Annotated in this window: 55 protein-coding genes, 1 other RNA gene and 1 riboswitch (1 of these 57 running past the window's edge); of the genes, 23 read left to right on the forward strand and 33 right to left on the reverse strand. The window is 59.0% G+C overall.

Annotated elements, in window-relative coordinates:
- Nucleotides 1-200: 200 nt before the first annotated feature.
- Together QZ534_RS13620 and rpiA are read right to left on the reverse strand one after the other, a co-directional pair.
- On the reverse strand, nt 201-1,340 hold the full coding sequence (locus tag QZ534_RS13620) for an acyl-CoA dehydrogenase family protein (RefSeq protein WP_296935086.1): 1,140 nt from the start codon (nt 1,338-1,340) through the stop codon (nt 201-203).
- A gap of 145 nt (nt 1,341-1,485) precedes the next feature.
- A complete protein-coding gene (rpiA, locus tag QZ534_RS13625) occupies nt 1,486-2,166 on the reverse strand; it encodes a ribose-5-phosphate isomerase RpiA (RefSeq protein ID WP_296935089.1) in 681 nt (226 codons plus the stop codon).
- A 151-nt stretch (nt 2,167-2,317) separates the two neighbouring features.
- On the opposite strand from rpiA, the gene ilvA reads away from it, so the two are divergent.
- Together ilvA and QZ534_RS13635 are read left to right on the forward strand one after the other, a co-directional pair.
- A complete protein-coding gene (gene ilvA / locus QZ534_RS13630; RefSeq protein ID WP_296935091.1) occupies nt 2,318-3,853 on the forward strand; it encodes a threonine ammonia-lyase, biosynthetic in 1,536 nt (511 codons plus the stop codon).
- A 269-nt stretch (nt 3,854-4,122) separates the two neighbouring features.
- On the forward strand, nt 4,123-4,284 hold the full coding sequence (locus QZ534_RS13635) for a hypothetical protein (RefSeq protein ID WP_296935093.1): 162 nt from the start codon (nt 4,123-4,125) through the stop codon (nt 4,282-4,284).
- Here QZ534_RS13635 and QZ534_RS13640 read toward each other — a convergent pair.
- The 6 genes from QZ534_RS13640 to QZ534_RS13665 all read right to left on the reverse strand — a co-directional run bounded on the left by QZ534_RS13640 (nt 4,266) and on the right by QZ534_RS13665 (nt 7,743).
- Nucleotides 4,266-4,901, reverse strand: coding sequence for a 5-formyltetrahydrofolate cyclo-ligase (locus tag QZ534_RS13640; protein ID WP_296935095.1), 636 nt, complete (start codon nt 4,899-4,901; stop codon nt 4,266-4,268). The genes QZ534_RS13635 and QZ534_RS13640 overlap by 19 nt on opposite strands.
- Before the next feature lie 4 nt (nt 4,902-4,905).
- Nucleotides 4,906-5,087: non-coding RNA, 6S RNA (gene ssrS, locus QZ534_RS13645), on the reverse strand.
- A gap of 62 nt (nt 5,088-5,149) precedes the next feature.
- Nucleotides 5,150-5,446, reverse strand: a complete 297-nt coding sequence (locus tag QZ534_RS13650) for a cell division protein ZapA (RefSeq protein WP_014578418.1) — start codon at nt 5,444-5,446, stop codon at nt 5,150-5,152.
- On the reverse strand, nt 5,446-5,652 hold the full coding sequence (locus QZ534_RS13655; protein WP_008170964.1) for a TIGR02449 family protein: 207 nt from the start codon (nt 5,650-5,652) through the stop codon (nt 5,446-5,448). The genes QZ534_RS13650 and QZ534_RS13655 overlap by 1 nt, the downstream gene beginning before the upstream one ends.
- 103 nt (nt 5,653-5,755) lie before the next feature.
- Nucleotides 5,756-7,030, reverse strand: a complete 1,275-nt coding sequence (locus QZ534_RS13660; protein ID WP_296935096.1) for an ABC transporter permease — start codon at nt 7,028-7,030, stop codon at nt 5,756-5,758.
- On the reverse strand, nt 7,027-7,743 hold the full coding sequence (locus QZ534_RS13665; RefSeq protein WP_296935097.1) for an ABC transporter ATP-binding protein: 717 nt from the start codon (nt 7,741-7,743) through the stop codon (nt 7,027-7,029). The genes QZ534_RS13660 and QZ534_RS13665 overlap by 4 nt, the downstream gene beginning before the upstream one ends.
- 67 nt (nt 7,744-7,810) lie before the next feature.
- Here QZ534_RS13665 and QZ534_RS13670 point away from each other — a divergent pair, with 67 nt between their 5' ends.
- Nucleotides 7,811-8,332: a DUF3299 domain-containing protein gene (locus tag QZ534_RS13670; RefSeq protein ID WP_296935098.1), complete on the forward strand. Its 522-nt coding sequence runs from the start codon at nt 7,811-7,813 to the stop codon at nt 8,330-8,332.
- Between the two features lie 6 nt (nt 8,333-8,338).
- On the opposite strand, the gene QZ534_RS13675 is transcribed toward QZ534_RS13670, so the two are convergent.
- Nucleotides 8,339-8,899: a DUF2796 domain-containing protein gene (locus QZ534_RS13675; protein WP_296935099.1), complete on the reverse strand. Its 561-nt coding sequence runs from the start codon at nt 8,897-8,899 to the stop codon at nt 8,339-8,341.
- Between the two features lie 137 nt (nt 8,900-9,036).
- On the opposite strand from QZ534_RS13675, the gene QZ534_RS13680 reads away from it, so the two are divergent.
- From QZ534_RS13680 to QZ534_RS13700, 5 genes are read left to right on the forward strand one after another with little or no spacing between them, the layout of a single operon-like run.
- Complete coding sequence (locus tag QZ534_RS13680) at nt 9,037-9,636, forward strand: UPF0149 family protein (RefSeq protein WP_296935100.1); 600 nt, start codon at nt 9,037-9,039, stop codon at nt 9,634-9,636.
- 26 nt (nt 9,637-9,662) lie between these two features.
- Nucleotides 9,663-10,982, forward strand: a complete 1,320-nt coding sequence (pepP, locus tag QZ534_RS13685) for a Xaa-Pro aminopeptidase (RefSeq protein WP_296935101.1) — start codon at nt 9,663-9,665, stop codon at nt 10,980-10,982.
- A gap of 6 nt (nt 10,983-10,988) precedes the next feature.
- Nucleotides 10,989-12,272: a 2-octaprenyl-6-methoxyphenyl hydroxylase gene (ubiH, locus tag QZ534_RS13690; RefSeq protein ID WP_296935102.1), complete on the forward strand. Its 1,284-nt coding sequence runs from the start codon at nt 10,989-10,991 to the stop codon at nt 12,270-12,272.
- A complete protein-coding gene (locus QZ534_RS13695) occupies nt 12,265-13,488 on the forward strand; it encodes an FAD-dependent monooxygenase (protein WP_296935103.1) in 1,224 nt (407 codons plus the stop codon). Before ubiH ends, QZ534_RS13695 begins: the two co-directional genes overlap by 8 nt.
- 19 nt (nt 13,489-13,507) lie before the next feature.
- Complete coding sequence (locus QZ534_RS13700; protein ID WP_296935104.1) at nt 13,508-14,422, forward strand: DUF808 domain-containing protein; 915 nt, start codon at nt 13,508-13,510, stop codon at nt 14,420-14,422.
- A gap of 12 nt (nt 14,423-14,434) precedes the next feature.
- On the opposite strand, the gene QZ534_RS13705 is transcribed toward QZ534_RS13700, so the two are convergent.
- The 10 genes from QZ534_RS13705 to ltrA form a co-directional block, all read right to left on the reverse strand.
- Complete coding sequence (locus QZ534_RS13705) at nt 14,435-15,154, reverse strand: 16S rRNA (uracil(1498)-N(3))-methyltransferase (RefSeq protein ID WP_296935105.1); 720 nt, start codon at nt 15,152-15,154, stop codon at nt 14,435-14,437.
- Nucleotides 15,151-15,936, reverse strand: a complete 786-nt coding sequence (tatC, locus tag QZ534_RS13710) for a twin-arginine translocase subunit TatC (RefSeq protein ID WP_296935106.1) — start codon at nt 15,934-15,936, stop codon at nt 15,151-15,153. Before tatC ends, QZ534_RS13705 begins: the two co-directional genes overlap by 4 nt.
- Complete coding sequence (tatB, locus tag QZ534_RS13715) at nt 15,933-16,406, reverse strand: Sec-independent protein translocase protein TatB (RefSeq protein ID WP_296935107.1); 474 nt, start codon at nt 16,404-16,406, stop codon at nt 15,933-15,935. The genes tatC and tatB overlap by 4 nt, the downstream gene beginning before the upstream one ends.
- An 11-nt stretch (nt 16,407-16,417) precedes the next feature.
- Nucleotides 16,418-16,657, reverse strand: a complete 240-nt coding sequence (gene tatA, locus QZ534_RS13720) for a Sec-independent protein translocase subunit TatA (RefSeq protein ID WP_069181994.1) — start codon at nt 16,655-16,657, stop codon at nt 16,418-16,420.
- Nucleotides 16,658-16,745: 88 nt separating this feature from the next.
- Entirely contained in the window at nt 16,746-17,075 is a 330-nt protein-coding gene (locus QZ534_RS13725) for a phosphoribosyl-ATP diphosphatase (protein WP_296935108.1), read from the reverse strand.
- 12 nt (nt 17,076-17,087) lie between these two features.
- The gene (hisI, locus tag QZ534_RS13730; RefSeq protein WP_296935109.1) at nt 17,088-17,504 is read right to left on the reverse strand and encodes a phosphoribosyl-AMP cyclohydrolase; all 417 of its coding nucleotides are present in this window, start codon (nt 17,502-17,504) and stop codon (nt 17,088-17,090) included.
- 27 nt (nt 17,505-17,531) lie between these two features.
- A complete protein-coding gene (gene ubiB / locus QZ534_RS13735; protein WP_296935110.1) occupies nt 17,532-19,175 on the reverse strand; it encodes a ubiquinone biosynthesis regulatory protein kinase UbiB in 1,644 nt (547 codons plus the stop codon).
- Nucleotides 19,172-19,813 carry an SCP2 sterol-binding domain-containing protein gene (locus tag QZ534_RS13740; protein WP_296935111.1) on the reverse strand — a complete coding sequence of 214 codons (642 nt, stop codon included), beginning with the start codon at nt 19,811-19,813 and terminating at the stop codon, nt 19,172-19,174. Before QZ534_RS13740 ends, ubiB begins: the two co-directional genes overlap by 4 nt.
- On the reverse strand, nt 19,813-20,604 hold the full coding sequence (ubiE, locus tag QZ534_RS13745; protein WP_296935112.1) for a bifunctional demethylmenaquinone methyltransferase/2-methoxy-6-polyprenyl-1,4-benzoquinol methylase UbiE: 792 nt from the start codon (nt 20,602-20,604) through the stop codon (nt 19,813-19,815). The genes QZ534_RS13740 and ubiE overlap by 1 nt, the downstream gene beginning before the upstream one ends.
- Before the next feature lie 107 nt (nt 20,605-20,711).
- Complete coding sequence (ltrA, locus tag QZ534_RS13750; protein ID WP_296935113.1) at nt 20,712-22,496, reverse strand: group II intron reverse transcriptase/maturase; 1,785 nt, start codon at nt 22,494-22,496, stop codon at nt 20,712-20,714.
- 1,171 nt (nt 22,497-23,667) lie between these two features.
- On the opposite strand from ltrA, the gene QZ534_RS13755 reads away from it, so the two are divergent.
- A complete protein-coding gene (locus QZ534_RS13755; protein ID WP_064229913.1) occupies nt 23,668-23,946 on the forward strand; it encodes a polyhydroxyalkanoic acid system family protein in 279 nt (92 codons plus the stop codon).
- Between the two features lie 19 nt (nt 23,947-23,965).
- Here QZ534_RS13755 and QZ534_RS13760 read toward each other — a convergent pair whose 3' ends face one another.
- Nucleotides 23,966-24,715 (reverse strand): hypothetical protein, encoded by a 750-nt coding sequence (locus tag QZ534_RS13760; RefSeq protein WP_296935115.1) that lies wholly within the window; start codon nt 24,713-24,715, stop codon nt 23,966-23,968.
- An 84-nt stretch (nt 24,716-24,799) separates the two neighbouring features.
- Nucleotides 24,800-25,723: an alpha/beta hydrolase gene (locus QZ534_RS13765; protein WP_296935116.1), complete on the reverse strand. Its 924-nt coding sequence runs from the start codon at nt 25,721-25,723 to the stop codon at nt 24,800-24,802.
- Nucleotides 25,724-26,047: 324 nt separating this feature from the next.
- On the opposite strand from QZ534_RS13765, the gene QZ534_RS13770 reads away from it, so the two are divergent.
- The 4 genes from QZ534_RS13770 (at nt 26,048) to QZ534_RS13785 (ending at nt 32,390) form a co-directional block, all read left to right on the forward strand.
- Nucleotides 26,048-27,454, forward strand: coding sequence for a WS/DGAT domain-containing protein (locus QZ534_RS13770; protein ID WP_296935117.1), 1,407 nt, complete (start codon nt 26,048-26,050; stop codon nt 27,452-27,454).
- Nucleotides 27,455-27,641: 187 nt separating this feature from the next.
- Entirely contained in the window at nt 27,642-28,742 is a 1,101-nt protein-coding gene (locus tag QZ534_RS13775) for a porin (RefSeq protein ID WP_296935118.1), read from the forward strand.
- A gap of 299 nt (nt 28,743-29,041) precedes the next feature.
- The gene (gene nosP, locus QZ534_RS13780) at nt 29,042-30,151 is read left to right on the forward strand and encodes a nitric oxide-sensing protein NosP (protein WP_366935823.1); all 1,110 of its coding nucleotides are present in this window, start codon (nt 29,042-29,044) and stop codon (nt 30,149-30,151) included.
- Nucleotides 30,129-32,390: a PAS domain-containing hybrid sensor histidine kinase/response regulator gene (locus QZ534_RS13785; protein ID WP_296935142.1), complete on the forward strand. Its 2,262-nt coding sequence runs from the start codon at nt 30,129-30,131 to the stop codon at nt 32,388-32,390. The genes nosP and QZ534_RS13785 overlap by 23 nt, the downstream gene beginning before the upstream one ends.
- 241 nt (nt 32,391-32,631) lie before the next feature.
- Here the strand turns inward: QZ534_RS13785 and QZ534_RS13790 are convergent, their stop codons facing one another.
- Nucleotides 32,632-33,309, reverse strand: a complete 678-nt coding sequence (locus tag QZ534_RS13790; RefSeq protein ID WP_228339836.1) for a response regulator transcription factor — start codon at nt 33,307-33,309, stop codon at nt 32,632-32,634.
- A 333-nt stretch (nt 33,310-33,642) separates the two neighbouring features.
- Here QZ534_RS13790 and QZ534_RS13795 point away from each other — a divergent pair, with 333 nt between their 5' ends.
- From QZ534_RS13795 to QZ534_RS13805, 3 genes are read left to right on the forward strand one after another with little or no spacing between them, the layout of a single operon-like run.
- Nucleotides 33,643-34,596: an ABC transporter substrate-binding protein gene (locus QZ534_RS13795; RefSeq protein WP_296935120.1), complete on the forward strand. Its 954-nt coding sequence runs from the start codon at nt 33,643-33,645 to the stop codon at nt 34,594-34,596.
- The gene (locus tag QZ534_RS13800; protein WP_296935121.1) at nt 34,593-35,369 is read left to right on the forward strand and encodes an ABC transporter permease; all 777 of its coding nucleotides are present in this window, start codon (nt 34,593-34,595) and stop codon (nt 35,367-35,369) included. Before QZ534_RS13795 ends, QZ534_RS13800 begins: the two co-directional genes overlap by 4 nt.
- Nucleotides 35,362-36,033 (forward strand): ATP-binding cassette domain-containing protein, encoded by a 672-nt coding sequence (locus QZ534_RS13805; RefSeq protein WP_296935122.1) that lies wholly within the window; start codon nt 35,362-35,364, stop codon nt 36,031-36,033. The genes QZ534_RS13800 and QZ534_RS13805 overlap by 8 nt, the downstream gene beginning before the upstream one ends.
- A gap of 208 nt (nt 36,034-36,241) precedes the next feature.
- Here QZ534_RS13805 and QZ534_RS13810 read toward each other — a convergent pair whose 3' ends face one another.
- From QZ534_RS13810 to QZ534_RS13825, 4 genes are read right to left on the reverse strand one after another with little or no spacing between them, the layout of a single operon-like run.
- A complete protein-coding gene (locus QZ534_RS13810; RefSeq protein WP_296935123.1) occupies nt 36,242-37,048 on the reverse strand; it encodes an ABC transporter permease in 807 nt (268 codons plus the stop codon).
- 1 nt (nt 37,049) lies between these two features.
- Nucleotides 37,050-37,772, reverse strand: coding sequence for an ABC transporter ATP-binding protein (locus tag QZ534_RS13815; protein WP_296935124.1), 723 nt, complete (start codon nt 37,770-37,772; stop codon nt 37,050-37,052).
- Complete coding sequence (locus QZ534_RS13820) at nt 37,769-38,743, reverse strand: YVTN family beta-propeller repeat protein (protein ID WP_296935125.1); 975 nt, start codon at nt 38,741-38,743, stop codon at nt 37,769-37,771. Before QZ534_RS13820 ends, QZ534_RS13815 begins: the two co-directional genes overlap by 4 nt.
- Nucleotides 38,744-38,784: 41 nt before the next feature.
- Nucleotides 38,785-39,957 carry an ABC transporter substrate-binding protein gene (locus tag QZ534_RS13825; RefSeq protein ID WP_296935126.1) on the reverse strand — a complete coding sequence of 391 codons (1,173 nt, stop codon included), beginning with the start codon at nt 39,955-39,957 and terminating at the stop codon, nt 38,785-38,787.
- Between the two features lie 163 nt (nt 39,958-40,120).
- Here QZ534_RS13825 and QZ534_RS13830 point away from each other — a divergent pair, with 163 nt between their 5' ends.
- Both QZ534_RS13830 and QZ534_RS13835 read left to right on the forward strand, forming a co-directional pair.
- Nucleotides 40,121-41,341, forward strand: coding sequence for a sensor histidine kinase (locus tag QZ534_RS13830; protein WP_296935127.1), 1,221 nt, complete (start codon nt 40,121-40,123; stop codon nt 41,339-41,341).
- Nucleotides 41,338-41,994, forward strand: a complete 657-nt coding sequence (locus QZ534_RS13835; RefSeq protein ID WP_296935128.1) for a response regulator transcription factor — start codon at nt 41,338-41,340, stop codon at nt 41,992-41,994. The genes QZ534_RS13830 and QZ534_RS13835 overlap by 4 nt, the downstream gene beginning before the upstream one ends.
- A gap of 12 nt (nt 41,995-42,006) precedes the next feature.
- Here QZ534_RS13835 and QZ534_RS13840 read toward each other — a convergent pair whose 3' ends face one another.
- Nucleotides 42,007-42,660 carry a pentapeptide repeat-containing protein gene (locus tag QZ534_RS13840; RefSeq protein WP_296935129.1) on the reverse strand — a complete coding sequence of 218 codons (654 nt, stop codon included), beginning with the start codon at nt 42,658-42,660 and terminating at the stop codon, nt 42,007-42,009.
- Between the two features lie 66 nt (nt 42,661-42,726).
- A complete protein-coding gene (locus QZ534_RS13845) occupies nt 42,727-44,580 on the reverse strand; it encodes a methanol/ethanol family PQQ-dependent dehydrogenase (protein WP_296935130.1) in 1,854 nt (617 codons plus the stop codon).
- A gap of 366 nt (nt 44,581-44,946) precedes the next feature.
- Between QZ534_RS13845 and pedF the strand changes: the two genes are divergently transcribed.
- From pedF to QZ534_RS13860, 3 genes are all read left to right on the forward strand, one after another.
- Nucleotides 44,947-45,375, forward strand: a complete 429-nt coding sequence (gene pedF / locus QZ534_RS13850; RefSeq protein WP_041645637.1) for a cytochrome c-550 PedF — start codon at nt 44,947-44,949, stop codon at nt 45,373-45,375.
- 89 nt (nt 45,376-45,464) lie between these two features.
- Nucleotides 45,465-46,421: a transporter substrate-binding domain-containing protein gene (locus QZ534_RS13855; protein ID WP_296935131.1), complete on the forward strand. Its 957-nt coding sequence runs from the start codon at nt 45,465-45,467 to the stop codon at nt 46,419-46,421.
- A gap of 193 nt (nt 46,422-46,614) precedes the next feature.
- Nucleotides 46,615-48,390, forward strand: a complete 1,776-nt coding sequence (locus QZ534_RS13860; RefSeq protein ID WP_296935132.1) for a PQQ-dependent methanol/ethanol family dehydrogenase — start codon at nt 46,615-46,617, stop codon at nt 48,388-48,390.
- A 60-nt stretch (nt 48,391-48,450) separates the two neighbouring features.
- On the opposite strand, the gene QZ534_RS13865 is transcribed toward QZ534_RS13860, so the two are convergent.
- The 3 genes from QZ534_RS13865 to QZ534_RS13875 form a co-directional block, all read right to left on the reverse strand.
- On the reverse strand, nt 48,451-49,236 hold the full coding sequence (locus tag QZ534_RS13865) for an ABC transporter ATP-binding protein (protein WP_296935133.1): 786 nt from the start codon (nt 49,234-49,236) through the stop codon (nt 48,451-48,453).
- A complete protein-coding gene (locus QZ534_RS13870; protein WP_008171002.1) occupies nt 49,236-50,051 on the reverse strand; it encodes an ABC transporter permease in 816 nt (271 codons plus the stop codon). The genes QZ534_RS13865 and QZ534_RS13870 overlap by 1 nt, the downstream gene beginning before the upstream one ends.
- 66 nt (nt 50,052-50,117) lie before the next feature.
- Nucleotides 50,118-50,226: riboswitch (guanidine-I (ykkC/yxkD leader) on the reverse strand.
- Nucleotides 50,227-50,410: 184 nt separating this feature from the next.
- Complete coding sequence (locus QZ534_RS13875) at nt 50,411-51,442, reverse strand: alpha/beta fold hydrolase (protein ID WP_296935134.1); 1,032 nt, start codon at nt 51,440-51,442, stop codon at nt 50,411-50,413.
- Between the two features lie 153 nt (nt 51,443-51,595).
- Between QZ534_RS13875 and glnT the strand changes: the two genes are divergently transcribed.
- Nucleotides 51,596-52,954 (forward strand): type III glutamate--ammonia ligase, encoded by a 1,359-nt coding sequence (gene glnT / locus QZ534_RS13880; RefSeq protein WP_296935135.1) that lies wholly within the window; start codon nt 51,596-51,598, stop codon nt 52,952-52,954.
- Between the two features lie 19 nt (nt 52,955-52,973).
- On the opposite strand, the gene QZ534_RS13885 is transcribed toward glnT, so the two are convergent.
- Nucleotides 52,974-53,744, reverse strand: coding sequence for a class II aldolase/adducin family protein (locus QZ534_RS13885; protein WP_296935136.1), 771 nt, complete (start codon nt 53,742-53,744; stop codon nt 52,974-52,976).
- Nucleotides 53,745-53,882: 138 nt separating this feature from the next.
- On the opposite strand from QZ534_RS13885, the gene QZ534_RS13890 reads away from it, so the two are divergent.
- A complete protein-coding gene (locus tag QZ534_RS13890; RefSeq protein ID WP_296935138.1) occupies nt 53,883-54,776 on the forward strand; it encodes a bifunctional transcriptional activator/DNA repair enzyme AdaA in 894 nt (297 codons plus the stop codon).
- 103 nt (nt 54,777-54,879) lie between these two features.
- Here the strand turns inward: QZ534_RS13890 and QZ534_RS13895 are convergent, their stop codons facing one another.
- Nucleotides 54,880-55,952, reverse strand: the 3' portion of a protein-coding gene (locus QZ534_RS13895) for a hypothetical protein (protein ID WP_296935139.1). 640 nt of this gene lie beyond the right edge of the window; the window shows 1,073 of its 1,713 coding nt (coding positions 641-1,713); the start codon falls outside the window, past its right edge; the stop codon is at nt 54,880-54,882.

The raw sequence follows: 55,952 nt of genomic DNA on the forward strand, positions 1-55,952 counted from the left end.
CCGAGGACAAGCGCACATGGGTGAGGCCGAGCGTTTATGAAGCGAAGCTTCATGCGACAGCCGAACGACAGCAATCTGTGATTGCTGGCTGGACCCGCTTGCGGGTGCTCGTAGCGTGTTTTGGAAAAGCCACTGACATGCCCCGCCCCCGAAATTGGCAAGCTGGGGCAGGGCTCAAAGGCCGGTGAAGTAAAGGCAGATTAAAGCTTGATCTGCTTGGCAATGAGTTCCTTCATGATCTCGGTGGTCCCTCCGCCGATGGAGAGAATCTTGGCGTCACGATAGAGGCGCTCGACGACGGTTTCCCGCATGTACCCCATGCCACCGAACAGCTGCACCGCTTCCCGGGTGACTTTTTCGCAAACATCTACCGAGAAATTTTTGGCCATGGCCACTTCCTTGATGGGGTTCTTCCCGGCCTGCATCAGGGCGGCGCAGCGGTATGTGTATTCCCTCGCCACGTCGATCTGTGTGGCCATGTCCACCAGTTTGTGGCGGGTCACCTGGAAACCGGCAATATTGCGGCCGAACGCCTTGCGTTGCTGGGTGTATTCCAGTGCTGCCTCATAGGCGAGCTGGGCGGTCATGTAGGCCATGATCGCCAGGCTGAGACGCTCGAACAGAAAGTTGCTCATGATGGCGATGAAGCCGGCGTTTTCGGCGCCGATCAGGCGGTCCGCCGGGACCCGGCAGTCCTCGAAAAACAGCTCGGCGGTGTCGCTTGCCCACCAGCCCATTTTTCGCAGTTTCTTGCCGGTGGAGAAGCCGGGCATGTCCCGGTCGATGAGCAACAGGCTGATGCCGCCGTGGCCCTCGCCACCGGTGCGCACGGCGACGGTGTAGTGGTCGGCGCGCATGCCGCTGGTAATGAAGGTTTTGCTGCCGTTGACGATGTAATGGTCGCCATCCCGGACTGCCCGGGTTTTCAGGCTGGCGACGTCAGAACCGCCGCCGGGTTCGGTCACCGCGAGGGCGGCGATTTTCTCGCCGCGAAGAACCGGCGGCACGATTTGTTCACGGATTTCCTTTTTCGCCCATTTGGCCACCGGCGGCAGTCCGATATCCAGTGAGCCAAGACCGGCCACCAGGCCGCCGGAGGTGGAACGCATCAATTCTTCGGAGACAGCCACTTTAAGGAAAATGTCGCCTTCCCCGATACCACCCAGCGCTTCGGGAAAACCAATGCCCAATAGACCGGCATCCCCGGCTTTTTTGTAGAGATCCCTGGGGAATTCACCCGCCTCTTCCCAGTCGTCAATGTGTGGCAGCACGTGGGTTTCGATGAATTTGCGGGCGGTCGCGCGGACCTGCTGGTGGGTTTCGTTGAAGTAATCGGACACGGTGGAGCTCCCTCTGATCGGAATCAATGCCGAGCAGTGTCGCCCAAATATCGAAACCAAGCAAGCGCTTGGTTGTTGGTGTGCCAGGCAATAAAAAAGCTGGCCCGAAAGGCCAGCTTTGACAATCAAGCAGCGAAGGGACCGGTCAGGCACCCTCGCTCGAGATGGTTTTTACGCCGTCCTTGGTGCCAAGCAGCAGCAGGTCCGCGCGGCGGCGGGCGAACAGGCCATTGGTGACCACGCCAACGATGTTGTTCAGTTGCTCTTCCACCCGGATCGGTTGGGAGATATCCATGTTGTGGACATCGATAATAATGTTGCCGTTGTCGGTGACAACGCCTTCCCGGTAAACCGGGTCGCCGCCCAGTTTCACGATTTCCCGGCCAACATGGCTGCGGGCCATCGGGATGACTTCCACCGGCAGCGGAAAACTGCCCAGAATGCCGACCATCTTGGAATCATCGGCAATGCAGATGAAGGTCTTGGCGACCGCTGCCACGATCTTCTCCCGGGTCAGTGCAGCACCGCCACCCTTGATGAGTTCCAGGCGCTCGTTGGTTTCATCGGCGCCGTCCACGTAGAACTCAATCTCACCGGCGCTGTTGAGGTCGTATACTGGAATGCCGTGGCTCTTCAGCCGCTCGGCGGTTGCTTCCGAGCTGGCAACGGCACCATCGAATTCGGTTTTCAGTTCCGCGAGCATGTCGATGAAGAAATTGGCCGTGCTGCCGGTACCAACACCGATCACGCTTTCGCTATCGAGGCGGGGGGCGATGTAATCAATGGCGGCTTTGGCGACGGCTTTTTTCAGTTCGTCCTGGGTCATCTGGGGCTCCGGCTGCAAATCAGGTTGGCTTTGGGCGGATTATAACGCTTAAGCACCCTCTGCTTATAGACGGCTGCCGTGCAAACTTTCTACACTGTGGGCTTTTCTCAGCCAGCCATCACTCATACACCAACCAAAAGCCGGAACTGCTATGCCGCAACGCTACATCAAGAAGATTCTCGATGCGCGCGTCTATGACGTGGCCATCGAAACACCCCTGACTGAAGCCCGTAGTCTGTCCAAGCGCTTTGGCAACAATATTCTGCTCAAGCGTGAAGACCTTCAGCCGGTGTTTTCCTTCAAGATTCGCGGTGCCTATAACCGGATTGCGCAGCTTTCCGAGGAGCAAAAGGCCAAGGGCGTGATCTGTGCCTCTGCCGGCAATCATGCTCAGGGCGTAGCGCTTGCGGCCAAGAACCTGGGTATCAAGGCGGTGATCGTGATGCCCCAGACCACGCCCGAGATCAAGGTGCGCTCTGTGCGTGACCATGGCGCCAAAGTGGTCCTGAAAGGCGACGCCTTCGACGAAGCCGCTGCTCATGCCCAGGAACTGATCGAAAAACACGGTTACACCTACATTCCACCGTACGACGATCCCGATGTGATCGCCGGCCAGGGCACGGTGGCCATGGAGATCATGTGGCAATTCAGCAAGCCTATCCACGCGATCTTTATTTGTGTTGGCGGCGGCGGGCTGATTGCCGGTATGGCTGCCTACATCAAGTACCTGCGCCCGGAGATCAAGGTCATCGGCGTTGAGCCGGAAGACTCCAACTGCCTGCAGGCTGCCATGAAGGCGGGCAAGCGGGTGGTGCTGGACGAAGTGGGCATCTTTGCCGACGGCGTGGCCGTGAAACAGATTGGCAAGCACCCCTGGGAAATCTGCAAGGACTATGTCGATGAGGTGATCACCGTATCCACCGATGAAATCTGCGCCGCCATCAAGGATGTGTTCGAGGACACTCGCTCCATCGCCGAGCCGGCCGGTGCCCTTGGCGTGGCGGGCATCAAGAAATACATCGAGCGGGAAAAGGTTGAGGGTGAAAACCTGATCGCCACCCTCAGCGGTGCCAACATGAACTTTGACCGTCTGCGTTATATTTCCGAGCGAACGGAAGTGGGTGAAAAGCGCGAGGCAATCCTGGCCGTGACCATCCCGGAAAAGCCGGGTGCCTTCAAGACCTTTATCAACGCCCTGCACAAGCGCAGCATCACCGAGTTCAACTACCGCTATGCGGATGCCACCAATGCGACGATTTTCGTGGGCATCCAGATTGCAGCGGGTGGCCACGGCCGTGAGGACCTGGTGCAAGACCTTCGGGAGAGCGGCTACTCGGTGGTGGACCTGACTGACAGCGACCTGGCCAAGCAGCACATTCGCCACATGGTGGGCGGTCACGCGCCGACCATCACCAACGAGAAAGTGTTCCAGTTCGAGTTTCCGGAGCGTCCGGGGGCGTTGCTGAAATTCCTGATGTCACTGGGTACCCGCTGGAATATCTCCATGTTCCACTATCGCAACCACGGCGCCGCCTACAGCCGAGTTCTGCTTGGTGCCCAGGTGGACGACGATGAGGTTCAGGATTTCGAGAAAATGCTGGATAAGGTCGGCTTCCGTTACGAAAACATGACGGACAATGAGGCTTATCAGCTGTTTCTTGGGCAGGGTAACGCGCGTTCGAGTTAACTCTGGGTAGGTCAGGGTCTGGTAGAGCTTTCCAAAACTGTGCGGAGCCATGGATGGCGGAGCCAAGCGTACAGGGACGTATCTACAGCGTGTTTTGGAAAGCTCTACCAGACCCTGGCCGGTCGCCGTACACAAAGCTTACCTAATTTTAATCTGTCAAAAATTGTAAAAACAAAGATAGGTGTTAGTCTTTCTCCTGATTCTTGAAAGCAAGAATAGCTCCCTGATTTACCAACACTTTCAAAACTGCATTTTGAGGAACCGAAGCCATGGGCGGCAAGCCTGACATCATCAAAGCCATTGTGCTCATTTTTGCCATCGGCCTTGTGATCACGGGTTTCACATCCATCCACGCTTCCGAAGACAAAGAGGCTCGAGCCGCCAATCTGGTTGGCTCCGTTCAGGTCATGGGTCAGCCGCTGAACCGGTAACGTCGCTTGTCTGTCACCACGCTGTGCAGGGGCACGTCCCAGGGCTCTGTTGGCAGCTTTTCCACTTTTTGAAAATCATGGGCCAGGCCAATCAGTTTCGGCGCCAGTCTTGGTCGTATCCGGCTAAAGGCAAAGGTTCGGTCATAGAACCCGCCTCCCATTCCCAGTCTTCCACCCTCTTCATCAAAGCCCACTAGCGGAAACAGTACCGCGTCCAGTGCCCAGGCCGGGCGGCGCAGGCCTTTGCTGAACGCCGGCTCGGGGATGCCAAAGCGGTTGGCGGTGAGTTCTACGCCGTCGTAGTAGGGGCTGAAAACCAGCCTGCCTTGGTGGATCGGATGAAGTACCGGCAGATAGAAGCGGATGCCTTTGCGACGGGCGATGTCCAGGTAGACGTGGGGATCAATTTCGCCATCGTTGGGCAGATAGATGGCAATGTGCCGTGCGCGGTGCAGGTCCGGATTTTTCAGAAGATTCAGTGCGAGGTATTCGGCAGCCTGTTGTTGCTGCTCAAAAGTCAGCTCCCGCCGATGTCGTCGCAGGGTTTTGCGAAGTGCGCTGCGTGAGAGGGTATCCGGATGGGTCTGGAACGGTTGAGGCTCGATAAACTGGCTCAAAATAAAGCTTCCCGGGCTGCCGTTATCGGATGTGGCCCTTGAACCCAAAGTTCAAGGTCGGTGGCCGCTGTGACATATTAGGCTTTCCCCTGTCGGGGACGTGCTCACAATGCCCTGAAGTAGCCACCTGGGTAGTGCGCATCGGCTCGAGGACGTATCCGACTATCCCGAACAGCCCAGGAAGTTAGGCTCATTATACGGGCAGTGTCGGGGCCGATTGCAACACCTGTCTGAGATTCTCTGCGGATTTAACGGCCCGATCCATCACCCAGGGCGCCGTCCAGTTTGTTGTCCATCGCCCGCAGCAGAGTGCTGGTAGCATCCGACATGGTGTCGCGCTCCAGCAGTTCGTGAGTAATGTTCAGAGCCGCCATGACGGCAATGCGTTCGGTGCCGAAAACCTTCCCGCCGGCACGGATTTCCCGCATTTTGCTGTCCAGGTGCCGGGCAGCGCGCAGCAAAGCCTCCTGCTCCTCCTCGGGGCAGGCGACCAGGTATTCCTTATCGAGGATCTTCACCTCAACCGTGGTGGATTGCTGTGCCATCAGTGATGCTCCAGGGCCCTAAGGCGGCTGATCATGGCTTCGATCTTGTGCTTCGCGTGATCGTTTTTCTGCACCAGCTGGGCCCGTTCCCGGTTCCAGTCATCCTGCAGTTCCCGCAATGTAGCGTTGTCCCGCTCAAGTTTCTGACAGCGTTCAATCAGCCTGTCCAGCTTGTCCGCTAATGCCTGTACTTCGGACTGTTCCATGACGTGTCCAGCAGTGGTTTGAGGATATTAAGCTCAACTATAAGTGTGGACGCTAAGTCGGTCAATTTACAGGCTTGTCATTGCGCTACCGGCGTGATGCCCATCACTGATCTGCGCCCTCGCCAAAGCCCAGTCGGCGGCTCTGGCGCCATGTGTTGAAGGCCGGGATCAGCGCCACTGCAAAGGCGGCAGCCGGAACCAGGGCCAGTAACGTCCATTCCTCGGGCGTCAATGGACGAAGTTCAATCTGCAGGCCATAGTTGGCCAGTAACCATGGGCTCGCCAGCGCAAGGCCCGCCATGCCAAGGGCCAGGGCCATCACGCAGGCTGTCAGGGCAAGAGCCACGCACTCCAGGATGTACAGGGAGGCAATCAACGCCGGAGAGGCACCGGTTGCCCTCAGCACCGCAATTTCATGGGCTCTCTGGGCCTGGAGGGTCAGAAGTACGGCAATCAGCCCGATCAGGCTGGTAATCACAACAAAACCGGTGATGCCCACCAATGCCCTCTCAAATTGGCCCATCAGACGCCAGAGTTCGCTCAGGGCAACACCCGGGAGGATGGCCGAGAGCGGCTCGCCGGCAAACTGGTTGATCTCCCGTTGTATCCGGAAGGTCAACACCTGCCGTTCGATGCCGATAAAGGCGGCGGTAATGGCGTCGGGTGTGAAATCGCGGCGTGCCGCCTGCTCCCGGGTGAGTGTCCGGCCTGGAATGGCGACTCCGGATTCCCAGCCCACGTGCATGGCTTCCATGCCATCCAGGCCGATGTACACCGCCTGGTCCACCGGGGTCCCGGTGGGCGCCAGGATCCCGGTAACGGTAAACGGCGTGTCGTCGTGGTTGGAGAAGCTGGTGCGACCGCCGCCGTGGGAAAGCACAATCTCCTCGCCCACCTGATGCGCCAGCGAACGGGCAACGCCCGCGCCCAGCACAACGTCAAAGACCCCTTCAAACCACTGGCCTTCTGCCAGTTCGAGTGGCAGATCGCGGCCGTAACGGAAGTGCTTCAAAAAGTTCTCGTCGGTCGCGACGACACGATTGCCGCGATAGCTGTCACCCAGGGAAATTGGTATCAGCCAGTCGAGGCGGGAATCCTCTTTCAGGCTCTGATAGGTCGACCAGCGAATGTTATTGGTGGCATCGCCAATATGAAACACGGTGTACAGCAGCAGGTTTAGCTGGCCACTTCGGGCTCCGACGATCAGGTCGGTACCGCTGATGGTGCTGGTGAAGGACTGTTTGACCTCCGTGCGCAGGTACTGGATGCCCAGCAACAGGGAAACACTCAGGGTCAGGGTCAGGCAGACCAGGGCCAGTACCTTTCTCCGGTGCCACAGGCTGGCCAGGGCCAGTGTCAAAGCGAGGCGCGCTTTCATGTGCGGTCACCTCGCAGTTCCAGATGATTACCAAAATGACGGGCGAGGGACTGGTCGTGACTGACGAACAGGACCGAAGTGTTGTGCCGGTGGGCGAGATGCAGAAGCAGTTCCAGGAACCGGTCACGGTTGTCAGTATCCAGTGCCGAGGTGGGCTCGTCCGCGAGAATCAGGCCGGGAGCTCCGATTAGCGCCCGGGCGGCGGCAATCCGTTGTTGCTGGCCAATGCTGAGGCGGGTGACTTTTCGCTGCCAGTGATCTTCGGGGATCGACAGGGCGGCAAGTAATCGCTCAGCTTCCTCTGGGGCGCCCGGTTCGGCGCGCTGTTTGCGCAATTCAGAGAGCCTGCAGGGTAGGGTGACATTGGCGCGGGTGTTCAGGTAGGGCACCAGATTGAACTGCTGGAAGATGACACCCATGTGGTCGGCCCGGAACTGGTCCCGGGCACCGGCGCCAAGTCGGTGTATATCTGTCCCGAGTACTCGAACAGAGCCAGTGTTCGGGCGAAGCATGCCTGCAAGAAGGCTGAGGAGTGTGCTTTTTCCGCTGCCGCTGGGGCCGTGCAGGAATAGATGGTCGCCACGTTTCAGAGTCATATCCGGAAAACTGAGGGGCGCCTGAACAGGGTCCCAGGAAAAGCCCAGCCCGCTGACTTCGATGGCGGTTTCAGCGTTCGGGGAACTGTTGCTGGTTGAGTCTGTCTTGCTGGTCATGTTGGTTGCTGTCTGCCCGGTGTATGATGGCGGTTTCCGTATTTCACTGTCAGGAGTCTGTGGTCCAATGATGTCTGCCCCGGCGCGTTTGCGCTTTGCGCTGCCCCCTCTCGCCGCGCTTGCCCTGGTGCTCTTGTTTCCGGCTTTTGGCCAGGCCGAAACCCGCGAGATCGACTGGCTTGAGCTTATGCCCGCCGAGGACCTGGCGCTGCTGGAGAATATGCCAGAGATTGAGCATGAGGGCGACGGCCCGCCACTTTTGCCGGACGAGATCATGACCGGTCGGGTTGTGCCGGAGATGGGCAATGTGGAAGGGCGCATCCCCGGTTTCGTGGTGCCTCTGAAGACAACCGAGGATATGCGCATACTGGAGTTCTTCCTGGTGCCCTACTACGGTGCCTGTATTCATGTGCCGCCACCGCCCCCGAATCAGATCATTCACGTCAAGTACAAGGAAGGTTTCACGCTTGAGGCCCTGTACGATCCGGTCTGGATCGAAGGCAAACTGGTGATCGACCGCACCGAGAATGACATCGGCACCTCTTCGTATTCTATGGTTGCAACCGGGGTTGAGCCCTACGAAGAATAAATGCTGTCATCGGGTGCGGAGCTCGAACGTGCTCTCCCCGTGGCCCAGCTGGGTCGATCCCTGGCCTTCTGACCAAACCCACTGAATGCCGAGATGTTCTATCCCGGAAAACCGTGTTGTAAGCGGTGTTACAAGCGATTGGGAGGCCTGCAGGCCGGAGCAGTTCAAGGTCTGGGTGACCTCGAAATCCGAGTGGGAGGATTCGTTCGGATGATCATGGTCATGCCCATCATTGTGTCCGTGATCGTCGCTGCCCGCCTGATGATGCACTACCGCATTCATGACGGTGCAGCTCCCCTCGCGAGTGTCCGCCAGTGGTGTTTGTCCAAGCCAGTTGGTCACCTGCTCAACGAGCGCCTTCTGCTCGTCAGAGCGGGCCCGATATTCGAATCCCAGCAGGTTGTAGGCCGGCGATGTGAATATGAGATCAATCTGCTTTCCCTCCTGTGCCAGTTGCAGTTCGGCATGACCGTGCTGGTGAGCGCCGGGGTTGTCGCTGGCAAACGTGGCACTGGCGGTCAGGATGGTCGCGGCCAGGAGAGCGTTGGTTGCCCTTGATAAAGTCATGGTAAGGTCTCTCGGTCTGAATTGTTACGTTATAACATATTGTTCGGTCCCCGGATAGAAATCAACAGGCAGTGCCTTGGCACGGCCTGAATGCTAGGATAGAACCCTAATCCATCAACACAGGATCCGCCTGTTTCATGTCAGAAACCGACACTTCCGGTGCTGCCCGGGCCGCAGAATTCGAGCGCTGGGCCAACGTCTTTACCGCTCACAAGGCATTCAGTCACCCCTCCGAGTTGCATGGCGCCCTCTGTGGTCGCCTGGCGGCCGGGTCCCGTATTGAGGAGCCGGAATGGCTGGCAATGGTGTGTGGGCACATGGGGCTGGCTGAAGATGCGGCCGAGGAGTCTGACGATCTCGCTCCGTTCATGAACCGGGCTTATGAGCAGACTCTGGAGCTCTTGAAATCGGCCGACATGAGTTTCCATCCTTTACTGCCGGATGACGACTACGCGATCGAGCAGCGTCTTGAGGCCCTGGTTTCCTGGGTTCGTGGCTTTCTTGAGGGCATGGCACTGTCGGCCGGCGAGTCGCTTGGCCAGGCGCCGGACGAAATCCGCGAGCTGATCGAGGATATGGTGGCTATCAGTCAACTCTCCGAAGAGGAAGAGGCTGACGACGAAAGCGAGCAGCAGTTGCTGGAAATTACCGAGTACATCCGGCTGGGGGCGCTCGCCGTGTTTACCGAATTCAATGCCCCCGAACCGCCGAAGTCTGATTCGCCGACCCTGCACTGAGCCGGGTCCTGATTGCAGGAGAGACTATGAACTCCATGATTCCCGTAAAGGAGTTTGCCGAGCGCCGTCGCAAGCTGATGGAGCGTATGGCGCCGGACAGTATTGCGATTATCCCGGCCGCTCCAGAGCGTGTCCGTAACCGGGATGTGCTGCACCCGTTTCGCCAGGACAGTGATTTTCATTACCTGTCCGGTTTTGGCGAGCCGGAGGCGGTACTGGCCCTGATTCCGGGGCGTGAGCACGGGGAATCGGTTCTGTTCTGCAAGGAACGTAACCCGCAGAAGGAACTCTGGGACGGTTTTCTGGTTGGCCCGGAGGGCGCTATCGAACGCTATGGCCTGGACGACGCGTTTCCGATTGCCGACATCGACGACATCCTGCCGGGTATGATTGAAGGCCGCAGCCGGGTTTACTACCCCCTGGGCAAGGACGATCATTTTGACGCCCGGGTCATGGACTGGGTGAAGATGATTCGCAGCAAGGTTCGCAGTGGCGCCCATCCGCCCGGCGAATTCGTCGCCCTGGAGCACCTGCTTCACGATCTGCGACTGTACAAAAGCGCCAATGAGATCAAGATCATGGCCAAGGCGGGCCAGATCAGTGCCGAGGCCCATTGCCGGGCCATGAAGCGCGCCCGCAAGGGCGGCTTCGAGTACAACCTCGAGGCCGAACTGATCCACACGTTTATGGAGCATGGCGCACGGTCTACGGCCTATCCCTCCATCGTGGGCGGGGGCGCCAATGGCTGCATTCTGCATTACATCGAGAACAGTGCGCCACTGAAGGACGGCGATCTGGTACTGATCGATGCCGGTTGTGAATACCAGTGCTACGCTTCTGACATCACTCGCACCTTCCCGGTCAGTGGAAAGTTCAGCAATGAGCAGCGCGCTCTGTATGAGGTGGTTCTGGCAGCGCAGTACCGGGCTATTGAGGCGGTTTCGCCGGAAAATCACTGGAACCGGCCCCACGAGGCGGCGCTGGAAGTGTTGACCCAGGGCCTGATCGATCTGGGGCTGCTGTCCGGCACGGTGGAAGATGCCATTGCCAACGAAGCCTACAAACCCTTCTTCATGCACCGCACCGGCCACTGGCTGGGGCTGGATGTGCACGATGTGGGCGACTACAAGGTCGGTGATGCTTGGCGTCAACTGGAGCCCGGAATGGCCCTGACGGTTGAACCGGGGTTGTATATTGCGCCGGATAATACCGACGTGGATGAGAAGTGGCGCGGCATCGGCATCCGCATCGAAGACGATGTGGTGGTGACCAAAGACGGCTGTAGGGTCCTGACCGATGGGGTGCCGAAAACCATTGCCGAAATCGAAGCCCTGATGGCGGACTGACTCCCTGTGACCAAGCCCGATACCGATCTGATCATTGCCGGTGGTGGCCTCGCCGGAGCGACCCTGGCGCTGGCGCTGGCACGCATGGTGCCGTCGCTCCATGTGACGGTGGTCGAGGCGTTTCCGCTCTCACCCGATGCCCTGCCGGACAGCTACCAACCCAGCTATGACGCCCGCTCCACCGCGCTGGCCTGGGGCTCCCGATTGATCTTTGAAGAGCTGGGGCTCTGGAACCGGCTCGCCGAGCACGCCACGCCCATCGAACACATTCATGTTTCGGATCGCGGGCATTTCGGTGCCACACGTTTGCATGCTGCCGAGCATGGTCAGGCGGCGCTCGGGTACGTGGCTGACAATCGCTGGATGGGGCTGTGCCTGATGCGCGAGCTTCTGGAAACCAATGTGCAGTGGCGGGCACCGGCAGAAGTGACAGATATGACGCCTGTTCCCGGCGGCGTCCGGGTCCGGCTGTCGGAGAACGGTGAAGATGTCCCGGAACTGACAGCCCGCTGCCTGGTGGTCGCGGATGGCGGTCGCTCCGGGCTTCGGGAAAAACTCGGCTTCAGGCCTGATCGTCACAGCTATGGCCAGAACGCCCTGATCGCCAATGTCTCCACCAGTGACAGCCACGGATTCACTGCCTTTGAACGATTTACCGATGCCGGTCCCATGGCGCTTTTGCCCCATGGTTCTCCCGCCCGCGCCGGGCACCAGTCGGCTCTGGTCTGGACGTTGTCGGATGAAGCATTGCAGGAGGTTCTCGAACTTCCCGACCCCGAAAAATGTCGCTGGCTCCAGGACCGGTTTGGCTGGCGTCTGGGGCGGTTTACCCGAATTGGTACCTGCCACCATTACCCGCTGACCCTGACCACGGTGGACGAGCCTGTGCGCCCCGGGGTCGCGCTGGTGGGCAATGCCGCCCATGCCCTGCACCCGGTGGCCGGGCAAGGGTTCAACCTGGCGCTGCGAGGGCTGATGACACTGGTTGAACAGTTCCGGCTGGCGGAAGAGCAGGGCAGATCCATTGGCGATCTCGAGGTTCTCACGCGCTATCAGGCGCTCCATCGCCAGGATTGGCAGCAGACGGTGCGCTTCTCCGATTCGCTGGTGCGTTTGTTCGGGCACTCGATGCTGCCGGTAACCGCCGCCCGAGATGCCGGATTGGTGGGTCTTGATCTGTTGCCGGGCGCAAAACGCTGGTTTGCACGCAAGGCCATGGGCCTGGGCGGTCGCCGGGCGGTAATTGACCGGCCCGGAAACCTGAGCCGGGAGGTGTCAGGTCATGAATGAAGAGAAAACCTTCGATATTCTGGTAGCCGGCGGTGGCATGATCGGCTCCGCCCTGGCTCTCGGGCTCTCCCGTCAGGGCTGGCAGGTGGCGCTGGTGGAGGGCTCCGATCACGAAACACTTGTTCAGGCGCCGCAGCCGGCCACCAATGTTGCCGATTTCGAGCCTCGGGTCAGTGCCATTTCGGTGGCCAGCCAGCAGCTGTTGGAGCAACTCGGAGTCTGGTCCGAGGTGACCGCCGGTCGACACTGTCCTTATCAGACCATGACAGTCTGGGATGGGGATGGCACGGGGCGCATACAGTTCGAGGCCGCCGAGCTACAGGCGAGGGCCCTGGGGACCATTGTTGAGAACCGCAGCATCGTGCGGGCGCTGTTCGAGGCCCTTGAGCAAAGCCAGGTTGAGCTGATTGAGGGCGTAAGGATTACTGGCTGCAAACGGGCGTCTGAGGGTTACACCCTCGAGCTGGAGGATGACAGATCCCTGTCCGCCAAATTGCTGGTGGGCTGTGACGGGGCCAATTCCCGTCTGCGTCAGTGGGTGGGGTTGCCCACCCGCGAATGGGACTACGACCAGCAGGCCATTGTGTGCACGGTGCGAACCACCCAGAGCCACCGTTTCACCGCCTGGCAGCGGTTTTCAACCAGCGGGCCGCTGGCGTTTCTGCCCTTGCTGCCCGAATCCGGCGATGAGCATTTCTGTTCCATTGTCTGGTCCCAGGATACCGGGGAAGCCCGGCGTCTGATGGCCCTGGACGACACTGAATTTGCCTCTGAACTCGAACGGGCCATCGAGCGCGAGCTGGGATCGGTGGAAACCGTCTCCAGCCGGTTTGCCTTCCCGCTTCGCCAGCGCCACGCGAAAGACTACGTAGCTCCCGGCTTTGCCCTCGTTGGTGATGCGGCCCATACCATTCATCCGTTGGCGGGACAGGGAGCCAATCTGGGCTATGGTGATGTACGGGCGATGCTTGACGAGCTGTCTCGGGCGAAAAAAGCAGGCCTGAATCCAGCCAATGAGCTGGTCCTGGCGCGCTACCAGCGCCGCCGAAAAGGCGAAAATCTGGCCATGATGGCCGCCATGGAGGGCTTCAAGCAGCTGTTTGCCCGTGATGAGCTACCGGTTCGCTGGCTGCGCAATACCGGCCTGCGCTGGCTCAATCAGCTGGGCCCGGTGAAAAATCGAATTGCTGCCGAGGCCATGGGCCTCAACGGCTGAACAGAAAAGGAATTTTTCAATGGCAGGAAGCAGTCTCCTGGTTCTGATTGATGACATTGCCACCGTGTTGGACGATGTCGCCCTGATGACCAAAACCGCCACCAAGAAAACTGCGGGTGTTCTCGGTGACGACCTGGCCCTCAACGCCCAGCAGGTAACTGGCGTGAAACCCGCGCGGGAGTTACCCGTGGTCTGGGCTGTCGCCCGGGGGTCGATGATCAACAAGGCCATCCTGGTGCCGGCGGCCGTTGCGATCAGTTTTTTCATGCCCTGGCTGGTCACGCCATTACTGATGCTCGGCGGTGCCTTCCTGTGTTTCGAGGGTTTCGAGAAACTGGTGCACAAGTTTCTGCATCGGGAGGAGGATCAGAAGCGCAAAGGGGAGCTGCATGAGGCCCTGAAGAATCCGGAAGTGGATCTGCGGGCAATCGAGAAGGACAAGATCAAGGGTGCAATCCGCACCGATTTCATCCTGTCTGCGGAGATTATCGCCATCACCCTCGGAACGGTAACGACCCAGACCATCGGCATGCAGTTCATGGTGCTGGCGGTGGTTGCCATCATGATCACGGTCTTTGTCTACGGTCTGGTGGCGGGGATCGTGAAACTGGACGATGGCGGTCTCTACCTCAGCCAGCAAGAGAACCCGGTGCTTCAGCAATTGGGTTCAGGCATTCTCTGGCTGGCCCCCTATCTGATGAAGACACTCTCCATTCTGGGCACTCTGGCAATGTTTCTGGTGGGCGGTGGCATTCTTACCCACGGGCTGACTCCGGTATACGACGCCATTCATCATTTTGCCGAGGGTTTCAGCGGTGTCGCTGGTCTGCTCGTGCCAACGATAGCCAATGGTCTGTTCGGAGTGTTGGCTGGCGCGCTACTGGTGGCCCTTATCACCCCGCTGACCCGATGGTGGCAAGCGCGGAGCGCCTGAGCAATCCCGATATTAAAGGCAGGCGTCGAACAGCCGGCTGATCAGCACCGGTACCGCCGTTTCCACCCGCAGAATGCGGGGACCAAGGTGCACACTCTGGCAACCGGCTTCTTCCAGTTTGCCCACTTCGTAAGCCGTAAACCCCCCCTCTGGGCCAATACAGAGTACCGTCGGCTTGTTCAGGTGAACCGGACAGGGGGTGTTGGTGCCAGGGTGCGCCACCAGGGCCTGCTTGTTTGCCAATAGCGCTGGCAGCTCATCTTCCACAAAGGGTTTGAACAACTTGCGGATCTGCACCCGGGGCATCTGGGTATCTTTCGCCTGTTCCAGCCCGAGAGTGAGGTTCTCCCGGAGTTGCTCCTCTGACAACCATGGCGTTTGCCAGAAGCTTTTCTCCACCTTGTAACTGTTGATCAGCCAGAGGTCTTTCACCCCCAGCGCGGCGCAGGTTTGCAGGATGCGGCGGAACATTTTCGGCCGGGGCATGGCCAATACCAGGGTGAGCGGCAGTGGAGCAGGAGGGGGCTGGTTCAGCGTGACCTTGAGTTCCGCCTCGCTGTCGGTCAGTCGGACGACCTCACCGGTTCCCATTGGGCCGCCCGCCCGGCCCACCGGCACCGTATCGCCTTCAACGATTTTTACAACGGACTGCAGGTGGGTCAGACGTCGGCCACGCAAGACGGCCCGGTCCGGCGCTACAAAATCCTCGTCAAACAGTAACGCCAGATTCATCCGCCGGTAGGCTCATCGCTGTCCGGGTCTGCCACTTCCCGTTTTGCCAGCCGCCCGAACAGGATGCCGATCTCGAACAGGATCCACATGGGTACGGCCAGAAGGGTCTGGGAGATGATGTCAGGCGGGGTCAGCAGCATGCCGATGATAAAGCAGCCCACCACCACATAGGGGCGTTTGGCCGCCAGATCCGCCGGGGTAGTGGCACCGGTCAGAATCAACAGAACGGTGGCGATCGGAATCTCAAAGGCGACACCGAACGCAAAGAACATCTTGAGCACGAAATTGAGGTAGCTGGTGATGTCCGGTAATTCGACGATGCCTTCCGGCCCTATGGCGGTGAAGAACCCGAACACCAGCGGGAAAACCACATAATAGGCAAACGCCGCGCCCGCATAGAACAGGATCACCGAGGTAAACAGCAGCGGAAAAGCCAGCCGTTTTTCATGGGCGTACAGGCCCGGCGCAATAAAGCTCCAGAGCTGGTAGAGAATGATCGGGATGGCGGCGAACACCGCCAGCACCAGGGCCAGCTTCAGTGGTGCGAAGAAGGGCGAGGTCACGTCGGTGGCGATCATGGTCTGGCCAACGGGCAGCAGGGAGCGGATGGGCTCTGATAGAAACAGGTACAGCTCGTTGGCAAACGGATAGATGGCAGCGAAGCAGACCAGCACCGCAAGAACCATCTTCAGAAGGCGATTACGCAGTTCGAGCAGATGCTCGATCAGTGGCATTTCCTGCTGTTCCGGAGGCAGCTGGTTGCCGTCGGGTTTTGCATTCATGAACGATTATCCGGCGGACTTTGCGGGGGTTCGCTTTTTGGTTGTTCGTTTCCGGCAGAGCCGGAAGCTGGCGTCTGCGGGGCATCACTGGCAACAGACTGATCCTGTGCCGGAGCCCCGGAGGCCTCTGTCTGGCCGGACACACGTCGTGTCGCCGGTGCTGGCCGTGGCTTCTGGGTCTCGTTCTCGGGCAGGATCATATGCTCGTATTTTTTAGCCTCGTCCAGGGCGCCACGCACCGTTTTCTGCACGTCGTCCAGGCCAACATCCCCAGCCTTGCGAAGCTCCTCGCGGAGCTCATCGGCTTTCAGTTGCCGGTCCAGTTCCGAGGTGAACTGGCTGACCATGCGCCGCGCGCCACCCACCCAGCGGCCCGCAGCGCGGGCAGCCGTGGGCAGGCGCTCGGGGCCGAGCACCAACAGCGCGATGACGCCGCAGATCAGCAGCTCAAGAAAGCCGATATCGAACATTCAGCCTGGTCTCAGCTGTGGGACTTGTCCCGGGGCTTGTCTTCGGCCGCGGCCTGTTGTTGCGGCTGCTCGTTTTCCTTGCCTTCCAGGGATTCCTGGTTCTCGGCCTTGGAGTCCTCATCGTTCATGGACTTCTTGAAGCCGCGAATGGCACCACCGAGATCGCTGCCGATGTTGCGCAGTTTCTTGGTTCCGAACAACAGAATGACAATGCCGAGTACGATAAGTAATTGCCAGATGCTGATACCCATTACGGGGTCCTCGTTTTAATGTTTCTGTTCAATGACATTGTACGTTACCAGAACGGCTACGCGGAAACCCCTTTAGAGGTACTACCGCTTACCTGTCCCGTGACGCTTTTTCTTCCAGGCCTGACAGGTCGAACCGACTGGCCAGCTCATCCAGGATGTCTTTCGGGCCGAGACCCAGTCTCGACAGCATCACCATGCTGTGAAACCAGAGGTCAGCGGTTTCGTATACCACGTCCCGGGTTTCACCGGAGTGTTCTGCGTCCTTGGCGGCCAGCAGGGTCTCCGTGCACTCTTCCCCCACCTTTTCCAGGATCTTGTTCAGGCCCTTGGCGTGGAGGCTGGCTACGTAGGAGGTTTCCGGGTCTGCTTCTTTCCTGGCTTCCAGAACCCTCGCCAGGTTTTCCAGTACATCGCTCACTGTCCGTACTCCTCAGTTGCTGCCGTAAATAGAGCCTGGATCCTTGATCACCGGGTCAACGCTGAGCCACTGACCGTCTTTCAGGGTCCGGTAGAAGCAGCTGCGTCTGCCAGTATGGCAGGCGATGCCGCCTTTTTGTTCCACTTTCAGCAGGATGACGTCCTCGTCGCAGTCCAGTCGAATGTCCCGAATAACCTGTTGGTGCCCCGAGGTTTCCCCCTTGCGCCAGAGCTTGCCCCGGGATCGCGACCAGTAAACAGCCTGGCCTTCTTCAGCGGTCAGCCTGAGCGACTCGCGGTTCATCCAGGCCATCATCAGGATGTCGCCGGTGTCAGCGTCCTGGGCGATGGCTGGCACCAGGCCATCCTCTGTCCAGCGAATGGTTTCCAGCCAGTCAGGGTTCTCGACGTTATCCGAGCTATTTTGCATTTTTGTGAATCCTGAAATCTTGATCGGTTATCGGCTGCCCCGGAGCATGATTCCGCCAGCGATGGCAAACAGGGCCCAGCTCCATCCTGGCACGCTTTCAAGCCACTGCCGGCCTTCGGGCTGGGTGCCCAGAATACCCGCTGCAATAAGAAGCGCCGCCAGGGTGGCACGTCGCCAGCGCCGCTCGGTGCGGACCTGCTGCTCGCGGAGCAACTCCAGTGTAGCCCGGTTCTGGGGCTCGGTGGGGCCGGCCTGCCGCAGTTGCAGGAGGGCATCGTGCACCAGTTGAGGCATTTCCGGCGACTGTTCCAGCCAGGACGGGAGGTGCGACTGCAGCGACTTGATCAGCCCGGAGGGACCAATCCGCTTGCGCATCCAGGTTTCAAGGTAGGGTTGCGCGGTACTCCACAAGTCCAGATCCGGATAGAGCTGTCGACCCAGGCCCTCCACGTTCAGCAGGGTTTTCTGCAGCAAAACAAGCTGGGGTTGCACTTCCATGTTGAATCGCCTGGCCGTCTGGAACAGGCGCAACAGGAAATGGCCGAACGAGATGTCCTTCAGGGGCTTCTCAAAAATGGGCTCGCACACTGTACGAATGGCCGCCTCAAACTGGTTCACCGGGGTATCCGGTGGCACCCAGCCTGACTGGATATGCAGCTGCGCAACCTGCCGGTAATCCCGGCGGAAAAACGCCAGAAGGTTGCGGGCCAGATAGCTCTGGTCATCCGGTGCCAGGGTCCCGACAATGCCGAAATCGATGGCGATATAACGCGGATCGGCAGGATTGGAGGTGTCCACGAAAATATTGCCGGGGTGCATGTCGGCGTGAAAGAAGCTGTCACGGAAGACCTGGGTAAAGAAAATCTCCACGCCTTTTTCGGCCAGTACCTTCATATCGACACCGGCGGCTTTCAGGGCGGCGGTATCTGCAATGGGGATGCCGTGAATCCGCTCCATCACCAGCACCGATTTACGGGTATAGTCCCAGTCGATAAAAGGGATATAGATCAGCGAGGAGTTTTCGAAATTCCTGCGCAGCTGGCTGGCGTTGGCGGCTTCGCGCTGAAGGTCCAGCTCATCGTGAATGGTGGAATCATAGTCGGCCACCACTTCCACCGGGTGCAGGCGTTTGCCCTCGGACCAGTACTTTTCCAGAAGGCCGGCCATCAGGTACATCAGGGCCAGGTCCTGGCGGATGACCCTCTCAATGCCGGGGCGCAGTACTTTCACCACCACTTTCTGACCGTTGGGCAGAGTGGCAGCGTGCACCTGGGCAACCGATGCCGAGGCAAGCGGGTCCGGACTGAATTCGGCAAACAGGTCCGAGACCGGGGCGCCGAGGGAGGTTTCGATAATGCCCCGGGCCTCATCACTCGGGAACGGAGGTACCCGGTCCTGAAGGTTTTTCAGGGATTCGGCCATGTCGTCGGGCAGCAGATCCCGGCGGGTGGAGAGAATCTGGCCGAACTTCACGAATACCGGGCCCAACTCTTCCAGTGCCAGCCGCAGGCGGTCGCCCCGGTCGAGTTTGGGTTTGGGGAACAGGTGCCAGGGCGCCAGCAGGAAAAACACCTTCAGGGGCGCAGGCAGTTCGGCGATTGGCAGGAACGTGTCCAACCGATAGCGGCAGAATACCCAGGCGATTCGAAACAGGCGTTGCAGGCGGGTCACGGGTTCTCCGGTTCGTCAGTCTTGCCGCGGTTTTCAACCAGGTTCAGCCGGGCTTCCAGTCTTTCGGTGCGCAGGCTCAGTTCGTCGATGTCATCGAATGTGGCTTCCAGTTCCCGTCGCCCGGGCAGGGCACGACTTTCTTCGTGCACGTACTCCTCGATATTGGCGTTCATGGACTGAAAGGCCTGACGGCTCCACCGGATGGCGCCGCGGATTCGTTGCCCCAGAAAGTGCGCTGGCACATCGCCGATATGCCGGGCCATGGCGGCTTCCCAGTCCGGGTCAAGCTGGTTCAGGGCGCGCTGCAGTTGGTGGGCCAGCGCTGTATCGCCCGTCACTTCCAGGCGGCCATCGGCAAAGACCCGGTCATCACCGGTCGCCAGCGCGGCAAAGGCGATGGGTTTGCCGGTAATCTCAAGGGCCGGCTGGTCGGCCGGTTGGCTGCCCACCCGAACGCGGTCTCCGGCGCGGTCCAGGGTGTAGGTCAGGGGAACCGGATCGGTGATATTGAACTGCACCGGGCCCGCCAGTGCTTCCATCAGGGCATGATGCCCCGCCGGATCCAGTTCCAGCGCCCGGTTGAGGGCACTTTCCAGGATCGCGGAGACAGCGGAAAGCAGGGTGGGGCCGGGAAACATCAGGGCTTGATTCCCACATGCAGGGCGACAATGCCGCCGGTCATGTTGTAGTACTTGCAGTTCACCAGGCCCGCATTCTCCATCATGCCCTTGAGGGTGTCCTGGTCGGGATGCATGCGGATGGATTCGGCCAGGTACTTGTAGCTTTCACTATCGCCAGCAATAAGCTGGCCCATCAATGGCAGAGCGGAAAACGAGTAAGTATCGTAGGCTTTGCTCAGCAATGGATTGGTCGGTTTGGAGAATTCCAGGATCATCAGTTTGCCACCGGGCTTGAGGACCCGGGTCATGTCGCGCAGGGCCTGGTCCTTGTCGGTGACATTGCGCAGACCAAAGGCGATGGAGACCGCATTGAAGTTGTTGTCCGGGAACGGCAGGTGCTCGGCGTCCGCCTGCACATACTCAATATTGCCGGCGTAGCCACGATCGGTCAGTCGGCTGCGTCCCACCTGGAGCATGGAGGCATTGATGTCGGCCAGCACCACCTTGCCGGATGGCCCCACCAGATCGGAGAACTTCATGGTGAGGTCGCCGGTGCCGCCGGCAATATCCAGCACCTGGTGGCCGGGCCTTACCCCGGACAGCTCAATAGTAAAGCGTTTCCAGAGCCGGTGGATCCCCATGGACATCAGGTCGTTCATGAGGTCGTATTTGCCCGCCACACTGTGGAATACCTCGGCCACCTGGCTCGCCTTCTGGCTTTTCGGCACATTGCGGAACCCAAAATGGGTGACGTCATCCTGGCCGTTATTGCCAGTGGCCTGGTTGGCTGGCGTTTGCTGCTCGCTCATGAAAGATGTCCTGTCAGAATGTCGGGTAGGGATGAGCCATTACTGGCTCATCCCCCCTCAGAACCGTACGTGCGAGTTTCCCCGCATACGGCTCAAGCCTATTGAAGTCAGAGATTCATCTGACCGGCGTACTTTTCTTTAATGGAACGCATTCTAATGCCGCTCCACTTCAGAGTCACCTTTACACCGCCCCGGCTGTGGACCTGGGCATGGCAATTGGGGTGCAGGAGTACCCGGTTCTGTAAGGTATCTGGTCCGCCGTCCACACGTCGAATGACGTGATGGTCGTGCCAACCAGTCTCCTTTGTCACCGGGTGACCGCAAAGTGCACAGACTCCTTTTTGCCTGATGTACAGGCTCCTGATCTGTTTGCGGAAACGCAGTTTATGCTGCTGCCGCTGCACTCTGAGAGTTTCCCACTTTAGTTCATGCTCCGCGTCGTAGGGCTGATAATCAACCGGCAGACGTTTATGGCGCACTATGGGCGTTCCGGGAAGGTGATATAGCTCCCGGTAGGCCCGTTCCCCTTTGCGGTTCGTGTAAGGGTGCGCGAACACCCGCGTCCGCCCGCCTATGTGATGGAAGTATTTCTTCCTGATCCAATTAGCGGACTTCTTTGGATGCCTGCGCTTTGCCCACCTCCAGAGTCGCCAGAAAATAAGATTCTCCAGCTTACTGAAGGTTTTCTTAGCCACCACTGGGGAATGGTAATTTGCCCATCCCCGCAGTATCGGGTTCAGTTGTGCGATTAGAGCCTCTTGCGTCAGCGCGCCGCTACCTTTTATGACCTCGCTCACTCGTTGGTAAAACGCTTGCGCGTTTTTCTTAGAGGGCTTGATCAGTAGCTTTGGCTTCCGATAAGGCGATTTCGGCACATACTTTCTGAAATTCCAGCCCAGAAAGTCGAACCCATCGACGATGTGAGTCAGGTGCGTTTTTGCCCGGGAAAGTTCGACTCCGCGCTCAGCGAGGAATCGTTCTATCCACGGTCTGACAACTTCCTCCAGCAGTACTTTGGACTCTGCTAGTACCACGAAATCATCCGCGAACCTAATCACTTGTATGCGCGTCTTTCGGGCCTTGGTTTTGCCCAACAACTCCGCCAAGTAGCGTTTTAGTTGGACCTCCAGACCGTTTAAGGTGGCATTTGCCAAGCAGGGCGAGATAATTCCACCCTGTGGTGTTCCCGCTGTGGTAGCCGAGTACTGTTGCCGGTCAATCACCCCGGCTTTCAACCACTTTCTCAGCATCATCTTGTCCATACAGACGTTACGACTCAGCCAGTCATGGTTGATATTGTCAAAGAAGCCCTTGATGTCTGCTTCCAGGATCCACTGAGCCCCGGTTTGTGGGGCAAGTAGGTGGAAGAGCTCTGTCATCGCATCGGCCGTCGAACGATCGGGGCGAAACCCATAGGATTTCGGATCGCTCGTCGTTTCAACAACGGGCTCAAGGGCCAGGAGATGCAGCGCCTGCATAGCACGGTCCAGCATAACTGGTATGCCAAGCGGGCGTTTCTCATTCCTGCCCGGCTTCGGTATCCATACCCGCTTTAGGGGTTTGGGCCGGTAGCCGCGCGTCTCTGACAACGTTTTTACAGCACACGCCTTGGCATTGGGCGTGCCCCAGGTGATACCGTCGACCCCGGGCGTCTTCTTGCCCTGGTTCTCGGTCACTCGTTTGACGGCTAGACATCGACCGTTGAACGAGCTGACTAATAGCCGTTGGAGGCGTTTAACCCTCCGCCAGTCTTCGTCCTTTGTCGCCTGCGCGATTCTCAACTGCGTTTTTCGAACAGCGGTTTCCACCTTGGCCCAAGGAATGCTCTGCCACGATGTAGCCCCGCTGCCGGAAGACGCAGACTTTTCTGGGTAGACCAGATCCGTATTCATACTGTCCTCCTAGAGGGAGTTAATGGGTCCTCCGGAGGCAGCCGTCCCCCGAGGGGGCTGACTACCCCCTCGGGATGGTTTTTTTCACTCCTCGCCGAAATCGGCAAGTGTTGTCACGCCAATAGACCAAACGCACGTGGGCCATGGTTTCCCATGACGGCATGTTTCAGCCGCTATGCCAGCGATTACAGCCGACCGTTTGCTTCTTGCGCTTTCCTACTCCTCACTCTGATCAGCGTTGCTTGCGCTTCGCCTGCCCAGAGTTGGGCCAGAGGTCAGGGTTTACACGTTCCCTGCCTGCCACCTTATTCACCCTTTAGGTTCCATCTATCCACCGGCGGTTGTTCGGTACCGCATCATTAGTTCAGACAATGATGACCAACCGCGTTGCCGATTTTGGCTGAGGCCGATAATCGCCGTAGGCCCGTCAATACTGACGATGGTTCGAGCGATGATTCACTTGTGTTAACCATGGGATGAAGTCACTAGTCACACCGGCTCCGTGCGATTCGGAGTCGATATCCATCTCGTCGCCGAGGCGAACAATCCCGAAGGAGTGCGACATTGTCGGACGGGCTTCACACCATCGGGTTGGCCCCGATCGCATGCCGTCTTAGTGAACTCGCAGGTACATGCGAGGATCCGATACCTATCGTCAGAGGGACGGTAGGCCGGACATTGGCAGGCAGAGCTTTCGCTCCGCGTGTTGGATACCAAGCACTCAAGTCTCGCGACTTTAGAGACATTGCACTCAGTAACCCGTGTGGAGAACCACGAAACCCAGGAGGGTCGTGTTTCCCCTCAGGGTTTGTGCTCTGTAACAACTCTTTACAAAAAGTTGTTCTGCAGCTTGAAGAAAACACCCAAAATCGATCAATTTTTGATCAAAATTCTGTGGCTTTCTCTCTGATCGGATGAACCGATAGTTTTTCTGAGCTATACGCCCAGTATAGCTCTACAGCTATGCTTGATGTGCTGGTTTGGAGCTATTTCATTGAAATATCATGAAATAACTGTGATTCCAAGGTCAGCTACCTCCAGCCACACGACACGATTCGTGTCGCACCTGAACCCCGTATTCTAACCGCTGACGGGGTTGCTACAAGGGTGGCGGTGAGTTAAATAGCGCCCTAAACTGTAAATTCGTCCAAATCCGGGAGAAATCATTTTCATGTCCGTTATTGATGTACACCGCCCGCACACCCTGGATAAAGAACATGCCAGAGAGGCAGCCGAAACCCTGGCCAAAGATCTCTCCAGCCAGTTCGACGTGCATTACCAGTGGGAAGGCGACCACCTGAAATTCAAGCGCAGCGGCGTCAAGGGACACCTGAACATTACCCCGACGGATCTGCACATTCATCTGGAACTGGGCATGATGTTACGGCCCTTCAAATCCCGGATCGAGCAGGAAATCCACTCCCAGCTGGACCAGATCATCAAGGCCTGAGCCATCCGTTCCCGTTGACTCAGAGGTTGTCAGGCAGGCTGAACGGGTCCGGGTGATGGTTGAGGATGTTGCGCATCACCTGCTGTTCCCGGGACACCAGCCGATCGATCAGTAACTCCACATTGTCCATCTTCCGGAAGGCGGAATAGCCCCGGTGCAGGAAGCTGTGCAGATCCGTAAGGTCGGCCATTTCCGCCGGGCCCCGGGTCATCGATAGCAGCCAGCCCAGAGTGCGGTTGCGGACATAGCGATCTAGCTGCTGGCCGACGTCAGCTACCAGGGAAATCTGCTTTTCCCGCTGATCCAGCAACCTGCTCTCGCGGTAGACGGCGCAGTAGTCCTGAGTGGTCAGGGACTGGGCGGCTACGCCCTGCTGGTTCAGCAACTCGGCAAGCTCAAGGTCCAGCCGCTGGGTGATCAGGTTCAGCTCCACCAGCCCGGCAAACGTGTCCAGCAGATTATCCGGCAACCATTTCACCATCTTGGGAAAAACGCGATCGATATTGTCATCCCGGTGGGTCATTCCGGCGGGTGCGTAAAGATCGGTCAGCAGGAACTCCAGGCCGTGATGGTAGCCGGGGTGGTGGTACAGGTCTTCGTGGGTTGTCTTCAGCCGCCTCGCCTGCCAGTCAGCAACGTGGCAAGCAGTCTCGAGCAGTGGATGCTCGGCTTTCAAGTGCCGGAAATCATGGTAGTCCAGCAGCAGTTGTTGCAGCCGGCGAGCGCTTTCGGTACGGGTTTCGGTAGCGACGAGGCGCTCACGGTACATGGGCGAGGGCTCCACTAAACCTGAAGAAAGGGGCGTAGTTTAGCGGAGCTGCGACGGTCTTGCAGCAAGGCACTACCGGGGAAACTAACCCTGTGCAGCGGCTGGCAGCGACTCGAAACCCGGGACCCATTCCTTGCTGTCCAGGGTAATAAAGTGGCTCGGCGCCTCGGTTTCCACGATTCTCATGGTGGTCGGGCTCTGGCGGGCACTGGCCAGCATGGAGGAGCGATCGAGAATGCGGTCCACCGCAGGAATCAGGAAGGTGCCGTGACGTACATGGCCGTACACGCTGGTGTCTGTCCGTGCCATCCAGTCCATGATGTTCTCGATGTTGCGGACAATGGTCAGATGATCCTTGGTGGCGGAGAATAGTTTGCTGAGCAACTGCTTCTTGCGCGGGTTCATCTTGCCAAAGAAGGTCTGGCCGTAGGCCGACGAAGGTGCGCTGTTAATCAGGCGGATCAGCCAGGGCCACATGCCATGGCTTACCGGTTCGAGAATGGTGGTCACCAGCGCCGACAGCCTGCCGTCGGGGAGTACGGGCGCTTCCAGTACCACTTCGACATCGTCATAAAGCTCCGGCCATTGCTTGATGGCCTCGAGGATCACCGCTCCACCACGGGAGTGACCGTGTACCCGAATGTTGTCAGTGGTGGGTAAGCTTGAAAGCGCCTGGTTGAGAATGCAGGCATCGTATTCGATGGTGCCTTCCAGCTGCTTGATCGGCACTTCCCACTCCGGGGTTTTCGGCGTCACGCCGTTTACCGGTATATGGTAATTGCTGCAGGTGAGCAGAATCAGTTCCGTGGAGGGTGCTTCATAGGCCTGAGTGAAGTAGCAGTGGTTTTCCAGAAAGCCGTGCACGCCGATCACGGTTTGTTCGGCCTTGCCGCTGTGGTTGCGAACGGACACAGCGCCCTTGCCAACGCGATACACCCGCCCGGAGAACATTTCCGAGTAGGCGCTCTCGATCGGTTTTATCAGCTTGCGAACATGGCTCGCTTTCATAACTGCTCTCCCTTCCAGCACGGCAATGGCCTGTTATTGGAATTAGGGTGTGCTGGTAAGCCTTTTGTACCCCGATCAACTCTCTTTGTTACTGGCTCTGAGCGCAGAGTTTTTGATGTCTCAGGGCCAATCGATCACGGATCGGTAGCGTGTAATAACCATTGCACCAAGGCTTATAACCAGTATAGGACTGAACAGTTACTCACGTGTAATTTTTTGTAACAGCGTGCGCTGGTGCCGCATATGGAGCCGGGAGGGCTTGTCTGGCACAATGCGGAGTTCGGTTTTTACTTACCTTCACCACTTTTCCAGGGACGTTCGGGTTTGAGTCACGAACAATCGCATCTCCTGCTACCTGCGGATTCGGCCTGGCTGGCCCTGGAGCGCCCGGAAAACCCCATGACCATCACCGTGATGCTTCGGGTTGATGGTCTTACCGCGCCCCGTTTCCGGGAATTCCTCCATGTGTACTGGATGGCCTGGGAGCGTTTCCGGTACATGCCGGTCAAGCGCTCGCCCGCCTGGTGGTGGGAACCAGACCCGATGTTTGATGTTCGACACCATCTTGATGTGGTGGTAGATCGTTTCACTCCGGCAAGCCTGCAGGAGTGGGTGTCGATGCGGCTGAACCAACCTCTGCCCATGTATCGTCCGCGATGGAAATTCTGGTTGGCGCCCAATGCCGACGGTGGGGCGGTGCTCCTGTTGCGTATTCATCACTGTTACGCCGATGGCCTGTCCTTGCTGGGCATTTTTGATCGCCTGTGCCCGCCGTCTCCCCAGCAGCACCCGGCCCTGTACGGCGCACCCGAGACCGCGGAGTTGTCACGCTGGACGGCGGCGGCAAATGTCTGGCTCGGGCAGCTGATGGCCTCCGGAGAGTCCGCAGAAGAGGTCCATGACGTTGCCGGAGTCGACGAATCCGATGGCAACCAGTGGCAGGATGCTGGCCGGCTGGTGGAGCGGGTTGCCCAGAAAAGTCTCAAGCTGGTTCATGAGTTTTCGGAATTCCTGGTGGAGCCGGAAGATTCAGATACTGACCTCCGGCGGCCACTGCTGGGTCGGCGGCACTGTCGCTGGTCTGAACCTGTGCCTCTGGAGCGCTTCCGGAACATTGCCCGAATCACCAACGTGACCATCAACGATGTGTTGCTGAGCTGTGTGGCAGCGGCTGTGCGAACCCGCCTGGGCATTGATGGCGAGGATCTGGACGAAGCGGTGCTGCACGCCGCCGTGCCGGTTGATATTCGTAGTCGTTTGCCCAGCGAGCTAAAGCCGGCTCCCGGCGCCCTGGGCAACTATTTCGGCACCGTGTTCGTGCCCCTGCCGGTGGATGGCGAAAGCCCGCTGGAACGCCTTTACCGCATCAAGCATGAAACCCGTCGCCTGAAGAAAAGCTGGCAGCCCGGCATTGCCTGGGGCTTGGCGGCCAGTGCCACCATTGTGCCGGAGCCCTGGCGGGAACCATTGGCCGAAGTGTTCTATCGCAAGGCCAGTGCCGTGGTGTCCAACGTGCCCGGCACCCCGGAGCCCCGATACATTGCCGGTTGCCGGATAAACGAACAGATGTTCTGGGTGCCCCAGGCCGGGGACATCGGTTTGGGCATCAGCATTGTCAGCTACGCCGGCCAGGTGCAGTTTGGCGTGGTTGCCGATGAGGCCGTAATGGCTGATCCGGAAGACTTCCTCAACGACTGCCTGCAGGAACTGGCCCAGTTTCCCGGCGACTAATCCACCGGGTCGTACTCCCAAAGTTTCAATTCAAGTGCCTCCCAAATGAGCAGAAAACCTGCTCCCTGGAAGCATTTTCCCCCTTCCCCGCATCACCGACCATGGAATTCAGGCGACAGACCGCGCCTGGAGTGTCCGGATAACCCGGGCCTCCGATCCCAGATTTCCAAAAACAACCGGGGGAACTATGAAAAACAATAACGTCAGAAAGTCAGGCTTAGCCATTGCCATGGCAGCAGCCATGGGGGCCAGCACCGGAGCCAGCGCCGCTGTTGAGCTGTATAACCAGGACGGCACAAGCTTTTCCGTGGATGGCTACTTCAATGCCTTCTACGTAAACCGTGACGACAAGCAGAACGACGTTCGCGATTCCCGCATCAAGATGGGCTTCCTGCCGAACACCATCGGCTTCAATTTCAGCAAGGACATGGGTGATCTGACCCTGGGTGGACGGTCCTCGTTCTGGACCACCATCAATGACAGTCTTGATTCACCCACAGACACCGCCATCGACGTGCGTCAGTTCTACGCCACGGTAGACGGCGATTTTGGTCAGGTGTTGATTGGTAAGGACTTTGGCCTGTACGCCCGATCCAATATTTTCCTGGACGAGATCCTGATGGGCTTTGGTTCTCCGGGTGTTGCCGGCGGTGTTTCCTTTGGCAATATCCGCGCGGGCTACCCTTATCCGACACCCTCAGCCCAGATTACCTACCGCTCGCCTGATATGAGTGGCCTCAAAATCGCGGCCGGCGTGCTGGATCCCGCTGACACGGTAACCGGCGCCAACGATGAAAACTCAGCGCCCCGCTTCGAGTCCGAGGTAACCTATAACGCCAACCTGAACGACGTGGCCCTGACCGGCTGGGTGAACGGCCGTTATCAGTCTGCCGAGAACGGCACCACCACCGTCGACAGCACGGGCCTTGGCTACGGCATCAAGGCATCGGTCGCTGGACTGACTCTGGCCGCTTCCGGTTTTACCTCCAAGGGTGATAACCCGGTTCTGATCGGCAATGGCCCGGTGACGGAGGACGATGCAGACGGCTTCCTGGTTCAGGGCTCCTATGCCTTCGGTGCCAATCGTGTGGTGCTTTCCTACGGTGAAACCGATGCGGAAATCCTGAATCTGGAAACCGAGAGCACAACGCTCGGGTTCTTCCATGATGTAAACAGCAACTTCAAGCTGGTTGCCGAGTACAACATGTACGAAGACAACAACCGCACCACCGGTGCAACCACCACTGAGGCGGACACCATCGCCCTTGGCGCCATCGTGATGTTCTGAGCACTGCCCGGCGTTGCGGGTGGCAGGAGTCCCCTCGCAGCGCCGGTTTGTCTAAGACTAAAGTGCCGGTTTGCCTGAATGGGAACCGGCAGCGCCACCAGGCATTGATTCAGGAGGTAGTTTAATCAATGGCTTACGATCATTTTGGCGCGCCTATTAAAAGCACTGAAGTCGCATTGGCTGCGTTTACGGATGCCGTAGAATCGGTGAAAAGTCATCCGTTTTCGGGAACTGCGTTTATGAAGCCAGCGACGACCCTGCCTGCGGTCCGGGTAGCGAGCTCCAGTGTTCGCGATCCGATGTTGGCCGCCACCAATCTCGCCAGCCAGCTCAGCCACGAGCATCTTGGCTGCGTGCTGTTCTTCTGTTCTGCGGAATACGACCTGGGCCGGCTCGGCAGTGCCCTTGAGCACAGCTTCCAGGGCGTGCGGGTTTGCGGATGTACGTCCGCCGGCGAGATCACGCCGGAGGGTTACGGACGTGGATGCATCACCGCCATCGGCTTTGACAGTCGCTATTTTGCCATCGATTGCGCGCTGATCCGGGAGCTGGACCGATTCACCCTTCAGGATGCCCAGGGCGTGATTGACGGCTTGCTGTCTACCTGCCGCGATGCCCGGCTGGCGCCCGTCAAGGGTAATACCTTTGCCATTACACTCCTGGACGGCCTGTCGAGCCGTGAGGAGCTGGTACTGGCAACGCTCAACTCGGCCCTTGGCACCATTCCCCAGTTTGGCGGTTCTGCCGGCGATGACGAACGTCTGGCCAATACCCATGTTTTTTATGATGGCCAGTTCCATACCGGAGCCGCCACGGTGTTGCTGGTAAACACACCGCTGGATTTCCGGGTGTTCTCCACCCACCACATGGTGGAGCGCAGCGAGAAGCTGGTAGTCACCAGCGCCTGCGCTGAAAGCCGCACGGTATACGAGCTCAATGCCGAGCCGGCAGCGGATGCGTATGCCCGGGCCGTTGGCGTGGATGTCGAGGCTCTGGATCGCAAGGTCTTCGCGCTGCGGCCCATGGGAGTGAAAATCGGTGGCCATTATTTTGTCCGCTCGGTACAGCGGGTGAACCCGGACAAGAGTCTGACTTTCTATTGCGCCGTGGAAACCGGAATCGTGATGACAGCCATGGAGCCGGAGTCCCTGCTGGACAGTGTTCGTACCCAGATAGAAGCCGCAGAACGGGTTGTGGGGCCACCTCTGGTGACCATCGGCTGCGATTGTTTCCTGCGCAGGCTGGAGGCTGAACTGACCGGCGAGGTGGAAGCGGTCTCGCAGTTCCTCCGCCACCACAATGTGATTGGCTTTAACACATACGGCGAGCAGTTCGACGGTATGCACATCAACCAGACGTTTACGGGGGTGGTCATTGGCCAGCCTGATGTCCGTTCCGGACAAGATTGAAGCGCCCGTTGAAGACGAGCGGGACCGGCGAATCGCCGAGCTAGAGGCCGAGAACGAGCGCCTCAAGCGGATTCGCGATGCCCTGATTGTTCGGGTGGAGTCTGGCGCTGCCCACAAGCCAGAGCCTTATGCCGCCTTCGAGCACTCGGTGGTGCTGGCGGAGCAGGTGCGTGAGCGCACCGAGGCCCTGAATCTGGCCATGGAGGAGCTCAAGGGCAGCAACAAAGCCCTGAACCGGGCCAGGGAAGAGGCGGAGACCACCCGCCAGCGACTGAACGATGCCATTGAGAGCATTGCCGATGGGTTCGTGCTGTTCGATAACTGGCACTGCCTGATCCAGAGCAACAGCCGCTTCCGGAGCTACTGGCGCCATGCCGGTGTTGAACCGCCGGGCCAGGGTACCCGGATTTCAGAGGTGAAGCGCCGGGCGGTGGCCTGCGGTCTTGTGCTTGAAGAACACAGCCATCCGGATTCGGAAGGCGTGGTGTTTCTGCTGACCAACGGTCGCTGGGTTCAGGTGACCGAGAGACCAACCCGGGAAGGCGGGTTGGTCGTGCTCTACTCCGACATCACCGATGTGAAGAACAGTGAAATGGCCCGGCGGATCAAGGCCCTGGAAGAGAGCGAGCGGTGGATCCGGGTGGTGACTGACCACGTTCCGGCGCTGATTGCCTACATCGGGGCCGACATGACCATTCAGTTCTGCAACAAGGTCTATGCCTCCTGGTACGGACGTAAAGGCGAGTCGCCACTGGGCAAACGCCTCAACGAGGTGCATTCGCCCGAATTCTATCAGCGCCTGCTTCCCCAGATTCTTGATGTCATGGACGGCCACAACGTCACCTTCGAATTCGAGGAGACCGGGGAGCAGGGTGAGGTGCGCCACATGCTGCGCTCCTACGTCCCGAACTTTGATGAGCAGGGCGATATCATCGGTTTCTTCGTGCTGATCCGCGACATCACCGACCGCCGCAAGACTGCTTTGGCGCTGGAACAGGCCTATGACAATCTGGAACGCCGGGTGAAGGAACGCACCGCAGCCCTGACCGGCCTGAACAACCAGCTGCGCCAGGAAATCACCGAGCGGGCGGCGGTAGAGGCCCGGCTTCGGGATGCCAAGCTGGAGGCGGAAAGGGCCAATCTTTCGAAAACAAAGTTCCTGGCTGCCGTCAGCCACGACTTGCTGCAGCCTCTGAATGCCGCAAGGTTATTCACCAGTGCGCTGCTGGAGCAGTCGTTCGGGCCCAAGGCTGAAGGCCTGGTTCGGTCGGTCAGCACCTCTCTGGATGACGTCGAGAACCTGCTGGGCACCCTGGTGGATATTTCCAAGCTCGATGCCGGCGTGATCAAACCGGACGTCACCGCCTTTGACCTGCGGGATCTGCTCAACAACATCGCCCGGGAATTCCGGCAGATGGCCATGGCCGAGGGGCTGCAACTGGACTTTGTTTCCAGCTCCGCGATTGTGGAGTCAGACTCCCAATTGCTGGCCCGGATCCTCCGGAACTTCCTGACCAACGCCATTCGCTATACCGGCAACGGCAGAGTTCTGCTCGGCGTTCGTCGACAAAAGGACCATGTGCTGTTGCAGGTGTGGGATACCGGCCCGGGTATTCCCGAAGACAAACTCACCGAGATCTTCCAGGAATTCAAGCGTATTCGCCCCGCCGGCTCACAGCCTGACAAAGGCCTGGGACTTGGCCTGGCCATCGTGGACAAGATATCCCGCATGCTTGGACACGAGGTGACGGTGAATTCCATCGAGGGCAGGGGATCAGTCTTCAGTGTTCGGGTCCCGGTCGGCAAATTGAAGCCGCGGCAACCGACGGCCGACCAGAACCGGGCCGTGTCTTTCGATAGCGGTCTGGGCGGAGCCCGGATCTGGGTGATCGACAACGACCAGTCTATCTGCCAGGGCATGAAAACCCTGCTCGAGGGTTGGGACTGCCAGGTGGTGACTGCTGTGTCCCTGGAGGATCTGGAGCGCCAGCTCGATCCGGCCAGCAGTGCGGTGGACCTGATTCTGGCGGACTACCATCTGGACAACGATGAAAACGGCGTGGATGTTGTGGCGGAGATCAATGGCCGACGGAGATGCCCGGCGCCGGTGGTGATGATTACGGCTAATTACACCAACGAACTCAAGCAGCACATCCGTGAGCTTGGGCACCTGTTGATGAACAAGCCGGTGAAGCCCCTTAAGTTGCGCAGTGCGCTGAGTCACCTGCTCAGAAGCTGAGATTGCCGATAGGTGTCGGATTACGGCTTTGCCTAATCCGACCTACGGGGGGACTGCGGTTGAAGATGGGTGTCGGGTTACGGCTGCGCCTAACCCGACCTACACTCTGCTCGAAACGTAGGTCGGATGAGCCAGAGGCGTAATCCGACAACCAGACCTACGCGGGGTGAGCTTGAAAGGTTTGTAGGCCTGGAAAAGTAGGTCGGATTAGCCAACGGCGTAATCCGACAAACGGGCCAACTTACCGCTTCAAATACTGACTGAAATCCACATCACTGGCAGACAGAATCGCCTGAACCCGGTTGTGCACCCCGAGCTTGCGCAGAATGGCCGAGACGTGGGCCTTCACCGTGGTTTCTGCGATGTTCAGGTTATAGGCAATCTGCTTGTTGGATTCGCCCTTGGACATGCGCTCGAGCACCAGCAGCTGCCGACGTGTCAGTGAGTTGAGCAGCTCCGGTGAAATCGGATTGTCTTCATGGCGGCTGCGCCGTGTATTGCTTTCCTTGCCGGTGCGGATGATGTCCGAGGGCAGGTAAACATTGCCATTCAGGATCTGCTGGATGGCTTCGGTCATCTGGGCCCGGGGCGAGGACTTGGTAATGAAGCCGCAAGCTCCATAAGTAATGGCCTGCAGCACCACCTGTTTGTCTTCCTCGGCAGAGACAATCACCACCGGAATGGTCGGGGCTTCGTTGCGCAACGTGATCAGGCCGTTAAGACCATGCATGCCGGGCATGTTCAGGTCCAGCAGGATCAGGTCCAGATCGTCGTTCTCGCGAGTGATCTCCAGGGCACTGTCCAGATCGTCGGTTTCGATGATCTCGCTGCCTTCGAAACCAGAAGCGATCACACTGCTGATGGCCTCACGAAACAGTGGGTGGTCGTCGGCAATCAGAATCTTGTAAGCCGGCTCCATGGATGGGTCTACCTGTTTGTTTTCAGTATCGGGGATGGCTTCCGAATCATGATAGCGGTTTTCGGAAGAGAGTGCGGCATCGAGCTCGTTCAGCATGGCGGCCTCCTTTGCAGAGAATCGCCGGAGTCGGGCCGATCCTCTGTTTATTATTGTGATGGTTTCATTACACGCCATCTTGGTCTCGGGTTGAATGCGACCATCGCACCAAAAAACAGGCACCAAAGTACTATTCTTGCCGGGCTGCGGGCTTCGTATCGTGAGGCCATGTGCCTACAACCAACAAAAACGCCAGTCTCTCAACCCTCTTTTGCCGGTCGCTGGATCAAAAAGGGAGTGGCCGCCCTGGTGTGCCTTATCCTAAGTCTCGCAGGTGGTGCTCAGGCGGTGGAGAGAGCCTCGGAGCTGCCCGTGCTGTCCATAAGCGTGTTGGAGTTTGGCACAGCTCACTGGGAGCTCGACCACATCCTGCATCGGGGACTGGATCGGGAGAATGGCTATCGGCTGGATCTGAAACCGGTGGCCAACTTGCCGGCCTCCAGGCTCGCGGTCACCAGCGGTTCGGTGAATGGCGCCGTGGCCGACCTGCTTTGGGCGCAGTCCCGGTTCCAGGCAGGAGCGCCCTACCTTTATGTGCCTTTTTCATCCCAGATCGGCGATATCGTTGTCGCTGACGCGTCTCCGATCCAATCGGTAGCAGATCTGGCGGGCAAACGAATCGGTGTCGCCGGCGGGCCGGATAGCAAAGGCTGGATACTGCTCCAGAAAGTCGCAGAGCAGCAGGGTATCAACCTCGCGGAATCTGCCCAGCTCCAGTTTGCTGCTCCGCCGCTGCTCAGCCAGGCTCTCAAACGGGGACAGGTAGACGTGATCGTCACCTACTGGCATTTCGCAGCCCGGCTCCGGGGTGAGGGCGGCTGGCGGTCGGCGTTCAGTATGGCCGATCTGCTCACAGAGCTGGATCTGGATCGGAGCCTGCCGGTGCTCGGATATGTGTTTCCAGAACGTTGGGCGCGAGAGCATGGCCCCCTGATTGATGGTTTCGCAGCCTCCTTGCAACAGGCCAAAGCCGAGCTGGCGGATAGTGAATCACCCTGGCAACGCTTGCGTCCCCTGATGGGTAATCCTGAGGAAGGCGTGTTCACGGCCTTGCGAGAGGGCTTTGTCGCCGGTACGCCTGCTCCACAAACAGACCAGCGTATTGCAGACCTGCAGCGTTTGATGGCCCTCACGGGTGCCGATCCGGACCGCCTGATGCCCGCCAATCTGTTTTACCGGAGCCAACCGTGAAAGGCCGCGCCGGCCGGCCGCCGCTCTGGAGCTACTGGGTAGTTCTGCCCTCGTTTGTCCTGCTCTGGGCGCTGACGGCCTGGCTGCTTCAGACGTCCCTGCTGCCAACGCCTCTGAATGTGCTGGATACCCTGATTCGCGAATCGGCGTCTGGTGAACTCTGGCATCATCTGGGCGCTACCCTGGCCCGCGTGCTGGTCGCGTTTGTTCTGGCCATGGCCATTGGCACCGCCATCGGCATCGTGATGGGCCGTTCACAAACCACCAATGCCCTGTTCGACCCCTTGCTGGTGCTTTTGCTCAACCTGCCGGCGCTGGTGACCATCATCCTGATGTACGTGTGGTTTGGCCTGGTGGAAGTGGCCGCGGTGATGGCGGTGGTGATCAACAAGGTCCCCAACGTGGCGGTGACGGTTCGAGAGGGCGCCCGCAGCCTCGACCACCGGCTTGAGGAAATGGCCACCGTTTACGAGTTCACCCGCTGGCAACGGTTGCGTGAAGTGTGGGTGCCGCAGCTGTTTCCCTACCTCATGGCTGCCACCCGGGGTGGTCTCGCCCTGATCTGGAAGATTGTCCTTGTAGTGGAACTGCTGGGCCGCTCCAGTGGCGTCGGCTTCCAGCTGCATATGGCGTTTCAGGTATTCGATGTGGCCGCCATTCTGGCCTACAGCCTTGCCTTTATTGCCGTCGTCCAATTGATTGAACTGGCCATTCTGCAGCCTATTGAGCGCCGATCCAGCCGCTGGCGCCAGCCGGAGGCCGCCCATGCTTGAGCTAAGAATCGCGGGCCGTGATTTCGGCCAGCCGGTACTGGGGGAGGTCTTCACAACCATAGAACGAGGCGACCGCATTTGCCTGCTGGGGCCTTCGGGTATCGGCAAGACCACACTGTTGAATGCCATTGCTGGTCTGGATAAATCGGTGCCAGAGAGCGCCGTTATCGGCCGGGACCAGCTCCGGGTGGGCTACCTGTTTCAGGAGCATCGCCTGCTGCCATGGCGGACTTTAAAAGCCAATCTCAGGCTCGTTGGTGCCAGCGATGACGAGGCCGGGAAATTGCTGAGTCAGGTTGGCCTGGCCGGCTACGGCCATTATCTCCCTGACCAACTGTCACTCGGTATGGCCCGAAGAGCCGCCCTTGCCCGCTGCCTTGCGGTGAAGCCCGACTTGCTCTTGCTGGACGAGCCGTTTGCCTCGCTGGATCCTGTGATGGCGGGTGAGCTCAAGGCGCTGATTGCTGGGATTCTGGATTCGCGTCCGGAGATGGCGATGATCTGCGTTACCCATGATGGCGGTGATGTAGAGATATTGGCGAACCGCCTGTGGTATCTCGACGGCAAGCCTGCGCGACTGCAGTGGGACAATGCATTGGCAGAACCTGGGCTGGTCGATGGGCTTCTTGGGCGGCTTCGTGATCTGGATTTGACGGGCTCTTAGGTTGATCGAGGGTGTCCGCAGTCTGTCGGATTACGCTTTGCTAATCCGACCTACCTGTGTTGGCGGTTTGCACGGAGTATGTGTGGTCAGCGGGGAGAAGGTTTCCAAAACTGTGCGGAGCCAGGGATGGCGGAGCCCAAGCGTCACAGGGATGTGCCGTAAGGAGCGTGTTTTGGAAACCTTCTCCGCGCTGACCACTGGCACCAAATCAAGCCGGCTTGGAAGCCCCAAGTATCCTGGTGCGTTGAGGCCGGAAGCCTGCCGTGGCCAGTAGCGCCAGCACCGCCGTCACACCGGCGGTAATCCCGTATGCCATCGGATTCCACTCCATATAAAGCGAGAAGCGGATCGCCTCTACCGCGTGGGTAAACGGGTTGAACTGGCAGATCCAGTACAGCCAGGGGCTGGCTTCGTTCATGCGCCAAAGGGGATAGAGCGCCGAGGACATGAAGAACATCGGGAAAATGACAAAGTTCATCACCCCGGCGAAGTTCTCTAGTTGCTTGATCCAGGTGGCGATCAGCAGGCCCAATGCGCCCAGCATCAGACTGGTCAGAATCAGCGCTGGCAACACCGCGAGGTAACCCCATAGCGGTGGCTCCACATCCACCAGCAGCGCCAGCAGCAGGAACACATACACCTGGCCAATGGACACCACGCCCATCGCCAGCAGTTTGGTGACCAGCAGGAACGGCCGGGGCAGGGGGCTCATCAGCAGCACCCGCATGCTGCCCAGCTCCCGGTCGTACACCATGGAGAGGGCGCCCTGCATGCTGTTGAAGAGGATGATCATGCCGCACAGCCCGGGGGCAATGTAGGTCTCGTAGGTGATGTAGGTTTCGTAGGGCGGGATGATGGAAATACCCAGCACTGCCCGGAACCCGGCGGCGAACACCACCAGCCAGAGCAGTGGCCGCACCAGGGCGCTGGCAAAGCGGGTGCGCTGCTGCCAGAACCGCAGCCACTCCCGGGTCTGGATGCCCACAAAACAGTGCCAGTAGTGAGCTGCCTTCATATCAGCCGGCTCCGGTCAGAGAATGGAAAGTTTCGGCCAGGTCCCGGGTGCCTTCGGCCTCGCAGATGGCCTGGCCGTTGCCGTCGGCCAGTAACTGTCCCTGGTGCAGGATCAGCACCCGGTCGTCGGTGCGAACTTCTTCGATCAGGTGGGTGGCCCAGAGCACGGTCAGGCCGTCTTCTTCGCACAGGGTACGCACGTGCTCGTTGAGCGCCTTGCGGCTTGCAACGTCCAGGCCCACCGTGGGTTCATCGAGCAACAGCAGAGAGGGTTCATGCAGCAGAGCACGGGCAATTTCCACTCGCCGGCGGTGGCCGCCGTTGAGCTGTCGGACGGCATCGTTGGCCCGGTCCAGCAGGTTGAAGCGTTCCAGTTCCCGATCACCCCTGGCTCTGGCTTCTTTGCGGGACAGCCCGTGCAGAGCGGCGTGATATTGCAGGTTCTGGCGAACGGTCAGATCCAAGTCTAGCGCGTTCTGCTGGAACACCACGCCGATCTGGCGCATGGCCTCGGCCGGCTGGTGTTTCAGGGATTGCCCGGCCAACCTGAGTTCTCCCTGCTGCAAGGCCAGCAGACGAGTGAGCAAACCAAACAGGGTGGATTTCCCCGCGCCGTTGGGCCCGAGCAGTGCATGAAAACGGCCAGAGGTCAGCGCAAAGCTGACCTCCCGGAGCACCGGCTTGTCGCCGTAACGAAAGCTGAGGTTGCTCGCTTCAATGGTCATGAGGTTGGGTCAATGACCACACCCCAGGGGTAGCGGCCCACCTTGATGGACTTGATGACCTTGAGGTCCTCCACATCAATCACCGAGACGTCTCCGGACACACCGTTGGTGGTGTAGAGGTGCTTCTCGTCCTTGTCCAGATCCAGCTGCCACACCCGGGCGCCAACCAGCAGATAGTCCAGAACCTCATAGGTCTGGGCATCCACGACGGCCACGTGGTTGGAGGGCCCCAGTGCCACGAACGCGTATTTGCCATCGGAGGTCAGCTCAATACCCACCGGCTGAACCCGGTCCTGGTTCACGCCCGGCACCTTGAAGGACATCTCGTGGACCTGCTCCAGGTTGTCGACATCGATGATGTGGACGGTGCCGCCGATTTCCGCGGAGGCCCAGGCAATCTTGCTGTCCTTGCTGAACTCCACGTGGCGTGGGCGCTGACCAACCACAATGTTCTTCTCGATCTCGAAGGTCTCGGTGTTGATCCAGTGCAGCATGCTGGTGGTTTCGGACGTATTCACCGCCCATTTGCCGTTCGGGCTCACGGCCATGCCTTCCGGCTCGATGCCCACGTCGATCTGGGCGAGCACCTCTTTGCTGTCGACATCCACCACGGTCACGATGGCGTCGTCCTCGTTCGCAATGTAGAGATGCTTGTTGTTCGGGTGCAGCGCGAATTGCTCGGGATCCTCGCCCGAGGGCAGGGTGTCGACAATCTTGCGGGTGGCCAGGTCCAGTACCTGCACCGTGTCGTCGTCACTGGCGCAGATATAGAGCTTGGTGTAGTCCTTGGAGAGCAGGATGCCCCGGGGGCGCTGGCCAACATCGATGGTTTCGATCACTTCCCGGGTTTCGGTATCAATCACCGAGAGGGTATTGTCTTTCTCGTTGGAGACATAGGCCACGCTGGCCAGAGCCGGTGTCGACAGGCCGATCATGGCGGCCAGGGCAGTGCGCTTGAACAGGGTTTTCATGGTGTAACTCCTTCTTGTTTTGAACGTTGGCAACCCATGGGTCAGCCGTTGATCCGACACTCGCTCTCGGGCCGGTCGAAGCCGAGGGTGTCCAGTTCGGTATTCGGATGAAGAAAGCCTTCAAACGGGGCCGTGGCCACCAGCCCTCTGGGGTGAACCAGCGGAATGGGCTGGCGCATCTGACCATTCCAGTCCCGGAAGGTCACTTTGCGGCCCTTGAACGCGGCCAGCTGGAATTCGTCGCTGAACAGGAAATTCCGGATCTCGGCGGGACTGGCGGAGTTCAGGTCGGTGACGGCGGTACCGATGGAACGAATAGCGGCCCAGGCGGCGTAGTCTTCACTGTTCATCTGTCGACCTGCCAGCTCCCGGAAGCGATTCTGCAGTTGGGCAGCTCCCCAGCTTTCTACCACGTAGTGCCAGGCCAGTGGTGACATGCCCTGGGTACCCACCACCGGTCGCGGCAGCCAGGTGTTGAACGGCACATATTCGCCAAAATCGCCCCTCACATCGGCGACCACCACCGCGTCGTAGTCACTGGCCTGGGTAAATAGCGGCAACTCTTTGGAGGCGGTGCGGCGCAGGTCGGCGTCAAAGGTCCAGGGCTTGTCTTCGACGATCTCCAGCCCGAAGCGCTTGGCCGAACGGCGGAAGGCATCGGCCCAGCCCTTGTCGGCTTCAGTCGGCCCGGTAATCAGGAACACCTCATCCCAGCGTCGCTGGTTCAGCCACTGGCCGAGGGCATCGGTGAGCATCGAGTAGCTGGGCATGGTGTGCAGCAGGTTAACGTGGCACTGGCCGGTGCGCAGGGCATCGTCTTTGGCACCGGCATTGAAGATCAGGGTGTTGTCGCCGGCCTTCTCGGTGAGGGCTTTCAGGGTCGAGGCTGGAGCATTTATCACGAACAGCTCCAGGCCGTTCTCGCGCATTGAATCAAAGGCCGCGATGGCCGCTTCTTCGGTATCCGCAACATTGCTTTGGAGTGAGTAGGTCTGGCCCAGAAATTTGCCGGTGGTGCTGTTGTCGTTGATGGCCAGTTCGGCGCCTCGCAGGCCGGCGTCCTCAGGTTCCGGGATCACATTGGACAGCACCGGGCCCTGGTCTGGCACCCACTGCAGATAGCCGATCTGCACCTCCAGGGATTCCGCCTGCAACGGGCTGGCTGCTACCAGAGCAAGGAGTGAGGTGGTCGCTGTCCGGGTGAAAAAAGACATGGGATTCTCCGGTTTGTTGTTGTGCTTCCAGCTTAGAGAAGGCAAAAAGTCCCGGAAATATTCAGAAAGTAGGAAAGTGGCGGTACTAAAGAACTATTCCGGTGAAAGCTGGCGGCTTTAGCATGGATGTAGAGATGCTGTTTACCCGCAACGGATAAAAACAATGACCGTATACCGGAAGATTTCCCTGTTGATGCTGGTGGTTTTCCTCCTCATCTACCTGCTTGGAGCAATGCTCTACACCCAGCAGGCCCGGCATGATGTCCAGCGGGAGCTCAACGGTGTGGCCGGCCTCGCCCAGAGCCTGGCGAGCCCCGGTAGTCTTCCGGACTCCATGGTCAGCAGCATGCGCCACCTGACTGCGGCGGGTGATACGGGATCCAGAGACAGTGAGGTGCCAGTCTGGTTCTCGAAGCTGATTGCCGGGGAATCCTCCCGGCCATTGGTCAATGGCTGGCAGGTTGATCCGGCCGACGAGGTCGAGGAAATCTGGGAAGGGTTCCTGTTGATCTCGGGTGCCTATGCCATCGGTATGGGCCTGTGTTTCCTGGCTCTGTTCGTGATGGTTGGGCGAGGCATGCGGACACTTGCCAGCTTGTCCGAGGCAATGGGTGCGGTCTCGGCGGGTCAGTTGACTTCCCGGCTGCCGCGTCAGGGCGAAAAGGAACTGGATGCGCTGGTTTGCCGGTTCAATTCCATGGCCGGGGCGCTGGAGTCGGAACAGCAAACGGTGAGCCGTCTGCTTAATGAACTCCTGCAATTGCAGGATCGGGAGCGAGAACACATTGCCCGGGTGCTGCACGACGATCTCGGCCAGTACCTGACGGGCATTCGTGCCCAGGCACGCAGCCTGCTATACGACCCCGACCTCAGCGATCGCCAGAAACAGCAGGCCCGGGATCTGGCGGACTATTGCGAGACCATTCAGAAGCATTTCCGGCATCTGCTGCAGGATCTGCATCCGTTGGTGATGGAACAGTTGGGCCTTGGTAGTGCCATTCGCCATCTGACCGAGCAATGGCAACAGCTCAGTGGACTCGAGTGTCGCCTGGCGATGGACGAGCGCCTGCCCGAATTCTCCGGGGAGCAGCAGACCCACCTGTACCGGTTTCTGCAGGAAGCCCTGAATAATATTTCCCGCCATGCCAATGCGTCCTGCGCCACGTTGGCGGTTGCCCGCAACGACAAAGAGTTGAGCATAGAGGTGCGTGATGATGGCGTGGGCAACGATCAACTGCCCGGCAATGCCGGCCTGGGCCTGCGCTCCATGTGTGAGCGAGCCCGCTGCCTGGGCGGTGAAGTGAAGTTTCTGAGCCGATTGGGGGAGGGGACCCGAATCCGGTTGGCAGTGCCGCTCTCCCCTGGTACCGGAGGCGTTTCATGAAGCTGATGATTGTGGATGACCACCAGGTGGTCCGTCAGGGCATTGCCAACCTGCTGCGCTCAATGCTGCCGGCAGTGGCCATCACCGAGTTCGACAACGGTCAGGATGCGGTGGCCCGCTATGGCGAGCTGCGGCCCGATGTCGTGCTGCTGGATATGGGGTTGCCGGATATCTCCGGGCTGGAGGTCGGTCGACGGCTGCGCCAGCGCTGGCGGGGAGCCGCGATCCTGTTCTTTACCATGCACGACGAATTACCCATGGTGCGGCAGGCACTGGATGTGGGCGGCCTGGGTTTTGTGTCCAAAAGCTGCGCGCCCGAGGAGCTCGCGGAAGCCGTGAAGCGGGTGGCATCGGGCCAACCGTATATCGAGCATCCGATTGCCACACGTTTGGCGATGAATCAGGAGCGGCCGGTCGATCACCGCCTCCGGGATATGACCCAGCGGGAGATGGAAGTATTGTTGATGTACGCCAGAGGGGAGAGCTTGGGCGGAATCGCCGAACGCCTGTGTGTCAGCAGCAAGACCGTGTCTAACCACCTGGCGGGGTTGAAAAGCAAGCTCCAGGTTTCTTCCTCCGTGGAGTTGATTCACCTGGCAGTGGATGCGGGTCTGATTCGCTATGGCCAGCTGGAGGAAGCGAGGCGGGTCTGAGCCCGCCCCGGCTTACCAATCAAAGGGGCAGGCGGTACAGCCCTCCATGTAGGTTCCCTCGAAGGTGGCGTAGTGGATCCGGCTTCCGGTCAGGTCCGCGTCCGCCAGGTTCGCCAGGCCCAACTTGGCTTCCTGAAGGTTTGCGCCCCTGAGGTTAGCTCCCTCCAGATTCGCCTTCGGCATCCAGGAAATCTCGAAACTGCTGTATGGCATGTTGGCGCCTACCAGTGTGGCACCGGAAAAGCGGGAGAAGTCGAAATTGGCGCCGGTTAGATCTGCTCCGGCGAAGTCCGCACCCTGGGCAAACAGGTATTCGCCCTGCATTCCCTGCAATTGGGCACTCTTCAGCGATGCGCCGCGCATGCTGGCGCGGTAGACCTGAAGGCGGTAACCAGTGACGTTATCAAGATTTGCCCCGTCGAGATTGGCACCTCTCAAGCTGGTGTGGCTCAGGTTGGCGCCGGACAGGTTGGCGTCGCGGAAGTTGGCGGAGCGCAGATCCATATTCGACAGATCCACGCCCTGAAGATCAGCGCCGGGGCAGCTGGTTTCCTGCTCCAGTCTGCAGCCGTTGATGACCGGGGCTTGCTCAAGGCCGGCCATGTAATCGGCGGCAAACACCGGTGTAAAAGCGAGAAGAAGTGAGGCTTTTGCGATAGGTCTCATGGGTTCACTCCCGAGTCGATTGTAAAAAGGGGCCTGGCGAGACGCCAGGCCCGAGCCGGAGGAAGCTTAGCGGGAGGCCTGTGCCCAGGAGGGCATTTTGAACACCCAGAAGGACCCGCCCTGGGAAACGGGCTTGGTCAGCTCGGCCATGTCGCCGCCCCAGAGCGGAACCGCGCCGCCGTAACCGGAGGCAACCCCGATGTACTGCTCGCCGTCCATCTCCCAGGTGATCGGTGAGGAGATGATTCCGGAGCCGGTCTGGAACTTCCAGAGCTCTTCCCCGGTTTGTGCATCGAATGCCTTCAGGAAACCGTCGCCGGTACCGGTGAACACCAGGCCACCCTTGGTGGCCAGCACGCCGGCCCACAGTGGCAAGCGTTCCTTGTGCTCCCACTCGATTTCACCGGTGAGCGGATTCATGGCGCGCAGGATGCCCACGTGGTCGTCGTACATGCGCTTGATGCGGAAGCCCTGGCCAAGGTAAGCGGCACCTTTCTTGTAGGTGACCTCTTCAGTCCAGTAATCCTCTTTCCAATGGTTCGCGGGCACGTAGAACAGTCCTGTATCCTGGCTGTAAGCCATGGGGTTCCAGTTCTTGCCGCCGAGGAAAGGCGGAGATACCTCAATGGCCTCACCACGGGTTTCGCCCTCTGCTACAGGTGGCGGACGCTGACCCTCTACCTCAACGGGGCGGCCATCCTCGCCAATCCGCTCGGCCCACGTAATGTTGTCCACGAACGGGAACCCCTTCTTGAATTCGCCGTTCTCACGGTCGACGACATAGAAGAAACCGTTGCGGTCGGCATGGGCGGTTGCTTTGACGGTTTCGCCATTCTCGTCGTATTCGAACAGCACCAGCTCGTTGTTGCCGGAGAAATCCCAGGCATCGTTCGGCGTGTGCTGGTAGAACCACTTCACTTCGCCAGTGGTCGGGTCTACACCCACCTGGCCGGAGGTGTAGAGGTTGTCGTAGTCGGCAGGGTCGCCGCCGGGTGATGTCCGCTTCCAGGTATTCCATGGGGCGGGGTTGCCGGCACCAATGATGATGGTATTGGTTTCTGTATCAAAGCTGGCGCTTTGCCAGGGGGCACCGCCGCCATGACTCCAGGCTTCCACCTTGCCGGTTTCGGTGTTGGGGTCGTCCGGCCAGCTGGGTGCCCGGGGGTCGCCGGTGGGGGTGCTTTTTTCGCCATTGAGGCGGCCGTAATGGCCTTCAACAAACGGGCGCATCCAGATTTCCTCACCGGTGTCCGGATCCCGGGCAAACAGCTTGCCGACCACGCCGAATTCATCTCCTGAGGATCCATGAATCAGCAGGACTTTGCCGGTCTTCTGGTCTTTGGCGATCGTGGGAGCGCCGGTCATGGTGTAGCCAGCTTCATGGTCGGCAAATTTTTCCCGCCAGACGATATCACCGGTGTCCTTGTTGAGGGCAACGATGCCGGCATCAAGGGTGCCGAAGAAGACCTTGTCGCCGAAGATGGCCGCACCGCGGTTAACCACGTCACAGCAAGGACGGATGCCTTCTGGAAGCCGGTGGTTGTATTCCCACAGGCGTTCTCCGGTTTTTGCGTCGAGGGCCCATAGGCGTGAGTAAGAGCCGGTTATGTAAATAACGCCGTCATGAACCAGTGCCTGGGATTCCTGGCCGCGCTGCTTTTCATCGCCGAACGAGAACGACCAGGCGGGAACCAGACGCTCGACGTTGTCGCGGTTTATGGTGGTCATGGGGCTGTATCGCTGGGCTTTGGGGCCAATGCCGTAGCCCAGCACGTTCTCGGTGGTCTGGGCATCGTTGGCGATATCTTCCCAGGTAACGTCCTTGGCACTGGCCTGGGTGGCCAGTCCTGCTGCTGACCCAAGGGCCAGGGCCAGTCCGATCCCGCGAAGCAGCGGGTGTTTGCGTGTTCTGATGTTCATAGTCTTTCCCCTTGGTTTTTGTTGTAACCATCGTCTTGCCCATGGCATCGACGCCCTGAGTATTGGCGTGTGCAAGCGCTGCTGGCGACGGAAAAATCCATCCGGGCTGCGGGAAAATAGCTTCAAAAACCGGGAAAAGTTCCCGAAATACTCCCTTCATCATGAAAAGTGGCCAGATTTGGAAGTTCGGCGGGGCATCTCGTGCTTTGGCCTTCGCTCCAACCATCTACTACCAAGGAACTAAGTCAAAAACCCCAAAGTGGCATTCGGATTGGAGAAGGGGATTCCTAGACTGGAGATCAGCAAGTTGGCAACTGACAAATCCAACAGCCAACCACGGGGAATTCAATAACAGAGGTAAGACCAATGGCAATGTCCTTTTCACTCAAAGCAATCGTGGCTTCGGCCATGCTTGGCCTGGCCGGCTTTGCTATCGCGCACGGCAATGTCACACCACAGGAAGTGGATACGGGCAATCTGCCGGAACTGGGGGATGACGTCCGCGCCGAGAATCCTTTCCGCGAAGGTAACGAGTTTGGCGAGTTCAACGCTCAGGCCATCAAAATCGGTGAGAGTGCTTACGCTGGCAACTGCGCCGCTTGTCATGGTATCCGCGCCATGTCCGGTGGGCTGACGCCGGACCTTCGGGAACTCACCGAATGGGACGACGAGTACTACATCGGCCGGGTGATGAATGGCACCGATCGTGGCATGCCGTCCTGGAAAAAGAGCATGGACCAGAACGCCATGTGGGCCATCCGCACCTATGTGGAATCCTTGCCCAAGCCAGAGTGATGAGCGCAGCTTCTTTTAAATCGAGCGCCTGAATTCGGGTCGGCCATGTGCCGGCCCTTCGTCGTTGGGAGAAAAGGTGGGAGAAAACAATGAAAAGTCTACTTGGAATACTTGCCCTGTTGCTGTTCGCCCAGGTGGTCCTGGCCCAGGAGGTTAACGATGGGAACGAATTGCTCAATCGGCCTGCGGAGCGCACCTACGACATCATCCTGGATTCCGGCTATCTGAAAGTCGGCGTCTACGAAAATTTCCCCCCTTATTCCTACGAGGTGGATGGTGAACCCAGGGGTATCGACATCGAACTCGGGCGAAGGATTGCCGAGGAAATGGGCGTTGAGTTCAAGGTGCACTGGATCATCCCCGACGAGAATCTCGGCGACGACCTTCGGAACAATGTCTGGAAAGGCCATTACCTGGCCAAACAGCGGCTTGCTGATGTGATGCTCCGGGTGCCCTACGACAAGACCTACGCCTACATGCAGGACTCCACCGGTGAGTACATCAACGAACAGGTCGTTCTGTTCGGCCCGTATCAGCAGGAAACCTGGCAGATTGCCTATAACCCCGGAGAGCTCGATTCCGTCGAAACCGTGGCGGTGTTTCAGTACAACCGCATTGGCGTTGAGATAGACACCCTTCCGGATTTCTACCTGACCTCCGCATTCGGCGGACGCATGCGTGAGCAGGTGCGCCATTACACCAACGTAGCGGACGCATTCGAAGCCATGCGCAACGGCGAGGTAAGTGCCGTCATGGGGATGCGATCGGAGATCGATCACGAACTGGCGAAGCCCGAGAACAAGGCGTTCAAAGCCGCTGGCAACGGTTTTCCGGGCATCGGAAAACAGGTCTGGGATGTGGGCATGGCGATCAAGCATACCCATCGCCAGCTGGGCTATGCCCTCGAGGCGATCATCGACAGGCTGGTGAAAACGGGCGAGATGAATGAGCTCATGGCCAGCCAGAATCTTCGTTACAGCGTGCCGGGGTACTACCGGGCATTTCTTGAGGAGGAAGCCATCGCCCGCGCTGAGGGCGACCTATGAGGGCCTGCTCGGCGCAACCGGGCCGGAAGATCTGGAGTAGTCGTACTACCAAGTGATGAGAAAACCTGTTCCGGGGAGCAATTGTTGGTTTTTTCCCCAAAGCGAAGAATCGTATCAGAGGCGGGAAAAGTTCCCGGTTCGGCCTGAAACGAACTCAAGAAAACTGAAAACAAGAGACTTGGAGAGCGCAACCATGAGAACCAACAAGTTCGGGATTCGCATCGCGGCCAGCGCCCTGGCCATGGCAGTTTCCTACGGGGCCCATGCGGTAACCGACGAAGACATCATCAACGATCACAAGACCCCTGAGGACATTGTCAGCTACGGCATGGGCACCCAGGGACAGCGCTACAGCATTCTGGAAGATCTGAACACCAGCAACGTTCAGTATTTGCAGCCGGCCTGGGCCTTCTCCTTCGGCAGCGAGAAAATGCGCGGTCAGGAATCCCAGCCGCTGGTGAAAGACGGTGTTATGTATGTGACAGCGTCCTATTCGCGCATCTATGCAATTGATGCCAAAACCGGCGAAGAAATCTGGCAATACGATGCCCGTCTGCCGGACGGCATCATGCCTTGCTGCGACGTGGTTAACCGCGGTGCCGCTATCTATGGCGACAAGATCATTTTTGGAACTCTGGACGCGAAACTGGTTGCCCTGAACAAGGACACCGGTAAGCCGATGTGGATCAAGAAGGTGGCCGATTACCAGGCGGGTTATGCGATCACTGCCGCGCCCATGGTCGTAAAGGGCAAGGTGATTACCGGCGTTTCCGGTGGTGAATTCGGTATTGTCGGCAAGGTTGAAGCCTACGACGCCAACACCGGCGATCTGGTTTGGACCCGTCCGACGGTTGAAGGTCACATGGGTTACGTTTACAAGGACGGCAAAAAGATCGAGAACGGCATTTCCGGTGGCAAGGCAGGCGTTACCTGGCCCGGCGAGATGTGGAAGAACGGCGGCGCAGCTACCTGGCTGGGCGGCACCTACGATCCGGACACCGATTCCCTGTTCTTTGGTACCGGCAACCCGGCACCCTGGAACTCTCACCTGCGCCCCGGCGACAACCTGTTCTCCTCAAGCCGGCTGGCGATCGATCCGGATGATGGCAGCATCAAGTGGCACTTCCAGACCACGCCGAACGACGGCTGGGATTATGACGGTGTCAACGAACTGATTTCCTTCGACTACGAAGAGAACGGTAAAACCGTGAAAGCGGCTGCTACTGCAGACCGTAACGGATTTTTCTATGTTCTGAACCGTGAGAACGGCGACTTTATCCGTGGCTTCCCTTTCGTGGACAAGATCACATGGGCCGAAGGCCTGGATCCCGAGACCGGTCGCCCAATTTACACAGAGGGTGGTCGTCCTGGTAACCCGGCCGATATGGACGGCAACAAGGGTGAAACAGTTGTTGCCCAGCCCGCGTTCCTGGGTGGCAAGAACTGGATGCCCATGGCATATAGTCAGCAGACCGGCCTGTTCTATGTGCCCTCCAACGAGTGGTCCATGGACATCTGGAACGAGCCAGTCTCCTACAAGAAGGGTGCTGCGTTCCTGGGTGCAGGCTTCACCATCAAACCGGCCAACGACGACTACATCGGTGTGCTGCGAGCCATGGATCCGAAAACCGGCAAGGAAGTCTGGCGCTATGAGAACACGGCACCGCTGTGGGGTGGCGTGATGACCACCGCCGGTGGCCTGGTGTTCACTGGTACCCCCGAAGGCCACCTCAAGGCTTTTGACGCCAAGACCGGCGAGGAGCTCTACCGCTTCAACACCGGCTCCGGTGTGGTTGGCACCCCCGTGACCTGGACCATGGACGGCGAGCAGTATGTCTCTGTGGCTTCCGGCTGGGGCGGTGCGGTTCCGCTCTGGGGTGGCGAGGTTGCCAAGGTGGTGAAGGACTTCAACCAGGGCGGTATGGTCTGGACCTTCAAACTGCCGAAGGATCGGGTTGCCAGCAACTGATCTGGACAGAAGTAAAAAGGTCGCCTTCGGGCGACCTTTTTTATTGCGCAGTCAATGACATTACGCAGCCTGATTCCGGGCTGTTTCGCTGACTGATTGGTGAATGTCCTCGAACAGCTTCCGATCCGTCTGCCCTATCGGCAGATCGTAGGTAATGGTGGCGCCATATGCCTGCGGGTCATGGGGGTCATTGCGCACCTTGTCGAACACCAGCAGCCGGGTCCCCAGGTAAAACCCTTCCTTCAGATCGTGGGTCACCATGAAGATGGTGGTGCCGGTCTCCTGCCAGAGTTTCAACAGCAAATCGTGCATGTCACCGCGAATACCCGGGTCCAGTGCGCCGAAGGGCTCATCCAGCAGCAAAACCCGTGGGCGCATGATCAGCGACTGGGCAATGGCGAGGCGCTGCTGCATGCCCCCGGAGAGTTCGTGGGGCCACTTGTTCGCCGAAGGGGTCAGACCAACGGACTCGAGCATGGAATCCACCTTTTCAAGCGCCTCCTTGCGGGCACCGCCAAACAGCTTGCCCAGCCAGGGTTTCTGTTCCAGTTCCAGACCCATCAGCACGTTCTGACGCACCGTCAGGTGCGGGAACACCGAGTAGCGCTGGAATACGATACCCCGGTTCCGGTCCGGTTCGCCGGGGAAGGCCTCGCCCTCCAGCAGCAGTTCGCCGCGAGTCTGGGTTTCCTGGCCCAAAAGCATTTTCAGGAACGTGGACTTGCCACAACCGGAGGCGCCCACGAGGGTGCAGAATTCGCCCTGTTTTACGCTCAGGTTCAGGTTCTCCAGGATCACCTGGTCGCCGTATTCCTTCCAGAGATTGTTGACGGTAATAAAGCTCATCAGTGGCCTCCTGCGTTGTACCAGGGGAACAGCCTGCGGTTTGCCAGACGCAGGCACTGGTCGATAACAATGGCGAGAATGGTGATCCAGATGACATAGGGCAGGATCACGTCCATGGCCAGGTAGCGCCGAACCAGGAAGATCCGGTAACCCAGACCCTCGGTGGAGGCAATCGCCTCGGCAGCAATCAGGAACAGCCAGGCGGGGCCAAGGCTAAGGCGCACGGCGTCGATCAGGCGGGGCAGTACCTGGGGCAGGGCCATGCGGGTGATCACCTGCCAGGAATTGGCGCCCAGGGTCTGGATCTTGATCAGCTGCTCGCCCGGCAGCTCGCGGACCCGCTGGGCCACATCGCGCATCATGATGGGCGCGGTTCCGATCACGATCAGCATGACTTTGGAAAGCTCGCCCAGCCCGAACACAATGAAGAGGATGGGTAATATGGCCAGCGGCGGCACCATGGAGAGCGCGGAGACCAGAGGCGCCAGGTTGGCCCTGACCAGTGGCAACACTCCATTGAGAATACCGACCACCAGCGCCAGCGAGGCGGCGATACCAACGCCCATTCCAAGGCGCGCCAGACTGGCGGTCGTGTCCTGCCACATCAGGTAGTCGCCGCTGCGACGGTCCTCCTGAAAAGCCATGCGATCCACGGCCGCGGTCATCTGTTCAAGGCCGGGAAGGAGTTTGTCGTTGGGGTTGTCTGCCAGGCGCTCCTGGGAGGCCAGGCTGTAGATGAGCATGATCAACAGAAAGGGCAGCAGGCCCAGCAGGGTAGCGGAAACACGCCCGGGGTGATGGTTGATCATTCGCATGAATCGTCTCCTCTGGTTACACAACACGGCAAGGTCATCGCGGGTAACAGCGTCCCTTGCGATTCAGTCTCCCGGGCTTTTGTCCCGCCGTGTAACCTCCCCAGAGGTCGGTAACTCTCGGACCAGCCATCCGGGAATCTTGACTGCCCGGACCGGAACCCTAGTCACCCATTTTGTCCGTCGCTCTGTCTGCGGTGTTGTGAACAGTGCTTTGAGCGGATCGGGTTTTTGAAAACCGTCAGCCGGAAACAGTGCAGATGGCATGCCAGATCCGAAGAGCGGGCGAAAACGGGTCATCCCGGCAAAGGCATTGGCAAAAATATGCACCGGGTTGGTGCGGTATAGGTTCGGGTGCTCGATCATGACGCCTTTCCCGAGAGTAAAGCCCGGGCGGCCGCGAGGATGCGATCGTGGCTGCCGGCCTCCCGGCCTGCACCACCGGCAACGTGCCCCCAGTCCGATTTCAGCGGTTCAACGGTTGCGCCGGGCATCCGGCGGCCATCCTCACTGGTGTCCTCCTCGGTAAAGTAGAGATCGGTGGTACAGGGCATCATGCGGGTAGGCATGGCAATGGCAGAGAGCGCCGCTTCGTAATCCTTGCCAAATACGGGGTTGTCGCCGATATCACCGTTCTGCCAGGTGTTCAGCACGGTGAGCAGATCATTGGCGTCCTGGCCCAGATGATCCTGCTCCCAGAATCGAAGCAGCTCTTCAATGGACCTGAAGCCAAGGTCACGCCAGAGTTCGTGACGGAAAAACGCCTGGGAATAAGCCCAGCCCGCATAAACCCGGCCGAAGGCCCGGAGTCCGCGTTCGGGTGGAGTCCGGTAGCGGCCATTCTCGAAGGCGTGGTCACAGGTCAGTGCCGCCTTTACGCCCTCCAGAAAGACCCGGTTGTGGGGATAGCACCGCGCGGTGCAGCAGGTGGCCAGCAATGCGCGCACCTGCGTCGGAAACAAACAGCCCCACTGCAGCGCCTGCATCCCGCCCATGGACCAGCCCATCACCAGCGCGATCCGGGCGTCTCCGAAGATGTCCTCCACCAACCGCTTTTGTAGCATCACGTTGTCATACAGGGACACGGCAGGAAAGCCCGGGCCGCCCTGTGCTCCGGCGGTGTTCGAGGGTGAGGATGATTCGCCTGCGCCTAACAAAGCGGGAATAACGATGCAGTAACGCTCCGGATCGAGGGGGCTGTTGCCTCCAACCCACGGGTGATTACCCGCGGCTGCACCACCGTAGTACGTGGGCAGCATAATCAGGTTGTCTTTTGGTGCGTTCAGCTCGCCGATGCGGTGGTACCGCAATCTCGCGGAGTGCAACGTTTCGCCGGAAGTCAGAGGCAGGTCACCTGCTTCGTAATCCTCTACAAGCCATTGCTTCGACGCCATTTCCCCTCTCTTTCAGGCTGACTGTTTGCCTGAAGTCTCTCGCCTTCGCTCTTATATATACACGCTGGCATGTATGTTGAATGGCAGAAACAAAGAAAGAAACGTGCCAGAACCCAAACTGATTGCCCGCATGACGGGCCGGAGAAAAACAGGATGACGGAATTGACCAACACCCACGCCCTGAAAGAGAAGCTCACAGAGGCAGGTGTGAAATACGCCATTGCCAGCTACGTGGATATCCACGGTGTGACCAAAGGCAAGTTCGTGCCCGTGGCTCACCTGGGGCAAATGATGGAAGGCTCGGAGCTTTACACGGGTGCCGCCCTGGATGGCGTGCCCCAGGATATTTCCGACGACGAGGTAGCCTCCATGCCAGATCCCGATGGGCTGGCCATCTGCCCCTGGAATCGCCAGCTGGCCTGGTTCCCGGGAAACCTGTTCCTGAACGGCGCGCCTTTCGAAGCCTGTTCCCGGAATATTCTACGGCGTCAGCTGAGTGCGGCGGCGGATATGGGGTATCGCTTCAATCTCGGTATTGAAACCGAGTTCTTCCTGTTCCGGGATACCGAGGATGGCGGCTTTGCTCCCTTGAGTGATCGCGACAACCTGGGCAAGCCCTGTTATGACCCCCGCACCCTCATGGACAACCTCCCGATCATGGATGAGCTGGTAGACGCCATGAACGAGCTGGGCTGGGATGTGTACTCGTTTGATCACGAAGACGCCAACGGCCAGTTCGAAACCGACTTCAAATACGCCGACGCCCTGACCATGTCCGACCGCCTGGTATTCTTCCGGATGATGGCCAACGAGATTGCCCGCAAACATGGCGCTTTCGCCAGCTTCATGCCCAAGCCCTTTGCCGATCGCACGGGCAGTGGCGCCCACTACAACATGTCGTTGGCGGATCTGAAAACCGGCGAAAACCTGTTCGAGCCCAGGGGCGACGATCTGCACAACTGCGGCATCAGCAAGATCGCCTATCACTTCACCGCAGGTGTTCTGAAACACGGCGCGGCCATCAGTGCCGTGATTGCGCCGACAGTGAATAGCTACAAACGGCTCGTTCGCCAGGGCAGCATGTCCGGTTCCACCTGGGCACCGGTGTTCATGTGTTATGGCTCCAACAACCGCACGAATATGATCCGGATCCCCGGCATGGGCGGGCGCATCGAATGCCGGGCTGCAGACATTGCCTGCAATCCGTACTTGGGCAGTGCCCTGATACTGGCCGCGGGCTTGGAAGGCATCCGTGAAGGTCTGGACCCGGGCGCACCCCACCACGAGAACATGTACAACTACAGCGATGCTGAAATCGCCGAGCAGGGCATCGAGTATCTGCCCCGGAACCTGGGCGAGGCCGTGGAGGCTTTTGAGGCCGATCCGCTGGCGAAAGAAGTCTTCGGTGACGCCATGTTCAACAGCTTTATCGACTTCAAGAAAGGCGAGTGGGAGAGCTATCAGAACCACGTATCGTCGTGGGAGGTCGACCGTTATCTGAAGATGTTCTGATAGCTCGGTTGGCGCGTTGTCAGCTCCGGAAGCCGGGATCGATGCGGTCCAGCTTCCGGAGAAGTCCGGGCCAGGCAAGGTTGCCGCCCATGCCCTTGGTGACCTGCTTGGCTTGTTCACGGATCGAACTGAGAATGCTCTCCGGAATCCTTACCAGCGGCTGGCCCCCGGACATGGCCTGGATCTGGACCTCGCAGGCACGCTGCAGGATGTACATGTTCAGGAAGGCGTCGGCGATGCTGGGCCCTGTGGTAAGCAGGCCGTGGTTGCGCAGGATCATGAACCGGGCCTGGCCCAGATCTGCCTGCAGGCGGGCCTTCTCGTCTTCACGCAGCGCCACGCCTTCATAATCATGGTACGCCAGCCCGGACAATGGGAACAGGCTCTGCTGAGACAAGGGCAGCAATCCCTCCTTCTGTGCCGACACAGCGACACCGGCAGTGGTGTGGGTATGCATCACGCAGGCCGCATCCTCACGAACCGCATGGATAGCACTGTGAATGGTGAACCCGGCCGGGTTGATGTCGAAATCGTCGGGGTTGACCTTATTCCCTTCCTGGTCGATGCGTACCAGGCTGGAGGCGGTAATTTCCTCGAACATCATGCCATAGGGGTTGATCAGGAAGTGATGCTCGTCGCCCGGAATCCGCACGGAAAGATGGGTGAATATGAGGTCGTCCCAACCATAAAGGGCAATCAGACGGTAGGCGGCCGCAAGATCAACGCGAAGCTGCCACTCCTCCTCGCTCACTTCACCCTTTCTGGAGGGAATTGCCATTTGATCGGACATAGTTCTGAGCTCCCGGAATTTGTTGGTTTTGTTGTTGATTGGACATCAATGTAGCGCCCGCAAGAATCGGATGGAAGGGGGCGAAGTAAACGCGCATCATAGGGTGAGTTGGATATGAGCACACGAAGGAGCCAGATCATGGCAAGCCCCCAAACACCGATGCGTAACGAGAAGGAGAGCGAGAGTGAGCTGTCCATCTCCGTTGGCGATCGAATGGTCGCGCTGGCCAGATACATCGAAAGCAGGCCCGATGAGGCGTTGAGCCTTGCTGACCTCGGGGCCGTGGTTGGGTTGTCGCCATCCCGCGTACAGCGGGTGTTCAAGGAAACCTTCGGTGTCTCACCAAAGGCTTATCAGGATGCACTGCGTCTGAAAAACTTCAAGCAGGCATTGAGGACAGGCCAAAGCGTTACCAATGCCATCTTCGAGGCCGGCTTTGGTTCGGTCAGTCGCGTCTACGGCAAAGCGGACCGACAGGTCGGCATGCCGCCGTCCCGCTACGGCAAGGGGGGCAAAGGCGAAACCATTGTCTTTGCCTGCCGGCGAACCTCGCTCGGCCTGCTGATGATGGCCGCCACTGATCAGGGCGTGTGTTTTGCTGAATTCGGGGATGATGAGACGCGGCTTCAGGATCAACTCCAGAAGGAATTCCCTAAGGCCAGTCTGGCTCCCTCTGACGCCACAGAGTCTCCGGAGCTGGATGCCTGGATGATCGCGCTGGATGAACACCTCAGCCGGAACACGCCGCGCCCTGATGTACCACTGGATATCCGTGGCACCGCTTTCCAGACACGGGTCTGGAAGCTTCTTTTAGGCGTTCGCGAGGGCGAGGTTGTGAGTTATACGGAACTGGCAAGGCGACTGGGCGAGCCCAAAGCGGTTCGAGCTGTGGCCTCCGCTTGTGGCCGGAATCGCATCGCCGTGCTGATTCCCTGCCATCGGGTGTTGCGCAGTGACGGCTCCCTCGGCGGTTATCGCTGGGGGCTGGATCGCAAACGGCAATTGCTTGAAAGAGAACGTCCCGGTTCTTAAGAGTGAGCGTAAGCCCAAACAAAGCGAACCCCGGTTAACCGGGGTTCGTCAGTAAGTTGAAAGCCCGCGATAGCGGGCCCTGATCAAGCAGAAGCTACCTGCTTTACTGCGGCGCCTCAGTCACTTCAGTGATGAACATGAGATCCATGTCGCCCTGATATACCAGCGTGGTGTAGGGGCTGGCACCTTTAATCGGCAGGTAGGTCCATTCCGCACCGCCCTCTACGTAAGTGAGGGAGCCGGAAGTCAGGACGGACCAACCGTTGCTGTCGATTTGGTTTTGGTCGCCAGTGACATCAAAGTCCATGTAACCGCTGCCATCCTGGTTCAGCACCAGATCAATGGTCGCGGTGTCCGGCGCATCCATGTTATAGATGCCAGCCTCGGCTGGCGTTACGCCATCGATATCGGCAAAGCTGAGGGTCTGGGTAACGCCACCGATGAAGTCGTTGCCGCTGGCCTCGACGTAGACCTGCTTGGTATCGCCGTCGAAGTCTTTCAGCGTGACCGCATAGCGGCCCAGGCGACGGAGGGTGAATGGTTCGCCTCCCTCAGCAACCGGAAGGTTGTCCGATAGCGTGAGCTGTCCGGTCGGGTGGAGCTCCCCTGGACCATTGACGAAGCCATTTCCGCCGGCGTCTTCCGCCGGGTCGTCAAACAGTCCTCCGGGGCCGTCCAGTTCGGCCGACACGGAGGTCACGGCAAATGTGGAACCATCGAAGCTGTAGGTGCCCCATTCGGAGGAAACCGCCTCGACGACGTCGCCGCTGTACGCCTCCTCATTGTCGTTGTGGACAATCACGTAGTTGCTGTCATCCAGAATGGTCAGCACATTGTGACGATCGATTTGTTTCTGTTCGTTAAAACCTTCGCCGAGGTACCAGCTGCCGACCAGGCTGTCGCTTGCGTTACGGACTGGTTCGAAACTGAATTCTTCTGAGCCGTCTGTGAATACCAGCTTGCCACCTTCCATTTTCATGGTGAAGTTTTCACCGAGGCTGTCCAGGCCGCCGTCGCCATCGCCATTGAACCCTGCGCCTACGGTGACTGTGAACGCGCCGGTGTCGGCGCTCCAGGTGTATTCACCGTACTCTGCGCTGGCGGCAGTCTGGGTTCCGCCGGTCGTGTCGTCCTTGGAGTGGGCAATCAGGTATTCGCTGTCGTTCAGAAACGTCA

Source organism: uncultured Marinobacter sp., assembly GCF_913055835.1.
Lineage (GTDB): Bacteria > Pseudomonadota > Gammaproteobacteria > Pseudomonadales > Oleiphilaceae > Marinobacter.

Bases quoted from the DNA above. Each gene is read 5' to 3' on its own strand.
- rpiA (WP_296935089.1), bottom strand. From the start codon at position 2,166: ATGACCCAGGACGAACTGAAAAAAGCCGTCGCCAAAGCCGCCATTGAT.
- ilvA (WP_296935091.1), top strand. From the start codon at position 2,318: ATGCCGCAACGCTACATCAAGAAGATTCTCGATGCGCGCGTCTATGAC.
- QZ534_RS13635 (WP_296935093.1), top strand. From the start codon at position 4,123: ATGGGCGGCAAGCCTGACATCATCAAAGCCATTGTGCTCATTTTTGCC.
- QZ534_RS13650 (WP_014578418.1), bottom strand. From the start codon at position 5,446: ATGGCACAGCAATCCACCACGGTTGAGGTGAAGATCCTCGATAAGGAA.
- QZ534_RS13655 (WP_008170964.1), bottom strand. From the start codon at position 5,652: ATGGAACAGTCCGAAGTACAGGCATTAGCGGACAAGCTGGACAGGCTG.
- QZ534_RS13660 (WP_296935096.1), bottom strand. From the start codon at position 7,030: ATGAAAGCGCGCCTCGCTTTGACACTGGCCCTGGCCAGCCTGTGGCAC.
- QZ534_RS13665 (WP_296935097.1), bottom strand. From the start codon at position 7,743: ATGACCAGCAAGACAGACTCAACCAGCAACAGTTCCCCGAACGCTGAA.
- QZ534_RS13670 (WP_296935098.1), top strand. From the start codon at position 7,811: ATGATGTCTGCCCCGGCGCGTTTGCGCTTTGCGCTGCCCCCTCTCGCC.
- QZ534_RS13675 (WP_296935099.1), bottom strand. From the start codon at position 8,899: ATGACTTTATCAAGGGCAACCAACGCTCTCCTGGCCGCGACCATCCTG.
- QZ534_RS13680 (WP_296935100.1), top strand. From the start codon at position 9,037: ATGTCAGAAACCGACACTTCCGGTGCTGCCCGGGCCGCAGAATTCGAG.
- pepP (WP_296935101.1), top strand. From the start codon at position 9,663: ATGAACTCCATGATTCCCGTAAAGGAGTTTGCCGAGCGCCGTCGCAAG.
- QZ534_RS13695 (WP_296935103.1), top strand. From the start codon at position 12,265: ATGAATGAAGAGAAAACCTTCGATATTCTGGTAGCCGGCGGTGGCATG.
- QZ534_RS13700 (WP_296935104.1), top strand. From the start codon at position 13,508: ATGGCAGGAAGCAGTCTCCTGGTTCTGATTGATGACATTGCCACCGTG.
- QZ534_RS13705 (WP_296935105.1), bottom strand. From the start codon at position 15,154: ATGAATCTGGCGTTACTGTTTGACGAGGATTTTGTAGCGCCGGACCGG.
- tatC (WP_296935106.1), bottom strand. From the start codon at position 15,936: ATGAATGCAAAACCCGACGGCAACCAGCTGCCTCCGGAACAGCAGGAA.
- tatB (WP_296935107.1), bottom strand. From the start codon at position 16,406: ATGTTCGATATCGGCTTTCTTGAGCTGCTGATCTGCGGCGTCATCGCG.
- tatA (WP_069181994.1), bottom strand. From the start codon at position 16,657: ATGGGTATCAGCATCTGGCAATTACTTATCGTACTCGGCATTGTCATT.
- hisI (WP_296935109.1), bottom strand. From the start codon at position 17,504: ATGCAAAATAGCTCGGATAACGTCGAGAACCCTGACTGGCTGGAAACC.
- QZ534_RS13740 (WP_296935111.1), bottom strand. From the start codon at position 19,813: ATGTTTCCCGGCCCCACCCTGCTTTCCGCTGTCTCCGCGATCCTGGAA.
- ubiE (WP_296935112.1), bottom strand. From the start codon at position 20,604: ATGAGCGAGCAGCAAACGCCAGCCAACCAGGCCACTGGCAATAACGGC.
- ltrA (WP_296935113.1), bottom strand. From the start codon at position 22,496: ATGAATACGGATCTGGTCTACCCAGAAAAGTCTGCGTCTTCCGGCAGC.
- QZ534_RS13755 (WP_064229913.1), top strand. From the start codon at position 23,668: ATGTCCGTTATTGATGTACACCGCCCGCACACCCTGGATAAAGAACAT.
- QZ534_RS13760 (WP_296935115.1), bottom strand. From the start codon at position 24,715: ATGTACCGTGAGCGCCTCGTCGCTACCGAAACCCGTACCGAAAGCGCT.
- QZ534_RS13765 (WP_296935116.1), bottom strand. From the start codon at position 25,723: ATGAAAGCGAGCCATGTTCGCAAGCTGATAAAACCGATCGAGAGCGCC.
- QZ534_RS13775 (WP_296935118.1), top strand. From the start codon at position 27,642: ATGAAAAACAATAACGTCAGAAAGTCAGGCTTAGCCATTGCCATGGCA.
- nosP (WP_366935823.1), top strand. From the start codon at position 29,042: ATGTTGGCCGCCACCAATCTCGCCAGCCAGCTCAGCCACGAGCATCTT.
- QZ534_RS13785 (WP_296935142.1), top strand. From the start codon at position 30,129: ATGTCCGTTCCGGACAAGATTGAAGCGCCCGTTGAAGACGAGCGGGAC.
- QZ534_RS13790 (WP_228339836.1), bottom strand. From the start codon at position 33,309: ATGGAGCCGGCTTACAAGATTCTGATTGCCGACGACCACCCACTGTTT.
- QZ534_RS13805 (WP_296935122.1), top strand. From the start codon at position 35,362: ATGCTTGAGCTAAGAATCGCGGGCCGTGATTTCGGCCAGCCGGTACTG.
- QZ534_RS13810 (WP_296935123.1), bottom strand. From the start codon at position 37,048: ATGAAGGCAGCTCACTACTGGCACTGTTTTGTGGGCATCCAGACCCGG.
- QZ534_RS13815 (WP_296935124.1), bottom strand. From the start codon at position 37,772: ATGACCATTGAAGCGAGCAACCTCAGCTTTCGTTACGGCGACAAGCCG.
- QZ534_RS13820 (WP_296935125.1), bottom strand. From the start codon at position 38,743: ATGAAAACCCTGTTCAAGCGCACTGCCCTGGCCGCCATGATCGGCCTG.
- QZ534_RS13825 (WP_296935126.1), bottom strand. From the start codon at position 39,957: ATGTCTTTTTTCACCCGGACAGCGACCACCTCACTCCTTGCTCTGGTA.
- QZ534_RS13830 (WP_296935127.1), top strand. From the start codon at position 40,121: ATGACCGTATACCGGAAGATTTCCCTGTTGATGCTGGTGGTTTTCCTC.
- QZ534_RS13835 (WP_296935128.1), top strand. From the start codon at position 41,338: ATGAAGCTGATGATTGTGGATGACCACCAGGTGGTCCGTCAGGGCATT.
- QZ534_RS13840 (WP_296935129.1), bottom strand. From the start codon at position 42,660: ATGAGACCTATCGCAAAAGCCTCACTTCTTCTCGCTTTTACACCGGTG.
- QZ534_RS13845 (WP_296935130.1), bottom strand. From the start codon at position 44,580: ATGAACATCAGAACACGCAAACACCCGCTGCTTCGCGGGATCGGACTG.
- pedF (WP_041645637.1), top strand. From the start codon at position 44,947: ATGGCAATGTCCTTTTCACTCAAAGCAATCGTGGCTTCGGCCATGCTT.
- QZ534_RS13855 (WP_296935131.1), top strand. From the start codon at position 45,465: ATGAAAAGTCTACTTGGAATACTTGCCCTGTTGCTGTTCGCCCAGGTG.
- QZ534_RS13860 (WP_296935132.1), top strand. From the start codon at position 46,615: ATGAGAACCAACAAGTTCGGGATTCGCATCGCGGCCAGCGCCCTGGCC.
- QZ534_RS13865 (WP_296935133.1), bottom strand. From the start codon at position 49,236: ATGAGCTTTATTACCGTCAACAATCTCTGGAAGGAATACGGCGACCAG.
- QZ534_RS13870 (WP_008171002.1), bottom strand. From the start codon at position 50,051: ATGCGAATGATCAACCATCACCCCGGGCGTGTTTCCGCTACCCTGCTG.
- QZ534_RS13875 (WP_296935134.1), bottom strand. From the start codon at position 51,442: ATGGCGTCGAAGCAATGGCTTGTAGAGGATTACGAAGCAGGTGACCTG.
- glnT (WP_296935135.1), top strand. From the start codon at position 51,596: ATGACGGAATTGACCAACACCCACGCCCTGAAAGAGAAGCTCACAGAG.
- QZ534_RS13885 (WP_296935136.1), bottom strand. From the start codon at position 53,744: ATGTCCGATCAAATGGCAATTCCCTCCAGAAAGGGTGAAGTGAGCGAG.
- QZ534_RS13890 (WP_296935138.1), top strand. From the start codon at position 53,883: ATGGCAAGCCCCCAAACACCGATGCGTAACGAGAAGGAGAGCGAGAGT.